Annotated in this window: 51 protein-coding genes and 2 tRNA genes (2 of these 53 cut by a window edge); 41 read left to right on the forward strand and 12 right to left on the reverse strand. The window is 60.9% G+C overall.

Going from position 1 to position 57,671, the window contains the following annotated elements; genetic code table 11:
- On the reverse strand, positions 1-717 hold the 5' portion of the coding sequence (gene rsgA / locus J2Y83_RS01935) for a small ribosomal subunit biogenesis GTPase RsgA (RefSeq protein WP_071491684.1). The gene continues 315 nt to the left of window position 1, outside the view; only the first 717 of its 1,032 coding nucleotides appear in the window; its start codon is at positions 715-717; the stop codon falls past the left edge of the window.
- A 108-nt stretch (positions 718-825) separates the two neighbouring features.
- Here rsgA and orn point away from each other — a divergent pair, with 108 nt between their 5' ends.
- A complete protein-coding gene (gene orn / locus J2Y83_RS01940; protein WP_253393075.1) occupies positions 826-1,368 on the forward strand; it encodes an oligoribonuclease in 543 nt (180 codons plus the stop codon).
- An 89-nt stretch (positions 1,369-1,457) separates the two neighbouring features.
- On the forward strand, positions 1,458-2,075 hold the full coding sequence (locus J2Y83_RS01945) for a trimeric intracellular cation channel family protein (protein WP_247401860.1): 618 nt from the start codon (positions 1,458-1,460) through the stop codon (positions 2,073-2,075).
- On the opposite strand, the gene queG is transcribed toward J2Y83_RS01945, so the two are convergent.
- Positions 2,069-3,136, reverse strand: a complete 1,068-nt coding sequence (gene queG / locus J2Y83_RS01950) for a tRNA epoxyqueuosine(34) reductase QueG (RefSeq protein ID WP_253393077.1) — start codon at positions 3,134-3,136, stop codon at positions 2,069-2,071. The genes J2Y83_RS01945 and queG overlap by 7 nt on opposite strands.
- A gap of 63 nt (positions 3,137-3,199) precedes the next feature.
- Here queG and J2Y83_RS01955 point away from each other — a divergent pair, with 63 nt between their 5' ends.
- From J2Y83_RS01955 to J2Y83_RS02010, 12 genes are all read left to right on the forward strand, one after another.
- Positions 3,200-4,060, forward strand: a complete 861-nt coding sequence (locus J2Y83_RS01955; RefSeq protein ID WP_253393079.1) for an NAD(P)H-hydrate dehydratase — start codon at positions 3,200-3,202, stop codon at positions 4,058-4,060.
- A complete protein-coding gene (tsaE, locus tag J2Y83_RS01960) occupies positions 4,048-4,518 on the forward strand; it encodes a tRNA (adenosine(37)-N6)-threonylcarbamoyltransferase complex ATPase subunit type 1 TsaE (protein ID WP_253393088.1) in 471 nt (156 codons plus the stop codon). Before J2Y83_RS01955 ends, tsaE begins: the two co-directional genes overlap by 13 nt.
- A 15-nt stretch (positions 4,519-4,533) precedes the next feature.
- The gene (locus J2Y83_RS01965; RefSeq protein WP_253393090.1) at positions 4,534-5,955 is read left to right on the forward strand and encodes an N-acetylmuramoyl-L-alanine amidase; all 1,422 of its coding nucleotides are present in this window, start codon (positions 4,534-4,536) and stop codon (positions 5,953-5,955) included.
- Positions 5,955-7,868 carry a DNA mismatch repair endonuclease MutL gene (gene mutL, locus J2Y83_RS01970; protein ID WP_253393092.1) on the forward strand — a complete coding sequence of 638 codons (1,914 nt, stop codon included), beginning with the start codon at positions 5,955-5,957 and terminating at the stop codon, positions 7,866-7,868. The genes J2Y83_RS01965 and mutL overlap by 1 nt, the downstream gene beginning before the upstream one ends.
- Positions 7,868-8,839: a tRNA (adenosine(37)-N6)-dimethylallyltransferase MiaA gene (gene miaA, locus J2Y83_RS01975; protein ID WP_253393094.1), complete on the forward strand. Its 972-nt coding sequence runs from the start codon at positions 7,868-7,870 to the stop codon at positions 8,837-8,839. The genes mutL and miaA overlap by 1 nt, the downstream gene beginning before the upstream one ends.
- 94 nt (positions 8,840-8,933) lie before the next feature.
- A complete protein-coding gene (hfq, locus tag J2Y83_RS01980) occupies positions 8,934-9,194 on the forward strand; it encodes an RNA chaperone Hfq (RefSeq protein ID WP_017849756.1) in 261 nt (86 codons plus the stop codon).
- Positions 9,195-9,206: 12 nt separating this feature from the next.
- The gene (gene hflX / locus J2Y83_RS01985) at positions 9,207-10,508 is read left to right on the forward strand and encodes a ribosome rescue GTPase HflX (RefSeq protein WP_247398214.1); all 1,302 of its coding nucleotides are present in this window, start codon (positions 9,207-9,209) and stop codon (positions 10,506-10,508) included.
- Positions 10,509-10,604: 96 nt separating this feature from the next.
- Positions 10,605-11,780 (forward strand): FtsH protease activity modulator HflK, encoded by a 1,176-nt coding sequence (hflK, locus tag J2Y83_RS01990; RefSeq protein WP_253393096.1) that lies wholly within the window; start codon positions 10,605-10,607, stop codon positions 11,778-11,780.
- A complete protein-coding gene (hflC, locus tag J2Y83_RS01995; RefSeq protein WP_046384902.1) occupies positions 11,780-12,646 on the forward strand; it encodes a protease modulator HflC in 867 nt (288 codons plus the stop codon). Before hflK ends, hflC begins: the two co-directional genes overlap by 1 nt.
- 280 nt (positions 12,647-12,926) lie before the next feature.
- Positions 12,927-14,114, forward strand: coding sequence for an ATP phosphoribosyltransferase regulatory subunit (locus tag J2Y83_RS02000; RefSeq protein WP_247398199.1), 1,188 nt, complete (start codon positions 12,927-12,929; stop codon positions 14,112-14,114).
- 54 nt (positions 14,115-14,168) lie between these two features.
- A complete protein-coding gene (locus J2Y83_RS02005) occupies positions 14,169-15,458 on the forward strand; it encodes an adenylosuccinate synthase (protein ID WP_247398197.1) in 1,290 nt (429 codons plus the stop codon).
- Positions 15,459-15,597: 139 nt separating this feature from the next.
- Positions 15,598-17,532 (forward strand): methyl-accepting chemotaxis protein, encoded by a 1,935-nt coding sequence (locus J2Y83_RS02010; protein WP_253393100.1) that lies wholly within the window; start codon positions 15,598-15,600, stop codon positions 17,530-17,532.
- 46 nt (positions 17,533-17,578) lie between these two features.
- On the opposite strand, the gene J2Y83_RS02015 is transcribed toward J2Y83_RS02010, so the two are convergent.
- The 3 genes from J2Y83_RS02015 to J2Y83_RS02025 all read right to left on the reverse strand — a co-directional run bounded on the left by J2Y83_RS02015 (position 17,579) and on the right by J2Y83_RS02025 (position 20,385).
- Positions 17,579-19,129, reverse strand: a complete 1,551-nt coding sequence (locus J2Y83_RS02015) for an ABC transporter permease (RefSeq protein WP_253393102.1) — start codon at positions 19,127-19,129, stop codon at positions 17,579-17,581.
- Positions 19,129-20,154 carry an iron ABC transporter substrate-binding protein gene (locus J2Y83_RS02020; protein ID WP_253393104.1) on the reverse strand — a complete coding sequence of 342 codons (1,026 nt, stop codon included), beginning with the start codon at positions 20,152-20,154 and terminating at the stop codon, positions 19,129-19,131. Before J2Y83_RS02020 ends, J2Y83_RS02015 begins: the two co-directional genes overlap by 1 nt.
- Before the next feature lie 144 nt (positions 20,155-20,298).
- A tRNA-Leu gene (locus tag J2Y83_RS02025) sits at positions 20,299-20,385 on the reverse strand.
- Here J2Y83_RS02025 and J2Y83_RS02030 point away from each other — a divergent pair.
- Complete coding sequence (locus J2Y83_RS02030) at positions 20,360-20,554, forward strand: hypothetical protein (protein WP_253393106.1); 195 nt, start codon at positions 20,360-20,362, stop codon at positions 20,552-20,554. The genes J2Y83_RS02025 and J2Y83_RS02030 overlap by 26 nt on opposite strands.
- Before the next feature lie 9 nt (positions 20,555-20,563).
- Here the strand turns inward: J2Y83_RS02030 and J2Y83_RS02035 are convergent.
- Positions 20,564-20,650 (reverse strand) — tRNA-Leu (locus J2Y83_RS02035).
- Positions 20,651-20,874: 224 nt separating this feature from the next.
- On the opposite strand from J2Y83_RS02035, the gene rnr reads away from it, so the two are divergent.
- The 10 genes from rnr to J2Y83_RS02085 all read left to right on the forward strand — a co-directional run bounded on the left by rnr (position 20,875) and on the right by J2Y83_RS02085 (position 32,086).
- Positions 20,875-23,511, forward strand: a complete 2,637-nt coding sequence (gene rnr, locus J2Y83_RS02040) for a ribonuclease R (protein WP_253393114.1) — start codon at positions 20,875-20,877, stop codon at positions 23,509-23,511.
- A complete protein-coding gene (gene rlmB / locus J2Y83_RS02045) occupies positions 23,508-24,263 on the forward strand; it encodes a 23S rRNA (guanosine(2251)-2'-O)-methyltransferase RlmB (protein ID WP_247399613.1) in 756 nt (251 codons plus the stop codon). Before rnr ends, rlmB begins: the two co-directional genes overlap by 4 nt.
- Before the next feature lie 246 nt (positions 24,264-24,509).
- Positions 24,510-24,932: a 30S ribosomal protein S6 gene (rpsF, locus tag J2Y83_RS02050; protein ID WP_226505553.1), complete on the forward strand. Its 423-nt coding sequence runs from the start codon at positions 24,510-24,512 to the stop codon at positions 24,930-24,932.
- A 28-nt stretch (positions 24,933-24,960) separates the two neighbouring features.
- Positions 24,961-25,191: a 30S ribosomal protein S18 gene (gene rpsR / locus J2Y83_RS02055; RefSeq protein ID WP_002551829.1), complete on the forward strand. Its 231-nt coding sequence runs from the start codon at positions 24,961-24,963 to the stop codon at positions 25,189-25,191.
- Between the two features lie 36 nt (positions 25,192-25,227).
- Positions 25,228-26,118 carry a hypothetical protein gene (locus J2Y83_RS02060; RefSeq protein ID WP_253393116.1) on the forward strand — a complete coding sequence of 297 codons (891 nt, stop codon included), beginning with the start codon at positions 25,228-25,230 and terminating at the stop codon, positions 26,116-26,118.
- An 18-nt stretch (positions 26,119-26,136) separates the two neighbouring features.
- Entirely contained in the window at positions 26,137-26,583 is a 447-nt protein-coding gene (rplI, locus tag J2Y83_RS02065) for a 50S ribosomal protein L9 (RefSeq protein WP_010563337.1), read from the forward strand.
- Positions 26,584-26,694: 111 nt separating this feature from the next.
- Positions 26,695-28,089: a replicative DNA helicase gene (gene dnaB, locus J2Y83_RS02070; RefSeq protein ID WP_253393118.1), complete on the forward strand. Its 1,395-nt coding sequence runs from the start codon at positions 26,695-26,697 to the stop codon at positions 28,087-28,089.
- Between the two features lie 98 nt (positions 28,090-28,187).
- A complete protein-coding gene (locus J2Y83_RS02075; RefSeq protein WP_253393120.1) occupies positions 28,188-30,491 on the forward strand; it encodes a YgiQ family radical SAM protein in 2,304 nt (767 codons plus the stop codon).
- 228 nt (positions 30,492-30,719) lie between these two features.
- Positions 30,720-31,646, forward strand: coding sequence for an NAD synthetase (locus tag J2Y83_RS02080; RefSeq protein WP_253393122.1), 927 nt, complete (start codon positions 30,720-30,722; stop codon positions 31,644-31,646).
- The gene (locus J2Y83_RS02085; protein ID WP_253393124.1) at positions 31,646-32,086 is read left to right on the forward strand and encodes a hypothetical protein; all 441 of its coding nucleotides are present in this window, start codon (positions 31,646-31,648) and stop codon (positions 32,084-32,086) included. Before J2Y83_RS02080 ends, J2Y83_RS02085 begins: the two co-directional genes overlap by 1 nt.
- A gap of 15 nt (positions 32,087-32,101) precedes the next feature.
- On the opposite strand, the gene J2Y83_RS02090 is transcribed toward J2Y83_RS02085, so the two are convergent.
- Positions 32,102-32,590, reverse strand: coding sequence for an Hcp family type VI secretion system effector (locus tag J2Y83_RS02090; RefSeq protein ID WP_253393126.1), 489 nt, complete (start codon positions 32,588-32,590; stop codon positions 32,102-32,104).
- A gap of 187 nt (positions 32,591-32,777) precedes the next feature.
- Here J2Y83_RS02090 and J2Y83_RS02095 point away from each other — a divergent pair, with 187 nt between their 5' ends.
- From J2Y83_RS02095 to J2Y83_RS02120, 6 genes are all read left to right on the forward strand, one after another.
- Complete coding sequence (locus tag J2Y83_RS02095; RefSeq protein WP_253393128.1) at positions 32,778-33,692, forward strand: NAD synthetase; 915 nt, start codon at positions 32,778-32,780, stop codon at positions 33,690-33,692.
- Positions 33,689-34,183: a hypothetical protein gene (locus tag J2Y83_RS02100; protein WP_253393129.1), complete on the forward strand. Its 495-nt coding sequence runs from the start codon at positions 33,689-33,691 to the stop codon at positions 34,181-34,183. Before J2Y83_RS02095 ends, J2Y83_RS02100 begins: the two co-directional genes overlap by 4 nt.
- Positions 34,184-34,186: 3 nt before the next feature.
- Positions 34,187-34,681, forward strand: a complete 495-nt coding sequence (locus tag J2Y83_RS02105) for a hypothetical protein (protein ID WP_253393131.1) — start codon at positions 34,187-34,189, stop codon at positions 34,679-34,681.
- Positions 34,682-34,882: 201 nt separating this feature from the next.
- Positions 34,883-38,173, forward strand: a complete 3,291-nt coding sequence (locus J2Y83_RS02110; protein ID WP_253393133.1) for a DUF2126 domain-containing protein — start codon at positions 34,883-34,885, stop codon at positions 38,171-38,173.
- A gap of 174 nt (positions 38,174-38,347) precedes the next feature.
- Positions 38,348-40,834: a circularly permuted type 2 ATP-grasp protein gene (locus J2Y83_RS02115; protein WP_253393135.1), complete on the forward strand. Its 2,487-nt coding sequence runs from the start codon at positions 38,348-38,350 to the stop codon at positions 40,832-40,834.
- On the forward strand, positions 40,834-41,724 hold the full coding sequence (locus tag J2Y83_RS02120) for a transglutaminase family protein (protein ID WP_253393144.1): 891 nt from the start codon (positions 40,834-40,836) through the stop codon (positions 41,722-41,724). The genes J2Y83_RS02115 and J2Y83_RS02120 overlap by 1 nt, the downstream gene beginning before the upstream one ends.
- Before the next feature lie 102 nt (positions 41,725-41,826).
- Here the strand turns inward: J2Y83_RS02120 and J2Y83_RS02125 are convergent, their stop codons facing one another.
- The gene (locus J2Y83_RS02125; protein ID WP_253393146.1) at positions 41,827-42,009 is read right to left on the reverse strand and encodes a DUF3510 domain-containing protein; all 183 of its coding nucleotides are present in this window, start codon (positions 42,007-42,009) and stop codon (positions 41,827-41,829) included.
- Positions 42,010-42,342: 333 nt separating this feature from the next.
- On the opposite strand from J2Y83_RS02125, the gene azu reads away from it, so the two are divergent.
- Positions 42,343-42,789 (forward strand): azurin, encoded by a 447-nt coding sequence (azu, locus tag J2Y83_RS02130; protein WP_253393147.1) that lies wholly within the window; start codon positions 42,343-42,345, stop codon positions 42,787-42,789.
- A gap of 136 nt (positions 42,790-42,925) precedes the next feature.
- Here the strand turns inward: azu and nadE are convergent, their stop codons facing one another.
- Both nadE and pncB read right to left on the reverse strand, forming a co-directional pair.
- Positions 42,926-43,753, reverse strand: a complete 828-nt coding sequence (gene nadE / locus J2Y83_RS02135) for an ammonia-dependent NAD(+) synthetase (RefSeq protein ID WP_253393149.1) — start codon at positions 43,751-43,753, stop codon at positions 42,926-42,928.
- Positions 43,754-43,756: 3 nt separating this feature from the next.
- Complete coding sequence (pncB, locus tag J2Y83_RS02140; protein WP_253393151.1) at positions 43,757-44,971, reverse strand: nicotinate phosphoribosyltransferase; 1,215 nt, start codon at positions 44,969-44,971, stop codon at positions 43,757-43,759.
- A 269-nt stretch (positions 44,972-45,240) separates the two neighbouring features.
- Here pncB and J2Y83_RS02145 point away from each other — a divergent pair, with 269 nt between their 5' ends.
- Positions 45,241-46,419, forward strand: coding sequence for an integrase core domain-containing protein (locus J2Y83_RS02145; protein WP_425262813.1), 1,179 nt, complete (start codon positions 45,241-45,243; stop codon positions 46,417-46,419).
- 43 nt (positions 46,420-46,462) lie between these two features.
- Here J2Y83_RS02145 and J2Y83_RS02150 read toward each other — a convergent pair whose 3' ends face one another.
- Complete coding sequence (locus J2Y83_RS02150; protein WP_253393152.1) at positions 46,463-47,353, reverse strand: LysR family transcriptional regulator; 891 nt, start codon at positions 47,351-47,353, stop codon at positions 46,463-46,465.
- Positions 47,354-47,507: 154 nt separating this feature from the next.
- Here J2Y83_RS02150 and amaB point away from each other — a divergent pair, with 154 nt between their 5' ends.
- The 8 genes from amaB (at position 47,508) to J2Y83_RS02190 (ending at position 57,509) form a co-directional block, all read left to right on the forward strand.
- Positions 47,508-48,998, forward strand: a complete 1,491-nt coding sequence (gene amaB / locus J2Y83_RS02155) for an L-piperidine-6-carboxylate dehydrogenase (protein ID WP_253393153.1) — start codon at positions 47,508-47,510, stop codon at positions 48,996-48,998.
- A 173-nt stretch (positions 48,999-49,171) separates the two neighbouring features.
- A complete protein-coding gene (amaA, locus tag J2Y83_RS02160) occupies positions 49,172-50,455 on the forward strand; it encodes an L-pipecolate oxidase (RefSeq protein ID WP_253393154.1) in 1,284 nt (427 codons plus the stop codon).
- A gap of 386 nt (positions 50,456-50,841) precedes the next feature.
- The gene (locus J2Y83_RS02165) at positions 50,842-51,978 is read left to right on the forward strand and encodes a branched-chain amino acid ABC transporter substrate-binding protein (RefSeq protein WP_253393155.1); all 1,137 of its coding nucleotides are present in this window, start codon (positions 50,842-50,844) and stop codon (positions 51,976-51,978) included.
- Between the two features lie 200 nt (positions 51,979-52,178).
- Positions 52,179-53,093 (forward strand): ABC transporter permease subunit, encoded by a 915-nt coding sequence (locus J2Y83_RS02170; protein ID WP_012721939.1) that lies wholly within the window; start codon positions 52,179-52,181, stop codon positions 53,091-53,093.
- A 2-nt stretch (positions 53,094-53,095) separates the two neighbouring features.
- Entirely contained in the window at positions 53,096-54,373 is a 1,278-nt protein-coding gene (livM, locus tag J2Y83_RS02175; RefSeq protein WP_017849725.1) for a high-affinity branched-chain amino acid ABC transporter permease LivM, read from the forward strand.
- Positions 54,370-55,245: an ABC transporter ATP-binding protein gene (locus tag J2Y83_RS02180; protein ID WP_253393156.1), complete on the forward strand. Its 876-nt coding sequence runs from the start codon at positions 54,370-54,372 to the stop codon at positions 55,243-55,245. Before livM ends, J2Y83_RS02180 begins: the two co-directional genes overlap by 4 nt.
- Positions 55,242-55,958 (forward strand): ABC transporter ATP-binding protein, encoded by a 717-nt coding sequence (locus tag J2Y83_RS02185; protein ID WP_253393157.1) that lies wholly within the window; start codon positions 55,242-55,244, stop codon positions 55,956-55,958. Before J2Y83_RS02180 ends, J2Y83_RS02185 begins: the two co-directional genes overlap by 4 nt.
- 786 nt (positions 55,959-56,744) lie before the next feature.
- Positions 56,745-57,509 (forward strand): SDR family oxidoreductase, encoded by a 765-nt coding sequence (locus tag J2Y83_RS02190; RefSeq protein WP_247397732.1) that lies wholly within the window; start codon positions 56,745-56,747, stop codon positions 57,507-57,509.
- Positions 57,510-57,634: 125 nt separating this feature from the next.
- Here J2Y83_RS02190 and J2Y83_RS02195 read toward each other — a convergent pair whose 3' ends face one another.
- A protein-coding gene (locus tag J2Y83_RS02195) for an AGE family epimerase/isomerase (protein ID WP_253393158.1) crosses the window boundary here: on the reverse strand, positions 57,635-57,671 show its 3' portion. The gene runs 1,085 nt beyond the window's last position; 37 of the gene's 1,122 nt are visible here — the last part of the coding sequence; its start codon lies off the right edge, out of view; the stop codon is at positions 57,635-57,637.

The raw sequence follows: 57,671 nt of genomic DNA on the forward strand, positions 1-57,671 counted from the left end.
GCCGACACGGGTGTCGACTTCCGGCAGCAGGCTGTTGACCAGCGATGACTTGCCCACGCCAGACTGGCCGACGAATACGCTGATGCGCCCGTCCAACTGTTGTTGCAGTTGTTCCATGCCATTGCCGTGATGGGCCGACACTTCCAGCACCGGGTAGCCCAGGGTGCGGTAGACCGCCAGCAACGCGTTGAGCGCCGGGGCGTTCTGTTCGTCGATCAGGTCGAATTTGTTCAGCAACAACAGCGGACGAATGCCCGCATGCTCGGCTGCGACCAGATAACGGTCGATCAGGTTGGCATGGGGCTCGGGCAGGGGCGCGAAGACGATGACGATCATGTCGACGTTGGCCGCCACCGGCTTCAACTGGCCGCGGCTGTCGGGGCGGCGCAGTTCGGTGGTGCGAGGCAGTTGGGCGACGATCACGCCGATGCCTTGGTTGCCGGCACGCCACACCACTCGGTCGCCGGTCACCAGCGCCGGCAGGTTGGCGCGCAGGTGGCAGCGGAAGACCTGGCCGGCGAGCTCGCCTTCGAGCGCCTCGACTTCGACCTGCACACCAAAGTGCGCGATCACCAGGCCCGTTTGTTCGGGGCCCAGGTCGCCGCCCTCGAGCGCTTCCACGGCGGAGGATTCACGTTTGGCGGCGCGTGCGGCGCGTTCGCCCTGAATCTTTTCGATGCGCCAGTTTTGGCGACGGTTGAGCTGGCGTTTGGCCATTGGTGTTCCGTGTCGATAATGCAAAGGTTAGGTAAAACGGTCGCGAGTCTAGCACGGCCCCGCCTGCTAAACTGTGCGGCTACGCCAAGGTGCCAAGAGAATCAAGCCATGCAAAACCCACAAAATCTGATTTGGATCGATCTGGAAATGACCGGTCTGAACCCCGACACCGACGTCATCATCGAGATGGCGACCATTGTCACCGACAGCAACCTCAATACCTTGGCCGAAGGTCCGGTGATCGCCATCCACCACAGCGACGCCATCCTCGCCACCATGGACGAGTGGAACACCCGCACCCACGGCAACTCCGGCCTGACCCAGCGCGTGCGTGACAGCCGCATCAGCATGGCCGAAGCCGAAGCCGAAACCATCGCCTTCCTGGAAAAGTGGGTGCCCAAGGGCAAGTCGCCGATCTGCGGTAACAGCATCTGCCAGGACCGCCGCTTTCTTTATACCCACATGAAGGCACTGGAAAGCTACTTCCACTACCGCAACCTGGATGTGTCCACTCTTAAGGAGCTGGCCGCGCGCTGGGCGCCGGAAGTCAAAGACAGCTTCCATAAAGGCAGCGCTCACTTGGCGCTGGATGATATTCGTGAGTCGATCGCCGAGTTGCAGCACTACCGCAAGCACTTCATCAAGGCTTGATGCATGGGGCGTCTCGGTCTTTCGCCAAGCGCCCTCTTTTGGTGCCATCAGCAAATGATTAGACTGCGCGCCTCTTTGAAAGGATCGCCATCATGCTGCTGATGCTCTACCTCATCGCCATCACTGCCGAAGCCATGACCGGTGCCTTGTCTGCCGGTCGGCGTGGCATGGACTGGTTTGGCGTGGTGCTGATCGCCTGTGTGACGGCGTTGGGCGGCGGTTCGGTGCGCGATGTGCTGCTCGGGCATTACCCGCTGACCTGGGTCAAGCACCCGGAATACCTGGTGCTGACGTCCGTCGCCGCGCTGGTGACGATCTTTATCGCACCGCTCATGCGCCGCCTGCGCTCGCTGTTTCTGGCGCTGGATGCCGTGGGTTTGGTCGCCTTTACCCTGATCGGCTGCATGACCGCCCTGGAAATGGGCCACGGTATGCTGGTGGCGTCGGTCAGCGGTGTGATCACCGGGGTGTTTGGCGGCATCCTGCGGGATATTTTCTGCAACGACATCCCGCTGATCTTTCGCCGTGAGCTGTACGCCAGCGTGTCATTCCTCGCCGCCTGGTTCTACTTGCTGTGTCTCTATCTGCAACTGCCGGGCGAGCAGGCGATTATGCTCACCCTGTTCAGCGGCTTTCTCCTGCGCCTGCTGGCGATCCGTTTTCACTGGGAAATGCCCAAGTTCATCTACAACGACGACGTTCATTGACGCTCGGCGTGCTGTTTCAGCGCCCATTCCACGTGTTCGCGCACCAGCTCCGAGGGGTAGTCCCGGCGCGCCTTCAAGGCTTCCAGCACCGGAATGCTCGATGGCGCATTGCCCAGGCCCACCGCCAGGTTGCGCAGCCAGCGCTCGTAGCCGGCGCGGCGTAGGGGCGAGCCTTCGGTGCTGCTGAGGAATTTATCCTCGTCCCACATAAACAGTTCGGCCAGTTGCGCGTTATCCAGGTTGTGCCGTGGCTTGAAATCGCTTTCGGCGGTGGAGCGGGCGAAACGATTCCATGGGCAAACGATCTGACAGTCATCGCAACCGAAAACCCGGTTGCCGATCAGTGGGCGCAAGTCTTCAGGGATCGCGCTCTTGAGTTCGATGGTCAGGTAGGAAATGCAGCGCCGCGCGTCCAGCACGTAAGGCCCGACGAACGCGTTGGTCGGGCAGATATCCAGACAGGCGGTACAGCGGCCGCAATGTTCGGTGGCGTGGGGCGGATCGACCGGTAGCGGCAAGTCGACAAACAGCTCGCTCAGGAAGAAGTAGCTGCCGGCCTTGCGATTGAGGACCAGGGTGTTTTTGCCGATCCAGCCCAGCCCGGCTTTCTCGGCGATGGCTTTTTCGAGCACCGGTGCGCTGTCGACAAAGGCGCGAAAGCCGAAGGGGCCGATTTGCGCCTGGATGCGTTCGGCCAGTTGCTGCACGCGCTTGCGGATCAGCTTGTGGTAGTCGCGGCCGAGGGCGTAACGGGAGATGTAGGCTTTTTCCGGTTGGGCCAGCCGTTGCGCCATGTGCGTGTCGCCGGGCAGGTAGTCCATGCGCAGCGAGACTACGCGCAAGGTGCCCGGCACCAACTCTTCGGGGTGCGAGCGTTTGCTGCCGTGGGCGCCCATGTACTCCATCTCGCCGTGGTAACCCGCGTCGAGCCAGCGTTGCAGGTGCTGTTCATGCTCGGCCAGGTCCAGGCCGCTGATGCCGACTTGTTGAAAGCCCAGCTCGCGGCCCCAGTCTTTGATCGATTGGGCGAGCGCGGGCAGATCGGAGGTAATAGCAGGCATGAGACACGGGAAACCACAGGTTAGATAGGTATAATTCTGCCAGACATCGGAGCTTGAAGACGCATGCCGCAGACAAAACACGCAATAACCGACGTTCAGCCCCTGTTGCCCGGCGATTTGCCGCAACTGGCTGCGCGTTCCCCGGACGCCCATAAAGGCCGGTTCGGTCATCTGCTGGTCATCGGTGGTGACAGAGGCTTTGGCGGCGCTGCGTTGCTCAGTGCCGAAAGTGCGCTGCGCAGCGGCGCGGGCATGGTGTCCCTGGCGACCCGCCTTGAGCACGTGCCCGCCGCATTGGCGCGCTTGCCGGAAGTCATGACCGTCGGCGTGAGTTCGGCCAACCAATTGATGGGGTTGCTGGAAAAGATCTCGGTTATCGTCATCGGTCCGGGCCTGGGCGATGCCGCCTGGGGCAAGAGCCTGCTGTCCGTCGCCGCCAACGCCAAGCAGCCGCAAGTCTGGGACGCCGATGCCTTGAATCAGCTGGCGACCGGCAGCGTAAGCCTTCCCGCCAACTGCGTGATCACCCCGCATCCAGGCGAAGCCGCGCGTTTGATGGGGATGTCGACAGCAGAGGTTCAGGCGGATCGTCTTAAGGTGGCGCGCGCGTTGAGCCAGAAATTCAACGCCGTGGCTATTCTCAAGGGGGCGGGCAGTTTGATCGCCAGCCCGGACGGCCGCGTTGCGCGTTGCGACCAAGGCCATCCGGCCATGGCGACCGCAGGGCTCGGCGACGTGTTGGCCGGCCTGGTGGGCGCGTTGCTCGCGCAGGGTATGCCCGCGTATGACGCCGGTTGCCTGGCCGTGTGGTTGCACGCCACGGCGGGAGCTCGGCAGGGCACCTTGGGTCGCGGCCTGGCTGCCAGCGACCTGATACCCGCCATTCGTCAATTGCTTGAGGAACAGTCACCGTGTCTGAAGTAATTCTTTTCCTGGCGGATGAAGCGGCAATGGTCGCCTTCGGTCATCGGATTGCCCAGGTGACAGGCGGGGCGGGGCTGATCTTTCTCGAAGGCGACCTGGGGGCGGGCAAGACCACGCTGTCCCGGGGGATCATTCGCGGGTTGGGCCATGCGGGGGCGGTGAAAAGTCCGACCTTTACGTTGGTCGAACCTTATGAGATCGGTGCGATAAGAGCCTTCCACTTTGACCTCTATCGCCTGGTAGACCCCGAAGAGCTGGAGTACATGGGGATTCGGGATTATTTCGAGGATGACGCGCTGTGCCTGATCGAGTGGCCAGATAAAGGCACAGGCTTTTTGCCAAAGCCGGACCTGACCATTACCATTACGCCGCATGATCACGGACGTCGGCTGAAGTTGTTGCCCCAGGGCGCGCGCGGTGAGTCGTGGTGCGCCGCTCTGGCATTGGAATTCAAATAATTGGTGGGGTTCGGTATGCGCTTTCGCGCGTTGGTTGCTGTCGTAGGGGTGTTGCTTGCGGCAATGACTGTCAATGCTCTGGCTGCGTCACAGGTGAAGAGTGTTCGCCTGTGGCGAGCGCCGGATAACACGCGACTGGTGTTCGACCTGTCTGGCCCGGTCCAGCACAGCGTCTTTACCCTGACGGCGCCTGATCGCCTGGTGATCGACATCAACGGTGCGAGCCTGGCCGCGCCGCTGAAAATCTCCACCGCCAACACGCCAATTACCAGCATGCGCTCGGCCCAGCGCACGCCGACCGATCTGCGCGTGGTCATCGACCTGAAAAAGGCCGTGACCCCGAAAAGTTTCGCCCTGGCGCCCAACGCCCAGTACGGCAACCGCCTGGTGGTCGACCTGTTCGACAACGCCGCGGATGCCGCACCGCCGCCCGCGCCGACGCCAAGCGTGGCGACCGTTCCGGCCGTGCCGGTCAGCCCGTCGCAACCGCAGGTCAAGTTGCCACCGCCGCCGCCGGCGCCGGCGGGTAAACGCGACATTATCGTGGTGATCGACGCCGGTCACGGCGGCGAAGACCCGGGCGCTTCCGGCTCGCGTGGCCAGCATGAAAAAGACGTGGTGTTGGCCATCGCCCGTGAATTGCAGCGCCAGGTCAGCGGCATGAAAGGCTATCGCGCCGAGCTGACCCGTACCGGCGACTACTTCATCCCGCTGCGCGGCCGCACTGAAATTGCGCGCAAGAAGGGTGCCGACCTGTTCGTCTCGATCCACGCCGACGCCGCGCCTTCGGCCGCCGCCTTTGGCGCCTCGGTGTTTGCCCTGTCGGATCGCGGCGCCACGTCCGAGACCGCGCGCTGGCTGGCCGACAGTGAAAACCGTTCCGACTTGATCGGTGGGGCCGGCAACGTGTCCCTCGACGACAAGGACAAGATGCTTGCCGGTGTACTGCTCGACCTGTCGATGACCGCCTCGCTGACCTCCAGCTTGAACGTCGGGCAGAAAGTCCTGAGCAACATCGGTCGCGTGACATCGCTGCACAAACAGCGTGTGGAGCAGGCCGGGTTCATGGTGTTGAAATCGCCGGACATCCCGTCGATCCTGGTGGAAACCGGATTTATCTCCAACTCCAACGAAGCCTCGAAACTGGCCAGCGCCAGCCACCAGCAGGCATTGGCACGCTCCATCAGTGCCGGTGTGCGCCAGTTCTTCCAGCAGAACCCGCCGCCGGGCACGTATGTCGCCTGGCTGCGCGACTCCGGGAAAATCGCCCAGGGCCCGCGTGACCATCGCGTGCAGCCTGGCGACACCCTGGCCATGCTGGCGGTGCGTTTCCAGGTGTCGCCTGCGACGTTGCGCAGCGCCAACAACCTGAAAACCGATGAGTTGAAGGTCGGCCAGGTGTTGACCATCCCCGGCACTGAATTGGCGGCACAGTAATGAGTGAATCGATCCTCAACAGCGGCTCGCGCATCGAGCTGCTCAGCCCGCGCCTCGCCAACCAGATTGCGGCGGGCGAGGTGGTCGAGCGGCCGGCGTCGGTGATCAAGGAGTTGCTGGAAAACAGCATCGACTCCGGCGCCAAGCGCATCGATGTCGACGTCGAGCAGGGCGGCGTCAAGCTGCTGCGGGTGCGTGACGACGGCAGCGGCATCTCCTCCGATGACCTGCCGCTGGCCCTGGCGCGGCACGCCACCAGCAAGATTCGCGACCTGGAAGACCTTGAACGGGTGATGAGCCTGGGCTTTCGCGGTGAGGCCCTGGCTTCGATCAGCTCCGTGGCGCGCCTGACCCTGACCTCCCGCACGCGCAGCGCCGACCAGGCCTGGCAAGTGGAGACCGAAGGCCGCGACATGGCGCCTCGGGTTCAACCGGCTGCGCATCCGGTGGGCACTTCGGTGGAAGTGCGCGACCTGTTCTTCAACACCCCGGCGCGGCGCAAATTCCTCAAGGCCGAGAAAACCGAATTCGATCACCTGCAGGAAGTCATCAAGCGCCTGGCCCTGGCGCGGTTCGACGTGGCATTCCACCTGCGTCACAACGGCAAGACCATCCTCAGCCTGCACGAAGCCAACGACGACGCCGCGCGCGCCCGGCGGGTGGCGGCGGTCTGCGGCGCGGGGTTCCTGGAGCAGGCGCTGCCGATTGAAATCGAACGCAATGGCTTGCGCCTGTGGGGTTGGGTGGGGTTGCCGACGTTCTCCCGCAGCCAGGCAGACTTGCAGTATTTCTTTGTGAACGGGCGGGCGGTGCGCGACAAACTGGTGGCCCACGCGGTGCGCCAGGCGTATCGCGACGTGCTGTTCAATGGGCGGCACCCGACGTTTGTGCTGTTCTTCGAAGTCGACCCGTCGGTGGTCGACGTCAACGTACACCCCACCAAGCATGAAGTGCGCTTCCGTGACGGGCGCATGGTGCATGACTTCCTCTACGGCACCTTGCACCGCGCGCTGGGCGATGTGCGTCCGGATGACCAGCTGTCCGCGCCGATCGTGACGGCGGTGGTTCGCCCGAGTGGCCCGGAAGCCGGCGAGTTCGGCCCACAGGGCGAAATGAGCCTGGCGGGCAACCTGCTGCAATCGCCGCAACCACAGCCGAACTACACGGCGCCGGGCTCGGGTGCGGGGGCGGGCTATCAGTATCAATACACTCCGCGTCCGCAATCGGCGGTGCCGGCGGCCGAGGCCCAGGCGGCCTATCGTGAATTCTATGCGCCGCTGCCGGGCGCTGAGCCGAGCGCGGTCGCGTTGCCCGAAGGTGGCGGGGATATTCCGCCGCTGGGCTATGCATTGGCGCAACTCAAGGGCATCTACATCCTTGCGGAAAACGCCCACGGCCTGGTGCTGGTGGACATGCACGCCGCCCACGAGCGGATCATGTACGAGCGCCTGAAAATCGCCATGGCCAGCGAAGGCCTGAGCGGCCAGCCGCTGCTGGTGCCGGAATCCCTGGCGGTCAGCCAGCGTGAAGCCGATTGTGCCGAAGAGCACGCCAGCGTGTTCCAGAAACTCGGTTTCGAACTGCAACGCCTGGGCCCGGAAACCCTGGCGATCCGCCAGATTCCCGCGCTGCTCAAGCAAGCCGAGGCCAACCGGTTGGTGGCCGACGTCTTGGCGGACCTGATGGAATACGGCACCAGTGACCGTATCCAGGCGCACATCAACGAACTGCTCGGCACCATGGCCTGCCACGGCGCGATCCGCGCCAATCGCCGCCTGGCCTTGCCGGAAATGAACGGCCTGCTGCGCGACATGGAAAACACCGAGCGCAGCGGACAATGCAACCATGGCCGACCGACCTGGACCCAAATGGGCCTGGACGATCTGGACAAACTGTTCTTGCGCGGCCGTTGATGAGTGCCTTGCCCCCCGCGATCTTCCTGATGGGCCCCACGGCCGCCGGCAAGACCGACCTGGCCATCGAGCTGAGCAAAGTGCTGCCCTGCGAGCTGATCAGTGTCGACTCTGCCTTGGTTTACCGCGGTATGGATATCGGCACGGCCAAGCCTTCAAAGGAACTGCTGGCGCACTATCCGCACCGCTTGATCGACATCATCGACCCCGCAATGAGCTATTCGGCGGCAGATTTCCGCAGCGACGCGCTGGCGGCCATGGCCGAGATCACCGCGCGCGGCAACATCCCGCTGCTGGTGGGCGGCACGATGCTCTACTACAAGGCTTTGCAGGAAGGCCTGGCGGAGATGCCGCCGGCCGACGCCCAGGTGCGCGCCGAGCTCGAAGAAGAAGCGGCGCGCCTTGGCTGGCAAGCCTTGCATGACCAGTTGGCGGCGGTGGACCCGGTGTCTGCCGCGCGCATTCACCCCAACGATCCCCAGCGCCTCAGTCGAGCCCTGGAAGTCTGGCGGGTAAGTGGTCAGACCATGACCGAGCATCGACAGCGACAATCTGCGCAAAGTGCTGACGCAGGCGCATCGGGGCGCTCACAATTGCCCTATACTGTGGCGAATCTGGCGATTGCTCCGGCAAATCGCCAGGTGCTGCATGAACGAATTGCACAAAGATTCACAATTATGTTGGAACAGGGGTTTGTGGACGAGGTCGTAGCACTGCGTTCAAGAGGTGACCTGCATCCCGGGTTGCCTTCGATACGTGCTGTAGGCTATCGCCAAGTCTGGGATCATCTGGATGGCAAGCTGACGTCAGCCGAAATGCAGGAGCGCGGCATCATTGCCACGCGCCAGTTGGCGAAACGCCAGTTCACCTGGCTGCGCAGTTGGAGCGATTTGCACTGGCTGGACAGCCTGGACAGCGACAATCTGTCACGCGCCTTGAAATACTTGGGAACGGTCTCCATATTGAGCTGAGTCCTTGCAATTGCCGTCTATCCTTGGGGGTGTGACGGCCATAAGCTATCTATTTTCCGATTTTTTATTATTGATCCTTAAAGGAGTGCGGCACATGTCAAAAGGGCATTCGCTACAAGACCCTTACTTGAATACTTTACGTAAAGAGAAAGTTGGGGTTTCCATCTACCTGGTCAACGGTATCAAGCTGCAAGGTACGATCGAGTCGTTCGACCAGTTCGTGATCCTGCTGAAAAACACCGTCAGCCAAATGGTTTACAAGCACGCTATCTCGACAGTTGTTCCAGTTCGTCCAATCCGTCTGCCTAGCGCGACCGATGGCGAACAGGGTGACGCTGAGCCAGGTAACGCCTGATAGGAGTCTCCTTTGTTCTTTGAGCGCCACGGTGGTGGTGAACGAGTGATCCTCGTTCACTTGGATGGACAGGACCCTGAGGCGCGCGAAGATCCGCAGGAGTTTCAGGAGTTGGCTAATTCGGCCGGCGCCGAGACCGTTGCGTTTTTTAACGTACCGCGTCATCGGCCAACCGCCAAATACCTGATTGGCAGCGGCAAGGTCGAGGAACTGCGCGACCTGGTCCATGCCGAGCAGGCCGATCTGGTGATCTTCAATCACATCCTCACGCCCAGTCAGGAACGTAACCTCGAACGTGTTTTCGAGTGTCGCGTGATCGACCGTACCGGCCTGATTCTCGATATTTTCGCCCAACGCGCGCGTACCCATGAGGGCAAGCTCCAGGTTGAACTGGCCCAGCTTGACCACATGAGCACCCGGTTGGTGCGTGGCTGGACTCACCTTGAGCGCCAGGGTGGCGGTATCGGCATGCGTGGCCCGGGCGAGACCCAGCTGGAAACCGACCGGCGACTGCTGCGGGTTCGCCTGCGTCAGATCAAGGGCCGGCTGGAAAAAGTCCGCAGCCAGCGCGAACAATCGCGACGTGGCCGCAGCCGCGCGGATATCCCGACCGTTTCCCTGGTGGGGTACACCAACGCCGGCAAGTCCACGCTGTTCAACAACTTGACCAAGTCGGACGTGTACGCGGCCGACCAACTGTTCGCGACCCTTGACCCGACCCTGCGCCGCCTGGAACTGGCGGACCTGGGGCCGATTGTCCTGGCCGACACAGTGGGCTTCATTCGTCACTTGCCGCACAAACTGGTCGAGGCATTTCGGTCTACGCTCGAAGAGTCGAGCAACTCCGACCTGCTGTTGCACGTGATCGATGCGGCCGAACCTGATCGCATGTTGCAGATTGAACAGGTGATGGTGGTGCTGGGCGAGATTGGTGCCCAGGACTTGCCCATCCTCGAGGTCTATAACAAACTCGATTTGCTTGAAGGCGTTGAGCCACAAATTCAGCGCGACGAGGACGGCAAGCCCCAGCGGGTCTGGTTGTCGGCGCGTGATGGCCGCGGCCTGGACTTGCTTGAGCAAGCGATTGCCGAGTTGCTCGGCAACGATTTGTTCGTCGGCACCTTGCGCTTGCCTCAGCGTTTTGCTCGACTGCGTGCACAGTTTTTCGAGTTGGGCGCGGTACAGAAAGAAGAGCACGATGAAGAAGGTGTCAGCTTGCTGGCCGTTCGATTGCCGCGCTCGGAGCTGAATCGGCTGGTCAGCCGCGAAGGCGTTATACCGACAGAGTTCATCGAACAACACACTTTGCAATAAAAGCCTGAGAAAGCGGTTGTGCCGCAGTAGCAGGCATTCTGTAGCATTGGTCGGCGCGCCGTGGGTGCGTCTTTGCTTTATCAGATGGAGAGCGCTATGGCTTGGAATGAGCCGGGTGGCAACTCGAATAATCAGGATCCTTGGGGTGGTAAGCGCCGCAATAATGGCGACCGCAAGGGGCCACCGGATCTCGACGAGGCCTTCCGAAAGCTGCAGGAAAGCCTGAATGGGTTGTTCGGTGGTGGAAAAAAACGCGGTGGTGACGATGGCGGTCGCACAAGCAAGGGCGGCGGCTACGGTCTGCTGGGCCTTGGGCTTGTCGTGCTCGCGGCTGTGTGGCTGTATAGCGCGGTCTACGTGGTGGACGAGCAGGAGCAGGCCGTGGTGCTGCGCTTCGGCAAGTACTACGAGACTGTCGGCCCGGGCCTGAACATCTATTTCCCGCCGATCGACAAGAAGTACATGGAGAACGTCACGCGTGAGCGTGCCTACACCAAGCAGGGCCAGATGCTGACCGAAGACGAGAACATCGTCGAAGTGCCGCTGACCGTGCAGTACAAGATCAGCAACCTGCAGGACTTCGTGCTGAACGTCGATCAGCCGGAAGTCAGCCTGCAACACGCGACCGAAAGCGCCCTGCGCCATGTGGTGGGTTCCACCGCCATGGATCAGGTGCTGACCGAAGGTCGTGAATTGATGGCCAGCGAAATCAAGGAGCGCCTGCAACGGTTCCTCGACACCTATCGCACCGGTATCACCGTCACCCAGGTGAACGTACAGAGCGCAGCGGCACCGCGTGAAGTGCAGGAAGCCTTTGACGACGTGATCCGCGCCCGTGAAGACGAGCAGCGCTCGCGCAACCAGGCTGAAACCTACGCCAACGGCGTCGTGCCGGAAGCCCGTGGCCAGGCCCAGCGCATCCTTGAAGATGCCAACGGTTACCGCGATGAAGTGGTCTCCCGCGCCAAGGGTGAGGCGGATCGCTTTACCAAGCTGGTCGCCGAGTACCGCAAGGCACCGGAAGTCACGCGTGAGCGTCTGTACCTGGACACCATGCAGGAAGTCTTCAGCAACACCAGCAAGGTTCTCGTGACCGGCAGCAAGGGTGGGCAGAACAACCTGCTGTACCTGCCGCTGGACAAGATGATCGAAGGTGGTCGTAGCGGCGCCAGCGCACCGGCTACCGGTTCGAATGCCGCTGCCAACGAAGCGAGCGCCCGTGCGGCCGCTGACTTGCTGCAACAGCAAACACGTACCAGGGAGAGTCGTTGATGAACAATAAATCGCTGACCGCCCTGATTGTGGGCGTCGTCGTGGTCATCGCTGCCTGGAACTGCTTCTACATCGTGGCTCAGACCGAGCGTGCGGTGCTGCTGCAATTCGGTCGCGTGGTCCAGGCGGATGTCCAGCCGGGCCTGCATGTGAAAGTCCCCTACGTCAACCAGGTGCGCAAGTTCGACGCACGCCTGATGACCCTGGATGCACCGACACAGCGTTTCCTGACCCTGGAAAAGAAAGCCGTGATGGTTGACGCCTACGCCAAGTGGCGCGTCAAGGATGCCGAGCGCTTCTACACCGCGACCTCCGGCCTCAAGCAGATTGCCGACGAGCGCTTGTCGCGTCGTCTGGAATCGGGCCTGCGTGACCAGTTTGGTAAGCGCACCCTGCACGAGGTGGTGTCCGGTGAGCGTGATGCGCTGATGGCGGATATCACTCGTTCGTTGAATACGATGGCGGAAAAAGAGCTGGGGATCGAAGTTGTCGATGTCCGGGTCAAGGCCATCGATCTGCCGAAGGAAGTGAACCGCAGCGTGTTCGAGCGCATGAGCACCGAGCGTGAGCGTGAAGCGCGTGAGCACCGCGCCAAAGGTAACGAGCTGGCCGAGGGTATCCGTGCGGATGCCGACCGTCAGCGTCGCGTACTGCTGGCCGAGGCCTATCGCGAGTCTGAAGAGGCGCGGGGTGATGGTGATGCGCAAGCCGCGTCGATCTACGCCAAAGCCTACGGCCAGGACCAGGAGTTCTACGCGTTCTACCGTAGCCTGCGTGCCTACCGTGAAAGCTTCGCGAACAAAACCGACGTCATGGTGCTGGACCCGAGCAGCGACTTCTTCCGTTACCTGGAAAAGTCCAAGTAACTCAATGTTCACTCCCGTCGGGCGGCTAAAACGCCTGGCGGGGTGATCCTTTGAGAAAACGGGTGTATGATGCGGCAGCCGGGAAATTCCCGGCTTTTTTGCGTCTGCATGTTTGATTCGGCAGGCGCGACAGGTTTTTCGAGGAAAGTGCCCGACGAGGCCGTTTGCAGGCCGTTCGTCACGTCGCTCTTGCGCGTGGTTTATGCCGGGGGCGGGCATTTTCTGCTTCACTCAAGGCTCGGCCGAGGGTTGGCCGCCCGGATCATAGGGGAATGGCGTAATGGCAACGGTAGACCGCTGGCTGCTGCCAGATGGCATCGAAGAAGTACTGCCACCAGAAGCTGCGCGCATTGAAGTTGCGCGTCGCCAGGTGTTGGATCTGTTCCAGAGCTGGGGTTACGAGTTTGTCGTGACCCCCCATATCGAGTACCTGGAATCCCTGCTGACCGGCGCGGGCCAGGACCTGGATCTGCGCACCTTCAAGGTCATCGACCCGCAATCGGGCCGGCAAATGGGGTTCCGTGCTGACATCACGCCGCAAGTGGCGCGCATCGATGCGCACACCCTGCGTCGCGAAGGCCCGAGCCGTCTGTGCTACGCCGGCAGCGTGTTGCATGCAAAACCGCGGGCGTTGTCGTCGTCGCGCAGCCCGATCCAGTTGGGTGCCGAGTTGTACGGCGATGCCAGCCCGAGCAGTGACGTGGAAGTCATCAGCCTGATGCTGGCCATGCTGCAACTGGCTGACGTGCCGGATGTCCACATGGACCTGGGCCACGTTGGTATCTACCGTGGCCTGGCCCGTGCGGCGGGGTTGTCCGGTGAAGTGGAACAACAGTTGTTCGATGCCCTGCAGCGCAAGGCGATCGATGAAGTCATCGCCCTGACCGAAGGCGTGCCGGCCGAACTGGCTGACATGCTGCGTGCGCTGGTGAACCTGTGCGGCGGCCGCGAAGTTCTGGACGCTGCCCGTGAGCGCCTGGCCAATGCGCCAGCGCCGGTATTGGCGGCACTGGATGACGTGCTGGCGATTGCAGGGCAGTTGTCGGCGCGGTTCCCGCAACTGCCGTTGTATTTCGATCTGGGTGAGTTGCGCGGCTACCACTACCACACCGGTGTGGTGTTCGCGGTGTTTGTGCCGGGTGTTGGCCAAGCCATCGCCCAAGGCGGTCGTTATGACGATATCGGCGCCGACTTCGGTCGTGCGCGTCCGGCCACCGGTTTCTCCACCGATTTGAAAACCCTGGTGACCCTGGGGCGTGCTGAGGTCGAGCTGCCGTCTGGTGGCATCTGGATGCCCGACAGTACGGATGCAGCACTCTGGCAGCAGGTTTGCCAGTTGCGCGGTGAGGGTCAGCGTGTCGTCCAGGCTTTGCCTGGGCAGCCATTGGCCGCCGCCCGTGAAGCGGACTGCGACCGGCAATTGATTCTGCAGAACGGGCTTTGGCAAGTATCGCCACTGGCTTCTTGAGTTTTCCTGCCGGCCAACGCCGGCACCAAGTTTGCGCGAATGAGGACAAGTGTTATGGGTAAGAATGTCGTAGTCCTGGGCACCCAATGGGGTGATGAGGGCAAAGGCAAGATCGTTGATCTGCTGACCGAACATGCTGCCGCCGTAGTGCGCTACCAAGGCGGCCACAACGCTGGCCACACCCTGGTCATCGATGGCGAAAAAACCGTCTTGCACCTGATCCCGTCGGGCGTGCTGCGCGAAGGCGTGCAGTGCCTGATCGGCAACGGCGTCGTGGTTGCACCGGATGCCCTGCTGCGCGAGATCACCAAGCTGGAAGAGAAAGGCGTACCGGTGCGCGAGCGCCTGCGTATCAGCCCGTCCTGCCCGCTGATCCTGTCCTTCCACGTTGCGCTGGACCAGGCCCGTGAAAAGGCGCGTGGCGAGCTGAAGATCGGCACCACCGGTCGCGGTATCGGCCCGGCCTATGAAGATAAAGTCGCACGTCGTGGCCTGCGTGTTGGCGACCTGCTCAACATGCCGCGCTTTGAAGACAAACTGCGCGAACTGGTGGAATACCACAACTTCATGTTGGTGGGTTACTACAAAGAGCCAGCTATCGAATTCGACAAGACCCTGGCCGAATGCAAGGAATACGCTGAGCTGCTCAAGCCGCTGATGCTGGACGTGACCGCCGAGCTGCACGACCTGCGTCGTGCTGGCAAAGACATCATGTTCGAAGGCGCTCAAGGCTCGTTGCTGGACATCGACCACGGTACCTACCCGTATGTGACCAGCTCCAACACCACCGCTGGTGGCGTGGCTACCGGTTCGGGTGTTGGCCCTATGTTCCTGGACTACATCCTGGGCATTACCAAGGCTTACACCACTCGCGTCGGTTCGGGGCCATTCCCGACTGAGCTGTTCGACGAAGTCGGTGCGCACCTGGCCAAGCAAGGTCACGAGTTCGGCGCAACCACCGGCCGCGCTCGTCGTTGTGGCTGGTTCGATGCCGTTATCCTGCGTCGTGCTATCGATGTGAACAGCATCTCGGGTATCTGCCTGACCAAGCTGGACGTACTCGACGGTCTGGAAACCATCAACATCTGCGTCGGCTACAAAGATGCAGAAGGTAAGAGCGTTGCTCCGACTGACGCTGACAGTTACGTGGGTCTGCAGCCGGTGTACGAAGAAGTGCCAGGCTGGACCGAATCGACCGTGGGGGCCAAAACCCTGGAAGAGCTGCCAGCCAATGCGCGTGCTTACATCAAGCGCGTTGAAGAGCTGATCGGCGCGCCGATTGACATTATTTCGACGGGCCCGGACCGCAACGAGACCATCGTTCTGCGTCACCCGTTCGCTTAATAAGCTGTTGATGTAAAAAGCAAAGGGCTCCTTCGGGAGCCCTTTGTCGTCTCAGTTCACCAAACGGCACGACCCTTGCTGTATTTCCTTCTTTCGCGGTGCTATCAAATTAATGGCACCCGTGGTGGAGGGATTCCCGATGTCTGCCGTTCTCTCATTGTTACAAAGTCGTCTGTTGCGGCCGGTGTTCGTTACCCTAGGTATCGCTCTTTTGGTGCAAGTGCTGGTGGCGGTCGCTCTAACTCGGAGCACCGTCACGGCGCTGGAAGCTGATTTGGGCAATCGCCTGGGGGTCGACAGTCAGAAACTGTCGGGCGAACTGGCTCAGGCCGGCAAGGAAGTCACATCCAGCCTGGACAGCTTGTCCAGCAGTACCCGTCAGCGTCTGACCGCAGGGCTTTCCGCGCGCCTGCAGGAAGAGCAGAAGCAACTGCGTGCGACCCTGGAAAAAGACCTGCAAGACTCCGCTAATGACATGGCGCAATTGCTGGCCTCTGTGGCGCCCCGCGCCATGTGGGACAACGATGTGCCGACGCTGTCGGAGTTCGCCCGACGGGCCCAGCGCAATCCCAACGTGTTGTTCGTGGTGTATGACGACGCTGCCGGTGAGCATCTGACCCGCTATCTGAACCGGGAAAACCCGATCAACCAGGCTTTGCTGGAAAAGGGCAAGGGCGACCGTGCTCTCGATAAGGTGCTGGACGCCGCCAAGGCGGACGCCTCCGTGTACTACGTCGAAGCGTCCATCAGTCCCAACGGTGTCGAGATCGGCAAGGTCCGCATGGGCGTCTCGACCGCGTCGGTAGAGGCCGACCTGCTGGCGCTGGATAAGCGCTTTGCGGCACTGATTGCCAGCGGCGATCAGTTGGTGGGCGATAGCCTCAAGGGTGCGGCGGCGGATAGTGCTGCCGCCATGGGGGCGAGGTTGCAATCGGCGCAGGCGACCGCTACCCAGATGACCGCCAACACCGCGAGTGTCGTGCAAGAAGCGGCGGGTACGCTGCGTTGGCGCATCGGCATGGGGCTTGCGGTGGTCGGTTTTGGTGTCTTGCTGCTGATCGCGGTGGTGCTCGGGCGGCGCGTGGTCAATCGTTTGAAACTGTTGATCGCAGCCATGGATGATCTGGCGGCGGGTGAGGGTGACCTGACCAAGCGCGTGCAGATCAACAGCAAAGATGAGATCGGCGACATGGCTTCGGCGGTCAATCGCTTTGTGGATAAGTTGCAGCCCATCGTGCGCGAGGCCGGCGATGTGGCGCAGCGTACCGGTGTGGAAATCGGCGCGATGACCTTGCGCAATGCCGGCGCCGACGCGGCGGCGGGTTTGCAGCGCGACGAAGTGGCCGAGAGCCTGCGCGCGCTGTCGCAGATGGCCGATGAGGCCCAGGCCGAAAGCCATGCGATGCAGGCCGCGCTACAGCAGGTGGTGGATATTCGCCAGGCTACGGATGAAAACTCGCGCACGTCGGCTGAAGTCGGCAGCTTGATTGAAGCGCTGGCGGGGCAGGTGCAGGCCGGTTCCAAAGTCATCGAGCGCCTGGCGGCGCAAAGCGAGCAGATCGAAGTGGTGCTGACCGTGATCCACGGCATCGCCGAGCAGACCAACCTGTTGGCGCTCAACGCGGCCATCGAAGCGGCGCGTGCCGGTGAGACCGGGCGTGGCTTTGCGGTGGTGGCAGACGAGGTGCGTGCGCTGGCGAGTAAAACCCAGAGCTCCACCGGTGATATCCAGGCGCATATCGTGGCGTTGCAGCAGGGCGCGCGCGAGGCGGTCGAAACCATTGGCAAGGCCGGGCGCCAGGCCAGCGAAGGCTTGCTGGTGCTGCGCGACAGTGTGCGCTTGCAGCAGACGGTGCAGGCCTCGGTGGAGCAGGTACACGCGGCGATTGGCCTGGCCACTCGTGCGGCTGAGCATCAAGCCCAGGGCGCACACGCGGTGCGTGGGCGGGTCGAGGTGATTCACGCCCAGGCCGAGCGTGCCGCGCAGGCTGTGGTAGAAACCACGGCCAGTGGCAAGGTGCTGGATGGCTTGGCGGCGCAGTTGAAGGCGAGCCTGGGGCAGTTCCGGGCTTAGTGTGGTCTGTGCCGCCGCCATCGGGAGCTTGCCCCCGATAGCGGTTTCAGCGACTCAAATACATCCGCGTCGTGAGCAAATAAACCGGCAACCCCGACACCAGAATCAACAACGCTGCATAAGGTGCCGCCGCCGCGAACTCCACATTCGAGGTATGCGCCCACACCGCCGTCGCCAAGGTATTCAGCCCGGTCGGGCTGAGCAGCAATGTCGCCGTCAATTCCTTCATCGCATCAAGAAACACCAGCGCGAATGCCGCCCCCAATGCCGGGAAAATAATCGGCAGGGTCACCCGGCAAAAGGCACTGAACGACGACGCACCCAGCGTGCGTGCGGCCTCTTCCAGCTGCGGTGCGGCCTTGTTCAAGGCCGTCCGGATCGGCGCCTGGGCCAGCGGTAAAAACAGCAGCGCATAGGCAATCAGCAACAGTGCCGACGTCTGGTACAGCGCCGGCACGTAATGCAAGGCGAAGTACACCAGTGTCAGTGCAATCACCAGTCCGGGCAGGGCGTGCAGCAAGTACGGCAGGCGCTCGGCCCAAATCGCCAGATGGCCTTTATAGCGCACCACCAGCAACCCCACCGGCACCGCGAGTACCAGGCACAGTGCCGCACCACCCAGCGACAGCGCCAGGGAGGACAGCAGCGCCTCGCCAATTTCGGTCACCGGGAACGCGGCCGACGAGCCCACCGCCAGCCAATAGCCGAGCATCCCCAGCGGAATGCCGCTGCCGATGATCGCCAGCGCCAGGCAATACAGCTGCCCCAATGGCGCCCACTTGCCCAGTCGGACCTGTTCCGCATGCCGCGCCGCGCCCTGGCCAATCCGCACATGTCGACCCTTGCCGCGCACGCGCAACTCCAGCCACAGCAGCGTCAGGCACATCGCCAGCAACACCGCCGACAACATCGCGGCATTGGCATTGCTGAATTCCAGTTCGAATTGCTGGTAGATCGCTGTGGTAAAGGTCTGTAGGCCGATGATCGACAGCGCGCCGAACTCCACCAGCATATGCAGCGCGATCAGCAGTGCCCCGGCCAGCAGTGACGGCCACAGCAAGGGCAAAGTGATGCGCCAGAACACGCCCCAGCGATTCAGTCCCAGGGTGCGCGCAGATTCTTCAAGGGAGGGATCGAGATTGCGCAGGGTCGCCGCCACGGGTAGGAACACCAGCGGGTATTTGGACAGGGTCATCACCAGGATCGCCCCGCCGAGCCCTTCGAAGTTAGCGCTCAGCGACACCCAGGTGAAGCTGCTGACAAACGCCGGCACCGCGAACGGCAGGCACAGGACCACGCCCCAGAGGCGGCGCCCCGGCAGGTTGCTGCGCTCCAGCAGCCAGGCCAGGGACAGGCCAATCACGCCGCACGCCACCGTCACCCCAATCATCAGGGCCAGGGTGTTGCGCAGCAGCCCGAACACATACGGCCGCCACAGCAGATGCACCGCTTGCGCCCAGCCGGCTTGCCAGGCCTTGAGCCCGACGTATGCCAGCGGCAGCAGGCTCAAGCCGACCAGAAGCAACACGGGCAGCAACAGCCAGATCGAAGGACGCTTGCGCCTCGGGCTGTAACCCCCACGTAAGGCGGAGGTCATCAGTTCAGGCCAACGTCACGTTCCATGTCCAGGGCTTCTTCAGCGTTACCCAGGTCGGCGGGGGTGACTTTCGGTGGTTGCAGCTCGCTGAACGGCTTGAGGCCGCGATTGGACTCCATGCCCTTACGCAGCGGGTATTCGGCCGAGGTGTTGGTGATCACGCGCTGGCCTTCTTCACTGGTCATGAACGCCAGCAGTTGCTGGGCTTCTTTCGGGTGCTTGCTGGATTTCAGCGCGGCCGCAGAAGACACGGTGATCAGGCCGCCGGCATCGCCATTGGTGAAGTAGTGCAACTGCGAGTCCAGGTTGGTTTTTTCCTTCTTCAGGGCAAACCAGTAGTAGTTATTCACCAGCACGCTGGCGATTTCGCCGTTTTCCACGGCTTTGAGGGCGACCATGTTGTTGCTGTACACCTTGCCGAAGGCGCGCAGGCCGGTCAGCCATTCTTCGGCGGCTTCACGACCGTGCAACTTGATGATCGCCACGGCCTGCTCCTGGAACGCGCCGCTGGTGGGGACGAAGCCGACCTTGCCTTGCCATTCGGGGCGGGCGAAATCCAGCGCCGACTTGGGCAGGTCTTTCTCGGCAATCAGTTTCGGATTGAACGCCACGACGCGGGTGCGTGCGGTCACGCCCATCCAGTCGCCATTCCTGCTGACATAGTCCTTGGGTAATACATCGAGCGTGCTGGCGTCGATTTTTGCCAGCAGGCCTTGCTCGCCGAGTTTGTTCAGTGGCGGCGATTCTTCGGTGTAGATCACGTCGGCCGGGGAGCGCTCGCCTTCTTCGACGACCTGGCTGGCCAACTGGTTGCTGCTGCCCTTGCGCACGTTGACGTGGATGCCGGTCTTGGTTTCGAAGGCCTTGGCGAGGTCATCGCCGACTTCTTTGTGTTGGCCGTTGTACAGGGTCAGGGAAATCTTGTCGGCGCAATAGGCGGTGGGCGAGAGCAGGGTCAGGCCGAGTAGAGTGATGCTTAGGCCGCGCAGAAGGGATGTCTTGAGATGGGTGTCGCGGATCATCATCCGGAAGTTTCCTCGCTTGAGTGCAACAAATCGTTGCAAGGATAAACGATAAAACTTCTCAAGTGCGGACGAGGGGGGAATCGGTGGGGGAGTTTTCATACGTCGGAAACGAAAAAACCCGCTTTCGCGGGTTTGATCTGAATTTGGTGCCCAGGAGAAGACTCGAACTTCCACGACCTTGCGATCACCAGCACCTGAAGCTGGCGTGTCTACCAATTTCACCACCTGGGCATTATCAAACAACGTTGCCGCTGTCGATGGAGCGAACTATACGGCGGGCTTTTTGATCTGTAAACCCCTGATTCAAAAAAATAAATCGGGATTTGCGTTAAAAATCAAAGGCCTGAAACGCAAAAACCCGCTTTCGCGGGTTTTTGGGAGACTCAAGGTCGAACCTTGAGTTTGAAATTGGTGCCCAGGAGAAGACTCGAACTTCCACGACCTTGCGATCACCAGCACCTGAAGCTGGCGTGTCTACCAATTTCACCACCTGGGCAGCATCAACAACGTTGCCGTCGTCGATGGCGCGCACTATACGGAGTGGCTTTTGAGCTGTAAACCCCCGCCATGAAAAAAGCCTGGAAAATTTCGCCAATGGTCGTGCAAGGTGCGTCTTTGGGGCTACAAAGTGCTTTAAAACACTTGTTGACGCCTGAAATTTCCCGTTTCAATACGCGTATGCCAAACTAACCCGCATATAGACAAGGTGAAAACTCTCTAATGGCCGATTGGCAGTCCCTCGATCCCGAGGCCGCTCGTGAAGCGGAAAAATATGAAAACCCTATTCCTAGCCGCGAACTGATCCTGGCGCATCTCGCCGATCGTGGTTCGCCTGCTAGCCGCGAGCAGTTGGTTGAAGAATTCGGTCTGACCACCGAAGACCAGCTCGAAGCCCTGCGCCGCCGTCTGCGTGCCATGGAACGCGATGCTCAGTTGATCTACACCCGCCGTGGCACGTATGCGCCCGTGGACAAGCTCGACCTGATCCTGGGCCGCATTGCTGGTCACCGTGACGGCTTCGGCTTCCTGATCCCGGATGACGGCAGCGACGACCTGTTCATGAGCCCGGCGCAAATGCGTCTGGTGTTCGATGGCGACCGTGCGCTGGCGCGCGTGTCGGGCCTGGACCGTCGCGGCCGCCGTGAAGGTGTGATCGTCGAAGTGGTGTCCCGTGCCCATGAGTCCATCGTCGGGCGTTACTTCGAAGAAGGCGGCATTGGCTTCGTCATTCCGGACAACCCGAAGGTCCAGCAGGAAGTGCTGGTGACCCCGGGCCGCAATGGCGCCGCCAAGGTTGGTCAGTTCGTGGAGGTGAAAATCACCCACTGGCCAACCCCGCGCTTCCAGCCCCAGGGCGATATCGTCGAAGTGGTCGGCAACTACATGGCGCCGGGCATGGAAATCGACGTCGCGCTGCGCACCTACGATATTCCGCACGTCTGGCCCGACGCCGTGCTCAAGGAAGCCGCCAAGCTCAAGCCGGAAGTCGAAGATAAGGACAAAGAGAAGCGCATTGACCTGCGCCATCTGCCGTTCGTCACCATCGACGGCGAAGACGCTCGCGACTTCGACGATGCGGTGTATTGCGAAGCCAAACCTGGCAAGTTGCGCCTGTTCTCGGGTGGCTGGAAGTTGTACGTGGCGATTGCCGACGTCTCCAGCTACGTGAAGATCGGTTCGGCGCTGGATAACGAAGCTCAGGTGCGCGGCAACTCCGTGTACTTCCCTGAGCGCGTGATCCCGATGCTGCCTGAGCAGTTGTCCAACGGCCTGTGCTCCCTGAACCCGAAAGTCGACCGTTTGGCCATGGTGTGCGAGATGACCATCTCGAAAACCGGCGAAATGACCGATTACCAGTTCTACGAAGCGGTGATCTACTCTCAGGCGCGCCTGACCTACAACAAGGTCAGCACCATCCTGGAAGCGCCGAAGACCAGCGAAGCCAAGGCCTTGCGTACTGAATACGCCGGTGTGGTGCCGCATCTCAAGCAACTGTACTCGCTGTACAAGGTGCTGCTGGGTGCACGCCATGTGCGTGGCGCAATCGATTTTGAGACCCAGGAAACCCGGATCATCTTCGGTTCCCAGCGCAAGATCGCCGAGATCACCCCGACCACCCGCAACGACGCGCACAAGCTGATCGAGGAATGCATGCTGGCGGCCAACGTGGCCACCGCAGAGTTCCTGAAGAAGCACGAAATTCCTGCGCTGTATCGGGTGCACGACGGTCCGCCGCCGGAGCGTCTGGAAAAACTGCGCGCCTTCCTCGGCGAGCTCGGTCTGTCCCTGCACAAAGGCAAGGACGGCCCGTCGCCGAAGGATTACCAGGCACTGCTGGCCAGCATCAAGGACCGTCCGGATTTCCACCTGATCCAGACCGTGATGCTGCGTTCCCTGAGCCAGGCGGTGTACAGCGCCGACAATCAGGGCCACTTCGGCTTGAATTACGAGGCGTACACCCACTTCACCTCGCCGATCCGTCGTTACCCGGACCTGCTCACGCACCGTGCGATCCGCAGCGTGATCCACTCCAAGCAGGACACCCCGCACGTCAAGCGCGCCGGTGCCATGACCATTCCGAAGGCGCGGATCTATCCATACGACGAAGCGGCCCTGGAACAGCTCGGCGAGCAGTGCTCCATGAGCGAGCGCCGTGCCGACGAAGCCACCCGTGACGTTGTGAACTGGCTCAAGTGCGAGTTCATGAAAGACCGCGTAGGCGAGTCGTTCCCGGGCGTGATCACGGCCGTGACCGGCTTTGGTCTGTTTGTCGAACTGACCGATATCTACGTCGAGGGCCTGGTGCATGTCACCGCCTTGCCGGGTGACTACTACCACTTCGATCCTGTGCATCACCGCCTGGCGGGCGAGCGTACCGGTCGCAGTTTCCGCTTGGGCGACACGGTCGAAGTGCGCGTCATGCGCGTCGACCTGGACGAGCGCAAGATCGACTTCGAGATGGCCGAAAAAACCATCGCCGCGCCGATCGGCCGCAAAAAACGTGGCAGCGAAACCGCCGCTCCGGCCACCAAAGGCAAGGGGGCGCCTGCGAAAACTGTCGCCACCGAGCCGGCGCCAGCAAAGGCTGGTCGTCGTCCGGCGGCCAAGGACAAGGCTCCTGAAGCCTACCGCCCAAGCGACGCAGCGGCGAAAAACGCCGAACTGCGCAAGAGCCGTGAGTTGAAGCAGCAGTTGCTCAACGAAGCCAAAAGCGGTGGTAAAGCGGCGTCTGGGGGAAAGCCCCACACGGCGGAAAAGCCGTCGAGCAAGCCCAGTAAACATCGTAAAGGCCCGCCCAAAGCGGGTTCGGCTCCCGCGAAAAGCGGCGGGCCGCGTAAACCTAAGGCCAAGTCATGAGTCTGGAAAAAATCTACGGCGTCCACGCCGTAGAAGCACTGCTGCGTCATCACCCTAAACGCGTCAAGCAGGTTTGGCTGGCGGAAGGTCGCAGCGAGCCGCGTGTGCAGGCGTTGGTCGAGTTGGCCAACGAAAACCGCGTGGCGATCGGCCAGGCCGAGCGTCGCGAAATGGACGTGTGGGTTGAAGGCGTTCACCAAGGCGTCGTCGCGGATGTCAGCCCGAGCCAGGTGTGGGGCGAGGCGATGCTCGACGAGCTGCTCGACCGCACCGAAGGCGCACCGCTGTTGCTGGTGCTGGACGGCGTGACCGACCCGCACAACCTCGGCGCCTGCCTGCGTTCGGCGGATGCTGCCGGTGCGCTGGCGGTGATCGTGCCCAAGGACAAGTCGGCCACGTTGACGCCAGTTGTGCGTAAAGTCGCGTGCGGCGCGGCGGAAGTGATTCCGCTGGTCGCCGTGACCAACCTCGCGCGCACCCTGGAGAAACTCCAGCAGCGCGGCCTGTGGGTCGTGGGCACGGCGGGGGAGGCCGAGGTCAGCATTTATGACCAGGACCTCACCGGCCCGACCATCCTGATCATGGGCGCCGAAGGCAAAGGCATGCGTCGCCTGACCCGCGAGCATTGTGATTATCTGGTTCACCTGCCGATGGCCGGTAGCGTCAGTAGCCTCAATGTGTCTGTTGCGACGGGCGTGTGCTTGTTTGAAGCCCGACGCCAACGCGGCGCCAAGGCCAAGACCAAGAAGTAATCTGAACCTGGCCTCGATCAAAATGTGGGAGGGGGCAAGCCCCCTCCCACATTTGTTTTGCGGTGTCTGGATGATTGTTCAAATAATCACCAATTGCCTTGCGCCCTTCCTCCCCCTTCTCTACAATTGCGCCCCTTGCCTTCCTGGCAGGCACCGATGTGCCTCCCTGCGGCAAGATCCATAAGTGTCATTCACTCCTTGTCTGACCGTTTTTGAGCGGCAGGCTACAACCCGTAAGGAGCATTCATGCGTCATTACGAAATCATCTTTTTGGTCCACCCGGATCAAAGCGAGCAAGTCGGCGGCATGGTAGAGCGTTACACCAAGCTGATCGAAGAAGACGGCGGCAAAATCCACCGTCTGGAAGATTGGGGCCGTCGTCAACTGGCCTATGCAATCAACAATGTTCACAAGGCTCACTACGTGATGCTGAACGTTGAGTGCACTGGCAAGGCTCTGTCCGAGCTGGAAGACAACTTCCGCTACAACGATGCTGTGATCCGTAACCTGGTCATCCGTCGCGAAGAAGCCGTTACCGGCCAATCCGAGATGCTCAAGGCTGAAGAAAACCGCAGTGAGCGCCGTGAGCGTCGCGACCGTCCTGAGCACGAAGGCGCTGAAAGCGCTGATAGTGATGACAGCGACAACAGCGATAACGCTGACGAGTAATCCACGGACCTTTTAAGGAGCCTATCAAATGGCACGTTTCTTCCGTCGTCGTAAATTCTGCCGCTTCACCGCTGAAGACGTGAAAGAGATCGATTACAAAGATCTCAACACTCTGAAAGCCTACGTATCCGAGACCGGCAAAATCGTTCCAAGCCGTATCACCGGTACCAAAGCACGTTATCAGCGTCAGCTGGCCACCGCTATCAAGCGCGCCCGCTTCCTGGCCCTGCTGGCCTACACCGACAGCCACGGCCGCTGAGACCGGGCAGTCGACAAGTAGTAAGGGATTGAATGCATGCGCGCCTTAGCTGAGTTCATCATGCGCGGTCGTGTGCAGGCCACTCTGGTAGTGGCTGGAGCTGCAGTGTTGCCGTTGTTGTTTTGGTTGAGTGCCGCCGCGGTTTGCCTTGTGCTGCTGCGGCGCGGTTCGGACGCCTTGAGCGTCCTGGGTGTGGGAGTGTTGTCAGTGTTGGTGAGCTGGCACTTCCTGCAAGACCCAACGGCCCTTTTGGTGCTGCTCGGGACTTGCGGTCTGGCGTTGGTTTTACGCGCCGGTTACTCCTGGAATCGCGTGCTGCTGGCCAGCACGGCCGTGGGATTGTTGTGTGCGGTGAGTCTGGGAACCGTATTCGGTTCCTTCATCGAATCATTGGCGCAGACGTTTCAACACGTTATGCCGCTGGTGATGGGTGAGTCTTACGAGAAGCTCTCGGCAGACCAGAAAGCAGTTCTCGCTTCATTGACAGTTCCACTGATGATCATTTCGACGGCGGTTTCGTTGCAGGTCTTTAGTGTGTTGTGCCTGATTCTTGGGCGCTACTGGCAGGCGTTGTTGTATAACCCCGGTGGTTTCGGGCGCGAGTTTCGCGCAATCCGAATCCCCAAGCGCGTTGCGCTGTCACTGCTGGCCGTCATGTGTGTTGCTCCGCTTATCGGGTGGAACGCCTTGATCCTGTTGCCGCTGTGCAGTGTGCCGCTGTTCTTCGCTGGGCTGTCTTTGCTTCATGGACTGGTCGCGCAGAAAAAATTGGCCAGTTTCTGGCTGGTGGGGTTTTACGTCACTGTCTTGCCGCTCATGCACTTGATCGGTCCGTTATTCGTGGTCTTGGCCATTGTCGATAGCCTGATTGATATTCGCGGTCGTCTCGCGTCCAAAGACGCCGATAACGCGAACGGTGAAGGTTAAAAGTTAGAGGATTTTCACATGCAACTGATCCTTCTGGAAAAAGTCGCCAACCTGGGCAACCTGGGCGACAAAGTAAACGTTAAGGCCGGCTACGGTCGTAACTACCTGCTGCCATACGGCAAAGCCACCGCTGCAACCGCTGCCAACCTGGCTGCGTTTGAAGAGCGTCGTGCTGAGCTGGAAAAAGCAGCAGCAGACAAAAAAGCTTCGGCCGAAACTCGCGCTGCCCAACTGGCTGAGCTGGAAGTGACTATCACTGCCACCGCCGGTGACGAAGGCAAGCTGTTCGGTTCGATCGGCACCCACGACATCGCTGACGCACTGACCGCCTCCGGCGTTGAAGTTGCGAAAAGCGAAGTTCGTCTGCCGAACGGCACCATCCGCAACGTAGGCGAATTCGACGTAGCCGTGCATCTGCACGCTGAAGTTGAAGCCACCGTACGCGTTGTCGTGGTAGCAGCTTAAGCAACACCTAACTGACTGGCACCTCGCGTGCCAGGCGGTTAACATCGGGCACGATCCTGTTTACAGGTCGTGCCTTTTGTTTTTTTACACACCCCCTAATTCCAAGTGGCCATGAACGATATTTCAGCTCCTGAGCAATACGATCTGCAAACCGCTGCCCTGAAGGTGCCGCCGCATTCCATCGAGGCCGAACAGGCCGTGCTCGGTGGCTTGATGCTGGACAACAACGCCTGGGAACGCGTGCTGGATCAAGTCTCGGACGGTGATTTCTATCGGCATGACCACCGCTTGATCTTCCGCGCGATTGCCCGGCTGGCCGACCAGAACTCACCGATCGACGTGGTGACGCTGGCCGAGCAACTGGACAAGGAAGGCCAGACGTCACAAGTCGGCGGCCTGGGCTACCTGGGCGAGCTGGCGAAAAACACGCCGTCGGTTGCCAACATCAAGGCCTATGCGCAGATCGTCCGTGCGCGGGCCACGCTGCGGCAATTGATCGGTATCGCCACCGAGATCGCCGACAGTGCCTTCAACCCGGAAGGCCGCACGGCTGAAGAGATTCTCGACGAAGCCGAACGGCAGATTTTCCAGATCGCCGAAGCCCGCCCGAAAACCGGCGGTCCGGTCAGCGTCAACGACCTGTTGACCAAGGCCATCGACCGGATCGATACCCTGTTCAACACCGACAACGCCATCACCGGCCTGTCCACCGGCTACACCGACCTCGATGGCATGACCAGCGGCCTGCAACCGTCTGACCTGATCATCGTCGCCGGCCGTCCATCCATGGGTAAAACCACCTTTGCGATGAACCTGGTGGAGAACGCCGTACTGCGCAGCGACAAGGCCGTACTGGTCTACTCGCTGGAGATGCCAGGCGAATCGCTGATCATGCGGATGTTGTCGTCCCTGGGGCGTATCGACCAGACCAAGGTGCGTGCCGGTCGTCTGGAAGACGACGATTGGCCGCGCCTGACCTCGGCCGTCAACCTGCTCAACGACCGCAAGCTGTTTATCGATGACACCGCGGGTATCAGCCCCTCGGAAATGCGCGCACGTACCCGCCGCCTGGTGCGTGAGCACGGCGATATCGCCCTGATCATGATCGACTACCTGCAGTTGATGCAGATCCCGGGTTCCAGTGGCGACAGCCGCACCAACGAGATTTCCGAGATTTCCCGCTCGTTGAAAGCGTTGGCCAAGGAATTCAACTGCCCGGTGGTTGCCCTGTCGCAGCTCAACCGTTCCCTGGAGCAACGGCCGAACAAGCGCCCGATCAACTCCGACTTGCGGGAATCCGGAGCGATCGAGCAGGATGCTGACGTGATCATGTTCGTTTACCGCGACGAGGTGTATCACCCGGAAACCGAGCATAAGGGCATTGCTGAAATCATCATCGGTAAGCAGCGTAACGGCCCCATCGGCACCACGCGCCTGGCCTTTATCGGCAAATACACCCGTTTCGAAAACCTCGCGCCGGGCAGCTACAACTTCGACGACGAGTAAAAAGCCCTTTTCTAATTCCTACTGCAAAGGTCGGAATTGGTTAAAATTTGTGCTATATTCCGCGCCCGCGATTTTTCATCTCAACACCGGTCACCGTCATGCAAACAGCCAAGCCGTTATTTGACTATCCCAAGTACTGGGCCGAATGTTTCGGTCCTGCGCCATTCCTGCCGATGAGCAGGGAGGAGATGGATCAGCTTGGCTGGGATTCTTGCGACATCATCATCGTCACCGGTGATGCCTACGTTGACCATCCGTCGTTCGGCATGGCAATCATCGGCCGGCTGCTGGAGTCCCAGGGCTTCCGCGTCGGGATCATTGCCCAGCCCAACTGGCAGTCCAAAGACGACTTCATGAAGCTCGGCGAGCCGAACCTGTTCTTCGGCGTCGCGGCCGGCAACATGGACTCGATGATCAACCGCTACACCGCCGACAAAAAAATCCGCTCCGACGACGCCTACACCCCTGGCGGCATGGCCGGCAAACGCCCGGACCGCGCGAGCCTGGTGTACAGCCAGCGGTGCAAGGAAGCCTACAAGAACGTGCCGATTGTCCTCGGTGGCATCGAAGCGTCCCTGCGCCGCATCGCCCACTATGACTACTGGCAGGACCGGGTGCGCAACTCGATCTTGATCGACGCCACCGCCGACATCCTGCTGTACGGCAACGCCGAGCGGGCCATCGTCGAGGTGGCCCAGCGCCTGTCGTGGGGCCACAAGATCGAAGACATCACCGATGTGCGCGGCACCGCGTTCATTCGCCGTGATACGCCGGCGGGCTGGTACGAAGTGGACTCCACGCGTATCGACCGGCCGGGCAAGGTCGACAAGATCATCAACCCGTATGTGAACACCCAGGACACCCAGGCCTGCGCCATCGAGCAGGAAAAGGGCCCGGTCGATGACCCGGAAGAAGCCAAGGTCGTGCAGATATTGGCCAGCCCGCGCATGACCCGCGACAAGACCGTGATCCGCCTGCCATCGGTAGAAAAAGTCCGTGGCGACGCCGTGCTCTATGCCCACGCCAACCGCGTGTTGCACCTGGAAACCAACCCGGGCAATGCTCGTGCCCTGGTGCAGAAACACGGTGAAGTGGACGTGTGGTTCAACCCGCCGCCCATTCCGATGACCACCGAAGAAATGGACTACGTGTTTGGCATGCCTTACGCGCGTGTTCCGCATCCGGCGTATGGCAAGGAAAAAATCCCGGCCTACGACATGATCCGTTTCTCGGTGAACATCATGCGTGGCTGTTTCGGCGGCTGCACCTTCTGCTCGATCACCGAGCACGAAGGCCGGATCATCCAGAACCGCTCCGAAGAGTCGATCATTCGCGAAATCGAAGAAATCCGCGACAAGGTCCCGGGCTTCACTGGCGTGATTTCCGACCTCGGCGGCCCGACCGCGAACATGTATCGCATCGCCTGCAAGAGCCCGGAAATCGAATCCGCGTGCCGCAAGCCGTCGTGCGTGTTCCCTGGCATCTGCCCGAACCTGAACACTGACCACTCGTCGCTGATCCAGTTGTATCGCAGCGCCCGTGCGTTGCCCGGTGTGAAGAAGATCCTGATCGCCTCCGGCCTGCGCTACGACCTGGCCGTTGAGTCGCCGGAGTATGTGAAGGAACTGGTCACCCACCACGTCGGTGGTTACCTGAAGATCGCGCCGGAACACACCGAGGAAGGTCCGCTCAACCAGATGATGAAGCCGGGCATTGGCAGCTATGACAAGTTCAAGCGCATGTTCGAGAAGTACACCAAGGAAGCGGGCAAGGAACAGTATCTGATCCCGTACTTCATCGCTGCCCACCCCGGCACCACCGATGAAGACATGATGAACCTGGCCCTGTGGCTCAAGGGCAACGGCTTCCGCGCCGACCAGGTGCAGGCGTTCTACCCGTCGCCGATGGCCACCGCCACCGCGATGTACCACTCGGGCAAGAACCCGCTGCGCAAGGTCACCTACAAGAGCGACTCGGTGACCATCGTCAAGAGCGAAGAACAGCGCCGCCTGCACAAAGCGTTCCTGCGCTATCACGACCCGAAAGGCTGGCCGATGCTGCGTGAAGCGCTGACCCGCATGGGCCGCGCCGACCTGATCGGGCCGGGCAAGGATCAACTGATCCCGTTGCACCAGCCGACCACCGACAGCTACCAGAGTGCGCGTCGCAAAAACTCGACGCCGGCCGGCAGCCACAAGGTCGCCAAGGAAACCACCACCAAGATCCTCACCCAACACACCGGCCTGCCACCCCGTGGCAGCGACGGCAGCAACCCGTGGGACAAGCGCGAACAAGCCAAGGCTGCGGCCATGGTGCGCAACAAGCAGGCCGCCAAGGAACGCACCGATGCGGCCAAGGGCAAAGGCAAGAAGCCTGCGCGCAAGCCAGTCGTACCGCGTTGATCGCAGCCTGAAGATGCAAAACGCCAGCCTCGTGCTGGCGTTTTGCTTTCTAGCCGGTGGGGAGCCTGTTTGTTAAGGTGGCGCCCACTAAATCGCCATCGGGAGCAAGTCGCACCGCCCCTCCCATATTTGACCGAGTTCTAGAATGAGAATGCGATCAAATGTGGGAGGGGGCTTGCCCCCGATCGCGTCAGTCCAGTCCCCAACTTTTCAAGGAAGAACACCCCCATGAGCAACCCCCTGCTCAACATCGGCATGGACTCCAACCGCTCGCAGTTCATGGCGCGCCAGCGCATCGAGAGTGAAGTCAACCTGCCCCGGTTGTTTGCCATCATCGACGCCGACCCTGGCATCGTCGGCGCGGGCGTGGTGTATATCGACGCCGACTTCAACGTCGTGACCCTGCGCGAGTTCAAGCCGATCTGCAGCATTCGACCCAAGCGCATCATTGTGCGCGAAGCGCAGAAATACATCGCCCCGGCACAGTTCGCCGACCAAGTGCTGAACAACCCGCGCGAATCGCGATTGGTGAGTGAAGCCTTCAACACCACCTTGTCCTGCGGCGGCGCGGTCATTGGCTGGCTGGTGGTGTTGAGCGGCACCATCGCCATCCCGTTTACCGCCGGCGCCAGCACGGTCGTGACGGCCATCGGCTATACCGCCGCCTCGGCCAGCACCGTGTCGTGCCTGGTCGGTGGGTTCCGTACACGCAACGAAATCGTCAACCCGGCGATGAACGATTACCTGGATAACGAAGAGTGGTACCAAGCGGCGACCAAAATCCTCGACGGTGCCGCCTTGGTCGGCGTGGGCGCATCGGCGCTGACGACAGTCAAGCTGGTCAACGTCACCCGCGCGGCCACTGGCAAAAGCATGCGTCAGGTGCTGAAAGGTCTGAACGGGCAGGAGCGTGAGAAACTCACCAAAGAGCTGCTGAAAGTGGCGGACCCGCAAATGTCGAACAAGATGCGCAAGCTGCTGCAACTGAGCGGCGAGTTGCCCAAACGCTTTACGCCGACCCAGCTCAAGCACGCCACCTACGTCCAATTGGGCGATGCCTTCAGTGCGGGGCTGAGCGTCTGGGGCTTGAAGCGTTCGGATAACTACAAACAGGCCAAGACCTTCGCGATTGGCTTGTACGAAGAGGCCGAGTGATGAATGGTATTCCGTCGTTGAAACCGTTTTTGCTGGAACATTTTCCCGCGTTCATCGGCGTGATTCTCGCCGGTTGTCTCGGCGGTTCGGCGGCGATTTCCCTGGCGGCCAGCACCTATTTTGCCGACGTGCCCATGGCAACCAATGCCACTGTGTCCTGGTTCGTGGTGATAGCTGCTGCACTGTTCGTGGCCAACAGCAACTTCCTGGTGGTGCGCGGCCGAGCCTGGGCCGTGTGGGGGATGGTGGCGTTTTTTGCGGCGTGTCTGCTGGTGGTCCTGCCAACGCTGCACTACCGGCCGCACTGGTTTATCTACAGTGAAAGCCTGTTCTGGCCATTGCTCGGGTTGCTGCTGATCAACAGTAAGGGGTATCGGTCGATGGTGAGCAAGTTGGTCGAAGTGCGGCGGTTGCGGGAGGCGGCCAAGGCCGGGCTGTAGCCTCGGCGCGCGGTTTCAGACTTTGACGTTCTGGCGAATGTTCCAGCCGTATTTGACGGCGCCGCCGTCCTTGCCGCCGTCGGATTTTTGCGGCTGGTAGCTGACTTCGACCGTGGCGAAGTTCAGGGCTATCACCTCAGTCAGTACGTCGCTGCTGGTCACCGCGTCGGTTTGGTAGGACGTGACCATGACTTCCTTCAACGTGATCACCAGATACTCCACGGCACTGCTGCCGCCGGCCTTGCGCACCACTAACCGCGCCTCCGGGTAATGCTTGCCGGTGGAGCAGGCCATCATCAGGTTGGGTGAAGACTTGTCCATGACCTTGGAGATGGACAGGTTTTCAATATTGACCTTGCCGGCACCGCCGCCGCTACCGGTATGCATGGAACCGGTCTGGGACATGCCCCAGCCCCATCGGCTGATCTCGATTTCGTCGCGATGGGCCTGGTCTTTGGACTCGCCCTTGATGTCCCCCAACTTCAAAAACATGTCAGTTGCCATTGTCGCTCCCTGTTTTGGTGTGCGCCGGAAGTGGCGTGGGGCGTACTTTTTCTTATTCGGGATATGGCTTACAAGGTGCTGCATCACGATCAGGAAGTGCCTGTCCAGATAAAGCGAAACTTCTGACATTTTTCGGGGGGAGGCAGTCTTTACCCTCTGCGCTCTTGTGAACCTCAGGAGTAAAGGGATGACTTCCAGCGTATTCAGAGACGGTTTCCTCAGTTCCAATTACATGACGCGGCAGTGGTTGGAAAACAGTATTGATCTGCGCAAGTTATTTGCGGCGATTGATGCTGATCCGGCCATCGTCGGTGCCGGCGTGGTGTACCTCGACGCGCAGCTAAGGATAGTTGTGCTGCGTGAATTTCAGCCGATTTGCAGTATCGCGCCGAAGAATGTGATTTTGCGCGAGGCGCCCAGCTATGTCGGGCGGGTGGAGTTCGCTCGGCAACTGGCGAATGAACCGCGAGACTCGCAGGTGGCGTTTGAGGCGGTGAATACGGGGTTGGCGTGTACTTCGGCGGTGATTAGTTGGTTGGTGATAGCGGGTGGGTTAGGGTTGAGTCCGTTTACGTTTGGGACTACCGGCGTAGCGGCTGCGATTAGCGTCGTAGGCGCGTCAGCCAGCACTGCTCAATGCTGGATTGGCATTCGCCGGACTAGAAATGAAATTAATGACCCTGCCCTTAACGACGCCATGGACAGCGATCAATGGCATCAGGCCTTAATGGCCGGGCTGGATGCGGCTTCGTTGTTAAGCGCTGGTACAGCAGCAATGTCGACAATCCGACTCGTCAATACGCTTAAAAAGACAACGGGGAAAAACACGCACCAGGTACTCAAAGGCTTGAATCGGCAAGAACGGGTAAAGCTCACTAAGGAGTTACTGAGCATCAACCATCCGGAGATGACTCGAAAAATGATCAAACTCAAACAACTGGCTGGAGATATGCCCAAGCGCTACACCTCGGCAGAAGTAAGAAATGGGACCATCTTGCAGATGCTCGATGCCCTTGGCGCGGCGTTGGGAGTTGCTGGCAGCGTGCGGTCCGGGAACATCCGGATTATAGCGGTTGGGCTGTATGAGGATATATCAGAGTGAGACTTCTCGGACGGAAACCTCTCATACCGATACGCCCTTTTCTTTTGCGCTACTTTCCTGTGTTTATCGGCGTAATTTTTTCGAGTCTTTTCGGCACTGCTACTCTTGTCGTGCTGGTGGAAAACTATTATTTCCCATCGTTAACGAATGCTGCTGCTGAAAATATCGGGAGGGTGTTAGCTCTCTTTATCACGCTCTGCAATTTCATGATCGCCTACGGGCGACCTAAGTGGGTCTGGGGCATGTATGGCCTTTTCATCGCCTGCCTGTTGGTTGCTGTGCCAGGTTTTCATTTTTCACCGAACCCCTTCGTTTACGCTGAGTGCTTCTTTTGGCCGGTACTCGGCCTGCTGCTACTTCGCAGCAAACGCCACCGGGAAATGCGTGCCAAATGCGTAGAACTTCGCCATATGCGCGGGAAGGTAATGGTGGCCATTGAAAAGCGGCGTAAACACGAGCGCGCAATAATCAGAATAAAGAAATCGAGGTAATGAGTGAGACTTCTCGGACGGAAACCTCTCATACCGATACGCCCTTTTCTTTTGCGCTACTTTCCTGTGTTTATCGGCGTAATTTTTTCGGGTATTTTCGGCGGTGCCACTCTTGTCGTGCTGGTGGAAAACTATTATTTACCATCGTTATCGAACGCTGCGGCTGAAAATGCCTGCGTGGCGTTAGCTCTCTTTATCACCCTCTGCAATTTCATGATCGCCTCCGGGCGCCCGAAATGGGCCTGGGGCATGTATGGCCTTTTCATCGCCTGCCTGTTGGTCGCTGTGCCAGGTTTTCATTTTTCACCGAACCCATTCATTTACGCCGAATGCTTCTTTTGGCCGGTACTCGGCCTGCTGCTGCTTCGCAGCAAACGCCACCGGGAAATGCGTGCCAAATGCGTAGAACTTCGCCACATGCGCGGAAAGGTAATGGTTGCCATTGAAAAACGGCGCAAACACGAGCGCGCAATAATCAGAATAAAAAAACCGAGGTGATTCCCCACCCAGCCCCCACCAAACCGATACCGCCCCACCCACTCCCTGCCACAAATATGTGCAGCTCTTGCACCATCGCACCAACGTTGGCGCCGTTTTGGTGCTGTACTGCACCGGGTCTTACGATAAAGCGCAATGACCGCCGCTCTGGCATAAGTCTTGCGCGCGTTGTGTCCATGCCCTGGCTCGCAGGAGGCCGCCGTGTCGATTCATGTCGCGTTGCACCACGTTACGCATTACCGCTACGACCGCGCTGTCGAACTCGGCCCACAGATCGTGCGTTTGCGCCCGGCGGCCCATAGCCGCACGCGGATTTTGTCCTACGCACTGAAAGTGCTGCCCGAGCAGCATTTCATCAATTGGCAGCAGGACCCCCAGGGCAATTACCTGGCGCGCCTGGTGTTCCCGGAAAAGACTGACGAACTGCGTATCGAAGTCGACCTGGTCGCCGAGATGGCGGTGTTCAACCCGTTCGATTTTTTCCTTGAGCCCTACGCGGAAAAAATCCCGTTCCGCTACGCCGCCGACGAGCAGCGCGAGTTGGCGCCGTACCTGGAAACCTTGCCGCTGACGCCGAAGTTCGCCGCTTACCTGGCGGGTATCGACCGCACGCCGCTGCCGGCCGTGGATTTTCTGGTGGGCCTCAACCAGCGCCTGGCCGCCGATATCGGTTACCTGATCCGCATGGAACCCGGCGTGCAGACCCCGGAATTCACCCTGGAAAATGCCTCCGGCTCGTGCCGCGATTCGGCTTGGCTGCTGGTGCAATTGCTGCGCAACCTGGGGCTGGCGGCGCGGTTTGTCTCCGGTTATCTGATCCAGCTCACCGCCGACGTCAAAGCCCTCGATGGCCCGTCCGGCACCGAGGTGGACTTCACCGACCTGCACGCCTGGTGCGAAGTGTATTTGCCCGGCGCCGGCTGGATCGGCCTGGATGCCACCTCCGGGTTGTTCGCCGGTGAAGGCCATATTCCGTTGGCCTGTAGTCCCGATCCATCGTCTGCCGCGCCGATCAGTGGCCTGGTGGAGCCGTGCGAGTGCGAATTCACCCACGAGATGTCGGTAGAGCGCATCTGGGAAGCGCCACGGGTGACCAAGCCCTACACCGAAGAACAATGGCTGGCGATTCAGGCCCTGGGTCGGCAGATCGATAGCGACCTGCTGGCGGACGACGTGCGCCTGACCATGGGCGGCGAGCCGACCTTCGTCTCCATCGACGACCCCGACGGCGCCGAGTGGAACACCGCTGCCCTGGGGCCGGACAAGCGTCGCCTGTCGGCCGAGCTGTTCCAGCGCATGCGCAAACACTACGCGCCCAAAGGTCTGGTGCATTTCGGCCAGGGCAAGTGGTACCCCGGCGAGCAACTGCCGCGCTGGTCGCTCAATTGTTACTGGCGCCGCGACGGCGAGCCGATTTGGCACAACAGCGCGTTGATCGCCGATGAGCAACAGGACTACGGCGCTGATGGCGTATTGGCCGGGCGTTTCCTGGCCAGCGTTGCCGAGCGCCTGAAGCTGCCGGCGCGGTTTGTATTCCCGGCCTTTGAGGACAACTTCTACTACCTGTGGCGCGAAGGCGCGCTGCCGCAAAACGTCACCGCCCTCGACCCGCGCCTGAGCGATGAGTTGGAACGCGAGCGCCTGCGCAAAGTGTTCAGCCAGGGCCTGGATAAAATCATCGGCCAGGTGCTGCCGCTGGCGCGCACTGCCGCCAATGACCGCTGGCAGAGTGGGCGCTGGTACCTGCGCGACAATCACTGCCGACTGGTGCCGGGGGATTCGCCGCTGGGTTATCGCCTGCCGCTGGCCTCGCAGCCCTGGGTGACGGCGGCGGAATACCCGTTTGTCCATCCGACCGACCCCAATCAGGACTTGCCCGAGCTGCCGAGCACAGCGCAATTGCAACGCCATGGCGAACCGGCGCCGAGCGCCGAACGCCTGCCGAAGATCGACGAGTCCGCCGACTGGCTGACCCGCACCGCGCTGTGCGCCGAAGCGCGCGAAGGCCGCCTGTATCTGTTCATGCCGCCGCTGGAGCGCGTCGAGGACTACCTGGAGCTGGTGGCCGCCATCGAAGCCACCGCTGAAGAACTGCACTGCCCGGTGCTGCTGGAGGGCTACGAGCCGCCGGCGGATTACCGTCTGAGCAACTTCCGGGTCACGCCCGACCCTGGTGTGATCGAGGTCAACGTGCAGCCGTCCGCCACCTGGGACGAGTTGGTGGAGCGCACCGAGTTCCTCTACGAAGAGGCGCGGCAAACCCGCCTGACCACCGAAAAGTTCATGATCGACGGGCGCCACACCGGCACCGGCGGCGGTAACCACTTCGTGCTGGGCGGCGCGACACCCAAGGACTCACCGTTCCTGCGGCGCCCCGATCTGCTGCGCAGCTTGATCAGCTACTGGCACAACCATCCGTCGTTGTCCTACCTGTTTTCCGGCTTGTTCATCGGCCCGACGTCCCAGGCGCCCAGGGTCGATGAAGCCCGTAACGATGCGCTGTATGAGCTGGAAATCGCCTTCGCGCAAATGCCCGCGCCTGGCGAAGAATGCCCGCCGTGGTTGGTCGACCGGCTGTTGCGCAATCTGCTGATCGACGTGACCGGCAACACCCATCGCGCCGAATTTTGCGTCGACAAGCTCTACTCCCCCGATGGCGCCACCGGGCGCCTGGGCCTGCTGGAGTTGCGCGCCTTTGAAATGCCGCCCCATGCACGCATGAGCCTGACCCAGCAATTGCTGCTGCGCGCGTTGGTGGCACGCTTCTGGCGCGAGCCGTATGCGCCGCCGAAACTGGCGCGCTGGGGCACCGAGTTGCATGACCGCTTCCTGTTGCCGCACTTCATCGAGCAGGATTTTGCCGATGTGATCGTCGAACTCAACGCCGCCGGCTACCCGCTGCGCGCCGAATGGTTTGCCGCGCACCTGGAATTCCGCTTTCCCAAAGTCGGCGACTACGCCGTCAGCGGCATTGAACTGGAACTGCGCCAGGCCCTGGAGCCCTGGCATGTGCTGGGCGAGGAGGGCGCGGTCGGCGGCACGGTGCGCTATGTGGATTCGTCCCTGGAGCGTCTGCAGGTGAAATTGAGCGGGCTGCCGCCGCAGCGCTATTTGCTGACCTGCAACGGTATCCCGGTGCCGCTGCAACCGACCGGGCGCATCGGCGAGTTCGTCGCCGGCGTGCGGTATCGCGCCTGGCAGCCGGCCAACTGTCTGCAACCGACCATTGCCGTGCATGCGCCGTTGGTGTTCGATCTGCTCGACACCTGGATGCAGCGCTCCCTGGGCGGTTGCCAGTATCATGTGGCGCATCCGGGCGGGCGGAACTACGACAGCCTGCCAGTGAACGCCAATGAAGCCGAGAGCCGGCGCATGGCGCGGTTTTTCCGCCTGGGGCATAGCCCGGGCAAGCTGCCTGTGCCGACCGTCGTGATCAATGACGAATTGCCGATGACTTTGGATTTGCGACGCTTCCCCAATAAAAATGACTGAATGCAAGCCAAAATGTGGGAGGGAGCTTGCTCCCGATTGCGATGAATCAGCCGATACATGAGTTGACTGACCCACCGCCATCGGGAGCAAGTCGAATCGTCGCACCGCCCCTCCCACATTGGATAGCGGTGAATTTAAGTTAACCTGAGCCCCCTTGCCCCTGCCGAGCGTTCCATGTCCGACTTGCTCGACCGTTACCCGCTGACCGCGGGCACTTATCACGAACTGCTGGACGATAGCGGCGCGGTGCGTGCCCATTGGCAGCGCCTGCTCGACCACCTGCAACGCAGCACCCCTGCGCAACTGGCCCAGCGCCAGGCGTTGCTGACCCGGCAGATCCAGGAAAACGGCGTGACCTACAACGTCTACGCCGATCCCAAGGGCGCTGATCGCCCGTGGGAACTGGACCTGCTGCCCCACGTGCTGGCGGCCGATGAATGGCAGCACTTGTCGGCCGGCATCGCCCAGCGTGCGCGGCTGCTCAACGCGGTGCTGGCGGATCTTTACGGCCCGCAACGCTTGATCAAGGAAGGCTTGCTGCCGGCCGAACTGGTGTTCGGGCATAACAACTTCCTCTGGCCGTGCCAGGGCATCCAGCCGCCCGACGGCGCGTTTTTGCACCTGTATGCCGTCGATTTGGCGCGCACTCCGGATGGCCGCTGGTGGGTCACCGCCGACCGCACCCAGGCGCCGTCCGGCGCCGGTTATGCGCTGGAAAACCGCACCATCGTGTCGCGTGCCTTTCCGGATCTATACCGCGACCTGCAGGTGCAGCACCTCACCGGTTTCTTCCGCACCCTGCAGGAAACCCTGGCACGCCAGGCGCCCAGCGATGAGCAACCGCCATTGATCGTGCTGCTCACGCCCGGGCGTTTCAACGAAAGCTATTTCGAACACCTGTACCTCGCCCGCCAGCTTGGCTACCCGCTGGTGGAAGGCGGCGACCTCACGGTGCGCGACAGCACGGTGTTCCTGAAAACCCTCAGCGGCCTGCGCCGGGTACACGCGATCATGCGCCGCCTGGACGACGATTTCTGCGACCCCCTCGAACTGCGCACCGACTCGGCCCTCGGCGTGCCCGGCCTGCTCGACGCCGCGCGCCAAGGCAACGTGCTGGTGGCCAATGCCCTGGGTAGCGGTGTGCTGGAATCCCCCGGCCTGTTGGGCTTTCTGCCGAAGATCAACGAGTTTTTGTTTGGCGAAGAACTGATCCTGCCGTCCATTGCAACGTGGTGGTGCGGCGAAGCGCCGGTGCTTGCCGAAGCCCTGGAGAAACTGCCCGAGCTGCTGATCAAGCCGGCATTCCCTTCGCAGAGTTTTAATCCGATCTTCGGTCGCGACCTGGATGACGAACAACGCCAGGCCCTGGCCGAGCGCATGCGCGCACGGCCTTACGCGTATGTCGCCCAGGAGCTGGCGCAGCTGTCCCAGGCGCCGGTGTGGCACACCGTCGAGGATCACCTGCAACACCGCGCCATCGGCATGCGCGTCTACGCCGTGGCCAGCGCCGACGGTTACCGGGTATTGCCCGGCGGCCTGACCCGTGTGGCTGCCGAGGCCGATGCCGAAGTGGTGTCGATGCAACGCGGCGGCGCAAGCAAGGACACCTGGGTGCTCGGCGAACGCGCTGCCGGCGGCGAGCAGTGGCGCGCGCAACGGCCGATCGGCGCCCATGACCTGGTGCGCCGCGATCCTTATCTGCCGTCGCGGGTGGTGGAAAACCTGTTTTGGTTTGGCCGGTATTGCGAGCGCTGCGATGACAGCGCGCGCTGGCTGCGCATTGTGTTGGCGCGCTATGTCGACGGTGACGATCCGCTGGCATTGCAGGCGGCGGTCGAGCTGGGCGAAAGCCTGCGCCTGCTGCCGGAGGAGGGCGAGCTGCCCGAGCGCCTGCTCGCGGCCTTGCTCGGCGACGACTGGCCGTCGAGCCTGCGCGCCAACCTGCAGCGCTTGCAGTGGGCCGCGTCCCAGGTGCGCGGCAAGTTGTCCCGGGAGAACTGGCAGGCCCTGGTGGAGCTGCAACGCGAAGCCATTGAGCTGGAAAGCGAAACCCCGGACTTTGGCGAGTTGCTGGACTTCCTCAACCGCCTGGTGATGTCCTTGGCGGCGCTGTCCGGGTTTGCCCTGGACGACATGACCCGCGACGAAGGCTGGCGCTTTCTGATGATGGGCCGGCGCATCGAGCGCCTGCAGTTCCTCAGCAGCAGCCTCGCGGCGTTCCTGCGTGGCGTGGCGGTGTTCGATCAAGCCGGGCTGGAGTGGCTGCTGGAACTGGGCAACAGCAGCATTACCTACCGCTCGCGCTACCTGGCGGTGCCGCAGCTGATTCCGGTGCTCGACCTGTTGTTGCTGGATGAGCAGAACCCCCACGCCGTGCTGTTCCAGTTGAAGCTGGTGAGCCGCACCTTGCGTCGCCTCAACGATGATTTCGGTGTGCCCCGGGAAACCGGCCTGGCGCCTTTGGTCGAGCGTCTTGCGCGGTTCGACCTGGGTTGCCTGGAAAACTCGCTGTTTGGCGAGGCCAGCGTGCGTGCCGCGTTGGACGGCCTGGCCGACCTGCTGCAAGCGGTCGCCGATGAGAGCGGGCAAGTGTCGGATCGCCTGGCCTTGCGCCATTTTGCCCATGTGGATGATGTCAGTCAGCGAACGGTGTCGGTGTGATGAGTGCGCGCTATCAGATTTTTCACGATACCCATTACCACTACGACAGCCCGGTGTCCCTGGCCCAGCAGTTGGCGCATCTGTGGCCACGGCCATGCGCCTGGCAGCGTTGCACCTCGCAGCAGTTGGATATCAGCCCGTTGCCGTCGTCGCGCCGCGATGAACTGGACGTGTTCGGCAACCCGATCACCCGCCTGGCGTTCGAGCGGCCCCATGATGAGTTGTTGGTGAATGCCGGGCTGACCGTGGAAGTGCTGGCGCGGCCGCTGCTGGATTTCCAACAGTCGCTGGCCTGGGACCAGACCCGTGACAGCCTGACCTACAGCAGCCAGCCGCTGTCACCGGCGTTGATCGAAGCCTGCCGCTTTCGCTTCGAATCGCCCTACGTGCATTTGAAGAAAACCTTCGTCGATTTCTCCGAAAGCTGTTTCCCGCCGGGCCGTCCGCTGTTGTTGGGCGCCCAGGCATTGATGGAAAAAATCTTCGGCGAATTCACCTTCGATGCCGAAGCCACCCAAGTCGCCACGCCGCTGGTGGAAGTGCTCGAGCGCCGACGCGGCGTGTGCCAGGACTTCGCTCACCTGATGCTCGCCTGCCTGCGCTCACGGGGCCTGGCGGCGCGCTATATCAGCGGCTACCTGCTGACCCAGCCGCCGCCCGGCCAGCCACGGATGATCGGCGCCGATGCGTCCCATGCGTGGATTTCGGTGTATTGCCCGGTGCTGGGCTGGGTGGACTTTGATCCGACCAACAATGTGCAGCCGGCACTGGAACACATCACCCTGGCCTGGGGCCGGGACTTCTCCGATGTTTCGCCGTTGCGCGGGGTGATTCTGGGGGGAGGGAGCCATGACCCGGAAGTGCGGGTGACGGTGATGCCGCTCTTGTAGGAGCGAGCTTGCTCGCGAAAAAACCGAGGGCGCCGCGTTGAACCAGGCACCCCGCGTTATCGTTAACGCACTTCGCGAGCCAGCTCGCTCCTACAGTGATGCTTACTCGGCCGGGTCTTTCGGTGTTTCGGTGTCGTCGGTTGCCGCTTCGCCTTCCGCATCCGGGTTCAGTGCGCCGGCCTCTTCATCTGCAGCAGCTTTCTTGCGTTGCAGCTTTTCCTCTTTCTTCTGTTCCTTGGCCAAGTCTCTTTGACGTTTGGCGAAGGAGTAATTAGGTTTGGCCATGGGCGATCCTCTAGGGTCGAAGGTGAGGGTGGGCGGCGCGCAGCTGCCTTGGGTCGCTATGGTAGCAGCTTCGCGGCGCGCTTGGCCTTCACTTACCGCAGGCGTATGCGGCCAACAGACCGCTGAATAGTTGATTGAGGTGCATGATCCGGACTCCAGTGGGTGATGGACCGATCATAGGCGCGGTGTGGCACTTTGGTTGGTTGATTGTGTCGATAAGTCTGATAGCCTAAAGTTGTATACAATTTGTTGATTCAGGTCATAAGAATTTCTGCCTGTCTCAGGCACGCTTGTCGCAATACGCGTTTTTAAAACCCTGCCTTGGAGATTCACATGTTTGCCAAACTCGTTGCTGTTTCCCTGCTGACTCTGGCAAGTGGCCAGTTGCTTGCTGCAGAGTGCAAGGTCACCGTCGACTCTACCGACCAGATGTCCTACAACACCAAGGAAATCGTGATCGACAAGAGCTGCAAGACGTTCACCGTCGAGCTGACTCACTCCGGCAGCTTGCCGAAAAACGTCATGGGTCATAACTGGGTACTGGCCAGCGCCGCCGACATGCAACCGGTTGCGACCGATGGCATGGCTGCTGGCCTCGACAAGAACTACCTGAAAGAAGGCGACGAGCGCATCATCGCCCACACCAAGGTGATTGGTGCTGGCGAGAAAGATTCGGTGAGCTTTGATGTGTCCAAGCTGAAAGCGGGCACTGACTATGCGTTCTTCTGCTCGTTCCCAGGCCACATCTCGATGATGAAAGGCACTGTGGTCGTCAAGTAAGACCGCATTATCGTTCATCGGGGGCAAGCCCCCTCCCACAGGTTGGAATGCGTTTCAAATGTGGGAGGGGCGGTGCGACGATTCGACTTGCCCCCGATGGCTACCTCACAATCAACACAACACTATCTGGTTCACCTCACGGCGCAAACGGCATCACCCGCTTGTGCTCGGTCTTGCGATACGTCTCGCAAATGATCCTGAACGCTTCCTCCCGCACCGGCTCGCCGTGCAGGAACGCATCAATCTCGGCATAGGTCACGCCATGTGACGCCTCGTCCGGCTTGCCCGGCGAGAGGTCTTCCAGGTCGGCAGTCGGGACCTTCTCCACCAGCGACTCCGGCGCCCCAAAGTTCCGCGCAATCGCCCGCACCTGATTCTTCACCAGCCCGCTCAACGGTGCCAGATCGCAGGCGCCATCGCCGAATTTGGTGAAAAAGCCCATCACCGCTTCCGCCGCATGGTCGGTGCCGATCACCAGACCACTGGCCGCGCCGGCGATGGTGTACTGCGCGACCATGCGCATGCGCGCCTTGGTGTTGCCCAGCACAAAATCACGCGATACCGCAGCCTTGCCTTCAAACGCCGCCACTTCATTGGCCAGGGATTTCACCGCCGGGCCGATGTTCACGGTGTGGCGCTCGTCCGGTTCGATAAAGTCCACCGAGGCCTGGGCGTCGATTTCATCGAACTGGGTTTCGTAGGGCAGGCGCACGGCGATAAAGCGGTAGCCTTCGTCGCCGGTACTGGAGCGCAGTTCCTGCATGGCGCGTTGGGCCAGCAGGCCTGCGGTCAGGGAGTCGACGCCACCGCTGATGCCTAACACCAATGTCTTGAGCCCTGAATTGCGCAGGCAGTCCTGGATAAAGGTCACGCGCCGGGCGATTTCGGACTCAAGGGCGGCCTGGTCTTTGAACGGTGCTTGAACCTTGAGCTGCTGCGCAATCTCACGCTGTACGGCTTGCATGATTCACTCCTTGCTGGAAAGGGCAGGTACTTTGAAAACGTGTCGCAAATAGGCGACGAAATTCGGGTCGGTGCAGTGGGTCTTGCCCGCTTCATCGGAGATCTTCGCGACGGGCTGGCCATTGCAGGCCGTCATTTTAAGCACAATGCTCATCGGTTCCACACCTGGAATATCGCAGGTCAGGTTGGTGCCGATGCCGAAGCTCACATTGATCCGACCGCGCAGCGCCCGGAATATTTCCAGGGACTTGGGCAGCGACAGGCTGTCGGAGAACACCAGGGTCTTGCTCATCGGCTCGATGCCCAGCTTGTGGTAGTGGGCGATGGCTTTTTCCGCCCATTGCACCGGGTCGCCGGAGTCGTGGCGCAGGCCGTCGAACAGCTTGGCGAAGTACAAGTCGAAGTCGCCGAGGAAGGCATCGGTGGTGATGCAATCGGTCAGGGCGATACCCAGCAGGCCGCGGTATTCGCGGACCCAGCAATCGAGGGCGGCGATCTGGCTGTCGATCAGGCGCGGGCCGAGTTGCTGGTGGGCCATGATCCATTCATGGGCCATGGTGCCCAGCGGTTTCATATCGAACTCGCGGGCCAGATGGACGTTGCTGGTGCCGACAAACCGGCCGGGGAAATCGTGCTTGAGCACGCTCACCACTTCTTCCTGCACGCGGTAGGAGAAGCGTCGGCGCGTGCCGAAGTCCGCCACCTGCAGCTCGGCGAGCTCGTCGCTGCTGGCGTTCGCGGTCAGCCAGTCGAACTTGCGGTACAACTGCTCGCGGGCCTGTTCGAGGGTCACGGACTGGTAGCGATAGCGGTTACGCACTTCGCTGATGATCGCGAGCATCGGCACTTCAAACAGGATCACATGCAGCCACGGCCCGCGCAGTCGGATAAACAGCTCGCCGTTTTCGATGCCGGTGTGGACATAGCGCAGGTTGAAGCGGAACAAGCCGAGGAAACGCAAAAAATCCGGTTTCATGAAGCTGATGCGCTCCAGGAAACTCAGTTGGTCCGCGCTCAGGCTCAACTCGGCGAGGCGCTCGAACTGGTAACGGATCTCCGCCAGGTACGGGCGCAGGTCTTCACTGTTGCGGCAACGGAACTCCCATTCAACTTCCACATTGGGGTAGTTGTGCAGCACCGCCTGCATCATGGTCAGCTTGTAGAAGTCGGTGTCGAGCAGGTTCTGCACGATTCGATCGGCAAACACACTCTCGCTCATAACGGGAATCTCCAGACGGGACGGCGATGGGCGCCGACCTTTACGCACAATTAGGGAAGGGGGGTAGTGGCGCATAGACCTGTGGGTTTTTGCCAGTGATTTTTTCAGTGAGGCCACTGGCCTCATCGGGGGCAAGCCCCCTCCCACAGGTTGGAATGCGTTTCAAATGTGGGAGGGGGCTTGCCCCGGTACAGACCGGAGACATCCTTTACGTTTGAAACCGGAGACATCGTTTACATGTATTAATCATGGCCAGGAGGTAACTGGCCATGTCATGGAATCGAGAGTCCCCGATGGATCAAAAAGTCAGATTGATAGGCGACTGGCTGTCCGGCGCCTATTCAAAACGTCAACTGGCATTGAGCTACGGCATTAGTCGACCGACCTTGGACAAGTGGCTGCAACGGTATGCCACTGCTGGCCTGGACGGGCTCAAGGACGCCTCACGCCGTCCACTCTCAAGCCCTTTTCAAACGTGCGATGCGCATATTGCTGCTCTAATCGAGCTCAAGCATCAACACCATGACTGGGGCCCCAAAAAGCTGGTCAAGGTCCTTTCCAATCGCTATCCGGAATGTCATTGGCCGGCACCCAGCACGGCAGGGGAATGGCTCAAACGAGCGGGACTGGTTCAAGAGCGGCGCAAGCGCAATCGCCCGCCTACCGGCCCCGTCAAACTTCGCCCGGCAGATCTCCCCAATCAAACGTGGGCCGCTGACTTCAAAGGCGACTTTTTAATGGCGGATGGCCGACGCTGTTACCCGCTGACACTCACGGATCAGGCCAGCAGATTCATATTGTTGTGTCGTGCGCAGCCCAGTGTGGCTGGGGCCCGCGAGGGTTTTGACTGGGCTTTTCGCGAGTACGGTCTGCCTGATGTCATCCGGACTGACAACGGTTCACCCTTCGCCTCAACCGGTCTCAGCAGGCTCTCGAGTCTGGCCGTCTGGTGGATACGACTGGGTATCTACCCAGAGCGTATTCAGCCGGGGCGACCCGATCAGAACGGGCGGCATGAGCGTATGCATCGCTCACTCAAGGCCGCGTTACTGAAGACGCCAGAAGCCAATATGGTGCAGCAGCAGTTGGCGTTTGAACGATTTCGACAGGAATTCAATCATGATCGGCCGCACGAGGCGTTAGACATGAAGGTGCCGAACGATCTGTACGATAAATCGCCAAGGATCTATACAGGCTGGGTACCTCCTGCCGAATATGGAGCGGATATGGAGGTACGCAAGGTCAGAACAGACGGGTCAATGAAGTGGAGGGGCAGGATGATCTTTTTGAGTGAGTCACTGGTAGGAGAGTCCGTTGGACTGCGAGAAGTGGACGACAACGTGTGGGACATGTACCTATGTAACTATCCACTGGGTAGGCTAGACAGCGGTGCAAGCCGGCTATCCAGCACCCAGAAACGTAAAGGATGTCCCCGGTCTCGTTTGTAAAGGATGTCTCCGTCCGTACACCCCGATAGCGGTATTCCAGGCACTAAATAACCTGCTCCATCATCCACTTCACAAACTCCCGCACCTTGGGCACTTCCGCCGAATGCTCGGGGTACGCCAGGTAATACGCATCCTGGCTCGGCATCGCATGCTGCCAGGGGATCACCAACTTACCGTCGGCCAGTTCCTCCTCCACCAGGAACCGCGGCAACAGCGCCACGCCACAGCCCACCTGCGCTGCACGAATGCACATATAAAAGGTGTCGAAGCGCGGCCCGTGATAACTGTGCTCGGTGTGAAACCCCTGGTCGGCGAACCAGTCGTGCCAGCCCTGGGGTCGCGAGGCGTTTTGCAGCAGCACCAGGTTGCTCAGTTGCGTGGGGTCGGTGAACGGCTGCGCGGGCAGGCTTTCCGGGGCGCACACCGGGATCAGTTCTTCGCTGAACAGTTTCAGGCTCTCGGTGCCGGGGCGTGAGCCTTGGCCGAAGTAGAACGCCATATCGGCCTTGCCTTGCAGCAACTCGTCCGGTTCCTGTTCGTTGCACAGGTCCAGGTGGATCTGCGGGTGACGCAAGCGCCAGCCCTTGAGGCGCGGCACCAGCCAGCGGGCGCCGAAGGTGTAGGGCGTGGACACGCGTAATACTTCGGTCTCGCCGCCGTAGGAGCGCAGGTAATGGGTGGACATCTCCACCTGCGTGAGGATTTTGCGCACTTCCACCAGATACAAATTGCCCGCAGGGGTCATTTGCAAACGTCGGCGTACCCGGCGAAACAGCAGGTGCTGCAGCAGTTCTTCCAACTGCGCCACCTGTTTGCTCACCGCGCTTTGCGTGAGGTTCAGCTCCTCGGCGGCGCGGGTGAAGCTCAGGTGGCGGGTGGCGGCTTCGAAACACTGCAGGGCGGTGATCGAGGGCAAATGTCTTTTGTTCAGCACGGCATGCCTCTTTTTATGCTTTGCATGAATAAACGGAATGATATCTCGCCTAATCGTCGTTTGTTGGCAAGTCTTGGGCCAGCTACAAATAAGACTTGGATCGCCGTGCGGGCTGCGGCGCAATTTTTCTGTTTGTAGATTGAAGGAGTGACCCATGGTCGCCGCATTGCTTGATCGTCTCGGGGTAAACCCGGCGCTGTACCAAGCGGGGAAACAACCCGTGCATTCACCGATCGATGGCAGCCGTATCGGCAGTGTGAACTGGGAAGGTGCCGCCGAGGTGGAGCAACAGGTCAGTCGTGCCGAGCATGCATTCGAGGCCTGGCGCAAAGTGCCGGCCCCGCGTCGCGGCGAGCTGGTGCGCCAATTCGGCGACGTGTTGCGCGAATACAAGGCCGACCTGGGCGAGCTGGTCTCCTGGGAAGCCGGCAAGATCACCCAGGAAGGCCTGGGTGAAGTGCAGGAAATGATCGACATCTGCGACTTCGCCGTCGGCCTGTCGCGCCAGTTGTATGGCTTGACCATCGCCTCCGAGCGCCCCGGTCACCACATGCGTGAAACCTGGCACCCGCTGGGCGTGGTCGGCGTGATCAGCGCGTTCAACTTCCCGGTGGCCGTGTGGGCGTGGAACACCACCCTGGCCCTGGTGTGCGGCAACGCCGTGATCTGGAAACCGTCGGAAAAGACCCCGCTCACCGCCCTGGCCTGCCAGGCGCTGTTCGAGCGCGTGCTGAAAAAATTCAACGACGCGCCGCAATACCTGAGCCAAGTGATCATCGGCGGCCGCGAGGCCGGTGCCGCGCTGGTGGATGACCCGCGTGTCGCGCTGATCAGCGCCACCGGCAGCACCCGCATGGGCCGTGAAGTGGCGCCGAAAGTCGCCGCGCGGTTTGCCCGCAGCATCCTCGAACTGGGCGGCAACAACGCGATGATTCTCGGCCCAAGCGCCGACCTGGACATGGCCGTGCGCGCCATCCTGTTCAGCGCCGTCGGCACCGCCGGGCAGCGCTGCACCACGCTGCGCCGGTTGATCGCGCATGAATCGGTCAAGGAAGAAATCGTCACCCGCCTCAAGGCCGCCTATTCCAAGGTGCGCATCGGCCACCCGCTGGAAGGCAACCTGATCGGTCCGCTGATCGACAAGCACGGCTTCGACAGCATGCAGGACGCCCTGGAGCAAGCCCTGAGCGAAGGCGGCAAGGTGTTCGGCGGCAAGCGCCAGTTGGAAGACAAATTCCCGAATGCCTACTACGTGTCGCCAGCGATTGTGGAAATGCCGGAGCAAAGCGACGTGGTCTGCACTGAAACCTTCGCGCCGATCCTGTACGTGGTCGGCTACAGCGACTTCGCCGAAGCCCTGCGCCTGAACAACGCCGTGCCGCAAGGCCTGTCGTCGTGCATCTTCACCACCGATGTGCGCGAAGCCGAGCAGTTCATGTCGGCGGTGGGCAGCGACTGCGGCATCGCCAACGTCAACATCGGCCCGAGCGGCGCGGAAATCGGCGGCGCGTTTGGCGGAGAGAAAGAAACGGGCGGCGGGCGTGAGTCGGGCTCGGATGCGTGGCGCGGGTATATGCGTCGCCAGACCAACACCGTGAACTATTCGCTGGAACTGCCGCTGGCCCAGGGCATTACCTTCGACTGATTACCTTAAGTCGAAGTGCGGTCAAAATGTGGGAGGGGGCTTGCCCCCGATGGCGGTGTGTCAGTCAACAGATGTAAAGCTGATCCACTGCCATCTGGAGCAAGCCCCCTCCCACATGCGACCTCATTTACAGTTCGGAATAGATGTTTGTTAGGTCTCATCGGAGTCTGGCAATGGCACTGCGCGAAACATGTTTGTGGGAACAACTCACCCCTGGCCGGCCGGATCGCGCCGCGCTCAAGGGTGAAGTGAAGGTGGATGTGTGCGTGATCGGCGCCGGGATTACCGGTTTGTCGGCGGCCATTCACTTGCTGGAACAGGGTAAAACTGTCGCCGTGCTCGAAGCCCATCGCACCGGCCATGGCGGGTCGGGGCGCAATGTCGGGCTGGTCAACGCCGGGCTGTGGATTCCCCCGGACGAGATCGAAGCCGGTTTCGGCGAGGCGGTGGGCAGCCAGCTCAACCGCATGCTGGGCGCGGCGCCGTCGCTGGTGTTCAGCCTGGTCGACAAATACAACATCGATTGCCAATTGCGCCGCGAGGGCACTTTGCACATGGCGCACAACGCCCGGGGCGAGGCGGATTTGCGCAGTCGTGAAGAACAATGGCAGCGCCGTGGCGCGCCGGTTGAGTTGCTCACCGGCGCGGCCTGCGAGCAAGCCACCGGGACTAAAAAAATCGCCGCTGCGTTGCTGGATAGACGTGCCGGCACCTTGAATCCGATGGCCTACACCAGCGGCCTGGCCAACGCGGCTGTGGGGTTGGGCGGGCAGCTTTTCGACCATTCCCCGGTCACGCGGCTGGAACGCCAAGGTGCGAATTGGTCGGTGCAGACCGCGAACGGTGCGGTGCAGGCTGCACAAGTGGTGATCGCCTCCAATGCCTACACCGAAGGCGAATGGACCGAGCTGCGGCGCAATTTCTTCCCTGGCTATTACTACCAGGTCGCCTCCGCGCCGCTGACCGACGACGCGGCCAAACACATCCTCCCCGGCGGCCAGGGGTCGTGGGACACGCGCCAGGTGCTCAGCAGCATCCGCCGCGATGCCGATGGCCGCCTGTTGCTCGGCAGCCTGGGCAACGGCAACCAGAAACCGGCATGGTTCCTCAAGGCGTGGGCCGATCGGGTGCAGCAGCACTACTTTCCGTACCTCAAATCGGTGCAGTGGGAATGCACCTGGACCGGCTGCATCGCGTTCACGCCGGACCATCTGATGCGCTTGTTCGAACCCGCGCCCGGCCTGGTGGCCGTGACCGGCTACAACGGCCGCGGCGTGACCACCGGCAGCGTGGTCGGCAAGGCCTTTGCCGACTACTTGTGTCACCAGAATCCCCAGGCGTTGCCGATTCCGTTTGCGCCGATGCAACCGCTGGCCGGGGTGGGCCTGCGCAGTTGCCTGTATGAAGCCGGATTTTCGCTGTATCACGCCGGCCAATGCTTGCGGATCGTGATCTGATCAGCGAAATAGCCTTCAGAAGCCGGCATGTTCTTCGCCGACGACTAATCTGTATTGGTGCAAGTTGTAGCAATCACGCACTGTAAATGTGCAGTTCCGTTACGTGCATGGTTACAGCTGTAGGAAGTGTCGTTTAGCGCTCTGGTTGCAGGTGCGACCCGTGGAGGTTGTACTTTTTTGATCCATGGGTTGCACCTGTTGAAGTTAGAGGGTTGCACGTCCCGACGAACGGAGCCGAAACACCTGCAATAACAATGACACCGTGTCTTTTTGAAGAATAAAAACGTAATGGCACGCGGCTTGCTCTGGGCTTTCACTGAAAGTTTTAGTTGAAGGTTTGCAGTGAATACGTAGTGCCAATAAACAAAAACCTCGGAGCACCACTCATGTCCCAGACGTTTTACAAGAAAGGTTTTCTGGCCCTCGCCGTTGCAGCGGCGCTGGGTGTTTCTACGTTTGTTCAAGCTGATGTGAAGATTGGCGTAGCGGGGCCGATGACGGGCGCCAACGCCGCTTTCGGTGAGCAGTACATGAAGGGCGCCCAGGCGGCAGCCGATGCCATCAACAAGGCCGGCGGCATCAACGGTGAGCAGATCAAGCTGGTTGCCGGCGACGATGCCTGTGAACCCAAGCAGGCTGTGGCTGTGGCCAACCGCCTGGCGGACCAGGACAAAGTGATCGGCGTGGTCGGGCACTTCTGCTCGTCCAACACCATCCCGGCGTCCGAGGTCTACGACGAAGCCGGCATCATCGCAATCACCCCGGGCTCCACCAACCCACAGGTCACCGAACGCGGCCTGGGCGCCATGTTCCGTATGTGCGGGCGTGACGACCAGCAAGGCATCGTGGCCGGCGACTACATCGTCGACGTGCTCAAGGGCAAGAAAGTCGCGGTCATCAACGACAAGGACACCTACGGCAAAGGCCTGGCCGACGCCACCGCTGCCCAGTTGACCAAGCGCGGCGTGAAACCGGTGCTCGAAGAAGGCCTGACCCGTGGCGAGAAAGACTTCAGCGCCCTGGTCACCAAAATCCGCTCCCTGGGCGCCGACGTCGTGTACTTCGGCGGCCTGCACCCGGAAGCCGGTCCTCTGGTTCGCCAGATTCGTGAAGCCGGCCTCAAGGACGTGAAATTCATGTCCGACGACGGCATCGTGACCGACGAACTGGTGGCGACCGCCGGTGGCAAGCAATATGTGGATGGCGTGTACATGACCTTCGGCGCCGACCCGCGTCTGCTGCCGGATAGCAAGACGGTGGTTGAAGAGTTCCGTAAAAACGGCACCGAGCCAGAAGGCTACACCCTGTATGCCTACGCGTCGGTCCAGGCCCTGGCTGCCGGCTTCAACGGTGCCAAGTCCAACAAGGGTGAAGAAGCCGCCAAGTGGCTCAAGGCTCACCCGGTCAAAACCGTCATGGGCGAGAAGAACTGGGACGCCAAAGGCGACCTGAAAATCTCCGACTACGTGGTTTACCAGTGGGACAAAGACGGCAAATACCACCAGCTGGAAAAGCAGAAGTAATCCTGAGTGCCACAGACCTAGTGTGGGAGGGGGCTTGCCCCCGATGACGGTGTATCAGCCACCCGATGTATAGCTGACCCTCCGCAATCGGGGGCAAGCCCCCCACACATTGGGACAGTGTTGTTATTGAGATCTGTCTTTTCCTCCAGAAGAACCGCACACCTAGCGGTGTGCAGGTTCTCACCGCGTGAGATTGCGTTATGGATGGTATTTTCCTGCAGCAACTGGTCAACGGCCTGACCCTCGGGTCGGTCTATGGCCTGATCGCCATCGGCTACACAATGGTTTATGGCATCATTGGCATGATCAACTTCGCCCATGGCGAGGTTTATATGATTTCCGCTTACCTCGCGGCGATCAGTCTGGCACTGCTGGCTTACTTCGGCATTGAATCCTTCCCGCTGCTCATTCTCGGCACCCTGGTCTTCACCGTGGTCGTTACCGGCGTTTACGGTTGGGTCATCGAACGGGTCGCCTACAAACCGCTGCGTAACTCCACCCGACTGGCACCGCTGATCAGCGCCATCGGGATCTCCCTGATCCTGCAGAACTACGCGCAGATCGCTCAGGGTGCCAAGCAACAAGGCATCCCGACCCTGCTGGCTGGCGCCTGGCGCGTCGATATCGGCAGCGGGTTCGTCCAGTTGACGTACACCAAGGTCTTCATCCTGGTCGCGGCCTTCGCCGGCATGGCCTTGCTGACCTACATCATCAAGTACACCAAGCTCGGCCGCATGTGCCGCGCTACCCAGCAAGACCGCAAGATGGCCTCGATCCTCGGCATCAACACCGACCGCGTGATCTCCTACGTGTTTGTCATCGGTGCCGCCATGGCGGCCCTGGCTGGCGTGTTGATCACCCTCAACTACGGCACGTTCGATTTCTACGCCGGCTTCATCATCGGCATCAAGGCCTTCACCGCAGCGGTACTCGGCGGCATCGGTTCCCTGCCTGGGGCCATGCTGGGCGGGATCATCCTCGGTATTTCGGAGTCGCTGTTCTCGGGGTTGATCAACTCTGACTACAAAGATGTGTTCAGTTTCTCCCTGCTGGTGGTGATTCTGATTTTCCGTCCCCAGGGCCTGCTTGGTCGCCCACTCGTGGCGAAGGTGTAAACATGTCTGCTGCCAAATCGATTGATATCAAAAAAAGTGTGGTCGATACGATCCTCGCCGGGCTGATTGCGTTGATCGTGTTCGGTCCGATCGTCGGCGTGGTGCTCGACGGCTACAGCTTCAACCTGCAACCTGCGCGCGTGGCGATCCTGGTCGCCATCGTGATGGCCGGTCGCTTTGCCCTCAGCCTGTTCCTGCAAACGCCCAAGGGCGTGAAGATTCTGCAGGGCTTCGAGAGCAGCGGTTCCGGCGTCCACGTGCTGGCGCCGGACTATAAGTCGCGGCTGCGCTGGATCATCCCGGCGCTGATCGTAATCGCCATCGTGTTCCCGATCTTCGCCAACAAGTACCTGCTCACCGTAGTGATCCTCGGGCTGATCTACGTGTTGCTCGGCCTGGGCCTGAACATCGTGGTCGGCCTGGCCGGCTTGCTCGACCTGGGTTACGTGGCGTTCTACGCGATCGGTGCCTACGGCCTTGCGCTGGGGTATCAATACCTCGGCCTGGGTTTCTGGACGGTGCTGCCGCTGGCGGCCATCGCGGCGGCGCTGGCCGGGTGCATACTCGGCTTCCCGGTGTTGCGCATGCACGGCGACTACCTGGCAATCGTGACCCTGGGTTTTGGCGAAATCATCCGCCTGGTGCTGAACAACTGGCTGTCGTTCACCGGCGGGCCAAACGGTATGCCGGTGCCATCGCCGACCTTCCTCGGCCTGGAGTTCGGGCGCAAAGCGAAGGATGGCGGGATTCCGTTCCATGAGTTCTTCGGCCTCGATTACAACCCCAACATCAAGTTCATGTTCATCTACATCGTGCTGTTCCTGGTGGTGCTGGCCGTGCTGTACATCAAGCATCGCCTGACCCGCATGCCGGTCGGCCGCGCCTGGGAAGCCTTGCGCGAAGATGAAATCGCCTGCCGTTCCATGGGCCTGAACCACGTTTTGGTCAAACTCTCGGCGTTCACCATCGGCGCCTCCACCGCTGGCCTGGCCGGGGTGTTCTTTGCCAGCTACCAGGGCTTCGTCAACCCGTCGTCGTTCACCTTCTTCGAGTCGGCGCTGATCCTGGCCATCGTGGTATTGGGCGGCATGGGCTCGACGGTCGGCGTGGTGATCGCGGCGTTCGTCTTGACCGTGGCGCCGGAACTGCTGCGCAGCTTCTCCGAGTACCGCGTGCTGCTGTTTGGGGTATTGATGGTGGTAATGATGATCTGGCGACCGCGCGGCCTGATCCGGATCAGCCGTACCGGTGTGACCCCACGTAAAGGAGTGGCGCCATGAGCAAGGAAGTCGTCCTGTCCGTGGAACATTTGATGATGCACTTCGGTGGCATCAAGGCCTTGAGCGATGTGAGCCTCAAGGTCGAACGCAACTCGATCTTCGCCCTGATCGGCCCTAACGGCGCCGGCAAGACCACGGTGTTCAACTGCCTCACCGGCTTCTACAAAGCCAGTGGCGGCAAGATCGAACTCAACGTGCGCGGCCAGAAGACCAACGTGATCCAACTGCTCGGCGAACGCTTTGAGGCCATCGATTTCGTCTCGCCGAAAAGCTTCTTCAGCCGCGTGTACTACAAGATGTTCGGCGGCACCCACCTGGTGAACCGCGCCGGTCTGGCGCGGACCTTCCAGAACATTCGCCTGTTCAAGGAAATGTCGGTGCTGGAAAACCTGCTGGTCGCCCAGCACATGTGGGTCAACCGCAACATGCTCGCGGGCATCCTCAACACCAAGGGCTACCGCAAGGCTGAAAGCGACGCGCTCGACCACGCGTTCTACTGGCTGGAAGTGGTCGACCTGGTGGACTGCGCCAACCGCCTGGCCGGCGAGCTGTCCTACGGCCAACAGCGCCGCCTGGAAATCGCCCGCGCCATGTGTACGCGGCCGCAGATCATCTGCCTCGACGAACCGGCAGCGGGCCTCAACCCTCAGGAAACCGAAGCCCTCAGCGCGATGATTCGCCTGCTGCGCGACGAACACGACCTCACCGTGGTGCTGATCGAACACGACATGGGCATGGTGATGAGTATTTCCGACCACATCGTGGTCCTCGACCACGGCAACGTGATTGCCGAGGGCGGGCCGGACGCGATCCGCAACGACCCGAAAGTGATTGCGGCCTACCTGGGCGCGGATGAAGAGGAGCTGGTATGAACGGGCCTATCCTCGAAATGAAGGACCTGGACGTGTTCTACGGGCCGATCCAGGCCCTGAAGAAAGTCTCGCTGCACATCAACGAAGGCGAAACCGTCAGCCTGATCGGCTCCAACGGCGCGGGTAAATCCACGCTGCTGATGTCGATCTTCGGCCAGCCACGGGCGGAGTCGGGGCAGATCCTCTACAACGGCGTCGACATCACCCACAAGTCGTCCCACTACATCGCCTCCAACGGCATTGCGCAGTCGCCGGAAGGGCGGCGGGTGTTCCCCGACATGACCGTCGAGGAAAACCTGCTGATGGGCACCATCCCCATTGGCGACAAGTTCGCTCAGGAAGACATGCAACGCATGTTCGAGCTGTTCCCACGGCTCAAGGAGCGGCGTAACCAAAGGGCGATGACCATGTCCGGTGGCGAACAGCAAATGCTCGCCATCGCCCGCGCACTGATGAGCCGGCCCAAGTTGCTGCTGCTGGACGAACCGAGCCTGGGCCTGGCGCCGATTGTGGTGAAGCAGATCTTCGCGACCCTGCGCGAGCTGGCGGCCACCGGGATGACCATCTTCCTGGTGGAGCAGAACGCCAACCACGCGCTGCGTCTGTCAGACCGGGCGTATGTGATGGTCAACGGCGAGATTCGCCTGACAGGCACCGGTAAGGAGCTGCTGGTGAATGAGGAAGTGCGCAACGCCTACCTCGGTGGTCACTGACCTAAATCACAACGCAGTCCCCCTGTGGGAGGGGGCTTGCCCGATGGCGGTGTATCAGTCAGAACACCTGATACTGACCCACCGCCATCGGGGGCAAGCCCCCTCCCACATTTGTTTTTGTGGTGTTCACAAGTGCGATCCCAAATTGTGGAAAACAAATTTGGCCACCTCCCAAAGCGCGACATATAGCCGCCGCAAATCGCTGTTTCGTCACAGTTTTGACTTGTCCCCATCCGCTGTGGAACCGGCTGTGGGTAACGTGGGAGTAGCTGGCTGAAAGCCTTTGATTACGGGGCCTGCAGCGCAGAGGTTGTTTTTTGATCAGCGACTTTTTCACGACCTGCCGAGGGGTTTGTCAACCTGTTTAAAGACACAGGTATATGACCGGATTATGTCCGTCCAGCCTGTGGATAAGTCTGTGGTTAAACTCTGGAAAGACGCCCGCAGAGGCCGGAATGACTGGCCTGGAGCCATCGTTCGGATTTTCCTGCCGGGCATGGGCCTACATACGGCCTCGTCCAGGTCAAGCAAAAAACTTTATAAAACTGGCTGAGAGCCTTGTACACAGCGGCTTTGGGCTTTTTGCACTTGCCCCCAAAGACTGTGGGCGCAGTTGTGGATAACCTGCGCGCATATGGCTGCAGGCCACGGTGTGTAAGGCTTTGCGTGGTTTGGTTAAAAACTGATCAGGCGTGCATGGCGTGATGTGTATAGCGGTTGCCGCGACGACGGCGTAAGGGCATTCTGCTGGCTGATTTTTTCCCCGATGCCCGCAAGGAGAACACCATGTCCAACACGCTGTTTATTACTGGCGCAACCTCAGGTTTCGGCGAAGCCTGCGCCCGTCGGTTTGCCGAAGCCGGCTGGAAACTGGTGCTCACCGGTCGTCGTGCCGAGCGTTTGAACGCGCTGGTCGAAGAGCTTTCCAAGCAGACCGAAGTACACGGCCTGGTGGTGGACGTGCGTGACCGCCAAGGCATGGAAGCGGCGATTGCCAACCTGCCGCCATCGTTCGCCACGCTGCGTGGGCTGATCAACAACGCCGGCCTGGCCGTGGGCACCGATCCCGCGCCCAAGTGCAGCCTCGACGACTGGGAAACCATGGTCGATACCAACATCAAGGGCCTGCTGACCACCACCAGCCTCCTGCTGCCACGCCTGATCGCTCATGGTCGCGGTGCGGGGATCATCAACCTGGGCTCCATCGCCGGCAGCTACCCGTACCCGGGCAGCCACGTGTATGGCGGCTCCAAAGCGTTCGTGAAGCAATTCTCGCTGAACCTGCGCTGCGACCTGCAAGGCACCGGCGTGCGTGTGACCAACATCGAGCCGGGCCTGTGCGAAAGCGAGTTCTCCCTGGTGCGCTTCGGCGGCGACCAGGCGCGCTACGACGCCACCTACGCTGGCGCCGAGCCGATCCAGCCGCAGGACATCGCCGACACCATCTTCTGGGTGCTCAACACTCCGGCGCACGTCAACATCAACCGCCTGGAGCTGATGCCGGTGAGCCAGACCTGGGCCGGGTTTGCGATTGAGCGTGGGGCCAAGTAAGGCGTTAGACCGAGACGCCTGCATCGGGGGCAAGCCCCCTCCCACATTTGAATGGGTTCACACATCAAAATCTGTGAACCCAATCCAGTGTGGGAGGGGGCTTGCCCCCGATGAGGCCCCTGAGGTCAACCGAGAACCTTGACCAACCCCTGATAACAAGTC

The organism is Pseudomonas marginalis (assembly GCF_024169655.1).
In the GTDB taxonomy this organism is placed as follows: domain Bacteria; phylum Pseudomonadota; class Gammaproteobacteria; order Pseudomonadales; family Pseudomonadaceae; genus Aquipseudomonas; species Aquipseudomonas paraveronii.

Bases quoted from the DNA above. Each gene is read 5' to 3' on its own strand.
- J2Y83_RS02085 (WP_253393124.1), top strand. From the start codon at position 31,646: ATGAATGGTATTCCGTCGTTGAAACCGTTTTTGCTGGAACATTTTCCC.
- mutL (WP_253393092.1), top strand. From the start codon at position 5,955: ATGAGTGAATCGATCCTCAACAGCGGCTCGCGCATCGAGCTGCTCAGC.
- J2Y83_RS02165 (WP_253393155.1), top strand. From the start codon at position 50,842: ATGTCCCAGACGTTTTACAAGAAAGGTTTTCTGGCCCTCGCCGTTGCA.
- J2Y83_RS02145 (WP_425262813.1), top strand. From the start codon at position 45,241: ATGTCATGGAATCGAGAGTCCCCGATGGATCAAAAAGTCAGATTGATA.
- J2Y83_RS02180 (WP_253393156.1), top strand. From the start codon at position 54,370: ATGAGCAAGGAAGTCGTCCTGTCCGTGGAACATTTGATGATGCACTTC.
- J2Y83_RS02190 (WP_247397732.1), top strand. From the start codon at position 56,745: ATGTCCAACACGCTGTTTATTACTGGCGCAACCTCAGGTTTCGGCGAA.
- J2Y83_RS02115 (WP_253393135.1), top strand. From the start codon at position 38,348: ATGTCCGACTTGCTCGACCGTTACCCGCTGACCGCGGGCACTTATCAC.
- J2Y83_RS02000 (WP_247398199.1), top strand. From the start codon at position 12,927: ATGGCAACGGTAGACCGCTGGCTGCTGCCAGATGGCATCGAAGAAGTA.
- rlmB (WP_247399613.1), top strand. From the start codon at position 23,508: ATGAGTCTGGAAAAAATCTACGGCGTCCACGCCGTAGAAGCACTGCTG.
- amaA (WP_253393154.1), top strand. From the start codon at position 49,172: ATGGCACTGCGCGAAACATGTTTGTGGGAACAACTCACCCCTGGCCGG.
- rpsF (WP_226505553.1), top strand. From the start codon at position 24,510: ATGCGTCATTACGAAATCATCTTTTTGGTCCACCCGGATCAAAGCGAG.
- J2Y83_RS02185 (WP_253393157.1), top strand. From the start codon at position 55,242: ATGAACGGGCCTATCCTCGAAATGAAGGACCTGGACGTGTTCTACGGG.
- hfq (WP_017849756.1), top strand. From the start codon at position 8,934: ATGTCAAAAGGGCATTCGCTACAAGACCCTTACTTGAATACTTTACGT.
- J2Y83_RS02020 (WP_253393104.1), bottom strand. From the start codon at position 20,154: ATGATGATCCGCGACACCCATCTCAAGACATCCCTTCTGCGCGGCCTA.
- J2Y83_RS02075 (WP_253393120.1), top strand. From the start codon at position 28,188: ATGCAAACAGCCAAGCCGTTATTTGACTATCCCAAGTACTGGGCCGAA.
- J2Y83_RS02125 (WP_253393146.1), bottom strand. From the start codon at position 42,009: ATGGCCAAACCTAATTACTCCTTCGCCAAACGTCAAAGAGACTTGGCC.
- azu (WP_253393147.1), top strand. From the start codon at position 42,343: ATGTTTGCCAAACTCGTTGCTGTTTCCCTGCTGACTCTGGCAAGTGGC.
- miaA (WP_253393094.1), top strand. From the start codon at position 7,868: ATGAGTGCCTTGCCCCCCGCGATCTTCCTGATGGGCCCCACGGCCGCC.
- J2Y83_RS01965 (WP_253393090.1), top strand. From the start codon at position 4,534: ATGCGCTTTCGCGCGTTGGTTGCTGTCGTAGGGGTGTTGCTTGCGGCA.
- J2Y83_RS02080 (WP_253393122.1), top strand. From the start codon at position 30,720: ATGAGCAACCCCCTGCTCAACATCGGCATGGACTCCAACCGCTCGCAG.
- dnaB (WP_253393118.1), top strand. From the start codon at position 26,695: ATGAACGATATTTCAGCTCCTGAGCAATACGATCTGCAAACCGCTGCC.
- rpsR (WP_002551829.1), top strand. From the start codon at position 24,961: ATGGCACGTTTCTTCCGTCGTCGTAAATTCTGCCGCTTCACCGCTGAA.
- J2Y83_RS02015 (WP_253393102.1), bottom strand. From the start codon at position 19,129: ATGACCTCCGCCTTACGTGGGGGTTACAGCCCGAGGCGCAAGCGTCCT.
- J2Y83_RS02005 (WP_247398197.1), top strand. From the start codon at position 14,169: ATGGGTAAGAATGTCGTAGTCCTGGGCACCCAATGGGGTGATGAGGGC.
- nadE (WP_253393149.1), bottom strand. From the start codon at position 43,753: ATGCAAGCCGTACAGCGTGAGATTGCGCAGCAGCTCAAGGTTCAAGCA.
- amaB (WP_253393153.1), top strand. From the start codon at position 47,508: ATGGTCGCCGCATTGCTTGATCGTCTCGGGGTAAACCCGGCGCTGTAC.
- J2Y83_RS02090 (WP_253393126.1), bottom strand. From the start codon at position 32,590: ATGGCAACTGACATGTTTTTGAAGTTGGGGGACATCAAGGGCGAGTCC.
- rplI (WP_010563337.1), top strand. From the start codon at position 26,137: ATGCAACTGATCCTTCTGGAAAAAGTCGCCAACCTGGGCAACCTGGGC.
- queG (WP_253393077.1), bottom strand. From the start codon at position 3,136: ATGCCTGCTATTACCTCCGATCTGCCCGCGCTCGCCCAATCGATCAAA.
- J2Y83_RS02010 (WP_253393100.1), top strand. From the start codon at position 15,598: ATGTCTGCCGTTCTCTCATTGTTACAAAGTCGTCTGTTGCGGCCGGTG.
- rnr (WP_253393114.1), top strand. From the start codon at position 20,875: ATGGCCGATTGGCAGTCCCTCGATCCCGAGGCCGCTCGTGAAGCGGAA.
- J2Y83_RS01955 (WP_253393079.1), top strand. From the start codon at position 3,200: ATGCCGCAGACAAAACACGCAATAACCGACGTTCAGCCCCTGTTGCCC.
- J2Y83_RS02120 (WP_253393144.1), top strand. From the start codon at position 40,834: ATGAGTGCGCGCTATCAGATTTTTCACGATACCCATTACCACTACGAC.
- livM (WP_017849725.1), top strand. From the start codon at position 53,096: ATGTCTGCTGCCAAATCGATTGATATCAAAAAAAGTGTGGTCGATACG.
- J2Y83_RS02095 (WP_253393128.1), top strand. From the start codon at position 32,778: ATGACTTCCAGCGTATTCAGAGACGGTTTCCTCAGTTCCAATTACATG.
- J2Y83_RS02060 (WP_253393116.1), top strand. From the start codon at position 25,228: ATGCGCGCCTTAGCTGAGTTCATCATGCGCGGTCGTGTGCAGGCCACT.
- hflK (WP_253393096.1), top strand. From the start codon at position 10,605: ATGGCTTGGAATGAGCCGGGTGGCAACTCGAATAATCAGGATCCTTGG.
- pncB (WP_253393151.1), bottom strand. From the start codon at position 44,971: ATGAGCGAGAGTGTGTTTGCCGATCGAATCGTGCAGAACCTGCTCGAC.
- J2Y83_RS02170 (WP_012721939.1), top strand. From the start codon at position 52,179: ATGGATGGTATTTTCCTGCAGCAACTGGTCAACGGCCTGACCCTCGGG.
- orn (WP_253393075.1), top strand. From the start codon at position 826: ATGCAAAACCCACAAAATCTGATTTGGATCGATCTGGAAATGACCGGT.
- hflC (WP_046384902.1), top strand. From the start codon at position 11,780: ATGAACAATAAATCGCTGACCGCCCTGATTGTGGGCGTCGTCGTGGTC.